General features: G+C 71.7%; 36 protein-coding genes, 1 tRNA gene and 1 rRNA gene (1 of these 38 only partly in view). 17 read left to right on the forward strand and 21 right to left on the reverse strand.

What is annotated here, in order from left to right; all coding sequences use genetic code 11:
* The 4 genes from MFF58_RS19180 to MFF58_RS19195 all read left to right on the forward strand — a co-directional run.
* Positions 1 to 25 carry the 3' end of a PepSY-associated TM helix domain-containing protein gene (locus MFF58_RS19180; protein WP_238290440.1) on the forward strand. Its footprint begins 1,352 nt before the window's first position, so 25 of the gene's 1,377 nt are visible here — the last part of the coding sequence; the start codon falls outside the window, past its left edge; it ends in the stop codon at positions 23 to 25.
* A gap of 25 nt (positions 26 to 50) precedes the next feature.
* Positions 51 to 470 carry a DUF2946 family protein gene (locus tag MFF58_RS19185; RefSeq protein WP_238290442.1) on the forward strand — a complete coding sequence of 140 codons (420 nt, stop codon included), beginning with the start codon at positions 51 to 53 and terminating at the stop codon, positions 468 to 470.
* Positions 471 to 539: 69 nt separating this feature from the next.
* Positions 540 to 2,876, forward strand: coding sequence for a TonB-dependent receptor family protein (locus MFF58_RS19190; protein ID WP_238290443.1), 2,337 nt, complete (start codon positions 540 to 542; stop codon positions 2,874 to 2,876).
* Between the two features lie 78 nt (positions 2,877 to 2,954).
* Positions 2,955 to 3,515, forward strand: coding sequence for a copper chaperone PCu(A)C (locus MFF58_RS19195; RefSeq protein ID WP_238290444.1), 561 nt, complete (start codon positions 2,955 to 2,957; stop codon positions 3,513 to 3,515).
* Between the two features lie 27 nt (positions 3,516 to 3,542).
* On the opposite strand, the gene MFF58_RS19200 is transcribed toward MFF58_RS19195, so the two are convergent.
* Positions 3,543 to 4,715, reverse strand: a complete 1,173-nt coding sequence (locus MFF58_RS19200) for a patatin-like phospholipase family protein (protein WP_238290445.1) — start codon at positions 4,713 to 4,715, stop codon at positions 3,543 to 3,545.
* Positions 4,716 to 4,937: 222 nt separating this feature from the next.
* On the opposite strand from MFF58_RS19200, the gene MFF58_RS19205 reads away from it, so the two are divergent.
* A complete protein-coding gene (locus MFF58_RS19205) occupies positions 4,938 to 5,258 on the forward strand; it encodes a hypothetical protein (protein ID WP_238290446.1) in 321 nt (106 codons plus the stop codon).
* 39 nt (positions 5,259 to 5,297) lie between these two features.
* Here the strand turns inward: MFF58_RS19205 and MFF58_RS19210 are convergent, their stop codons facing one another.
* Positions 5,298 to 5,549, reverse strand: a complete 252-nt coding sequence (locus MFF58_RS19210) for a hypothetical protein (RefSeq protein ID WP_238290447.1) — start codon at positions 5,547 to 5,549, stop codon at positions 5,298 to 5,300.
* A 160-nt stretch (positions 5,550 to 5,709) separates the two neighbouring features.
* On the opposite strand from MFF58_RS19210, the gene MFF58_RS19215 reads away from it, so the two are divergent.
* The 4 genes from MFF58_RS19215 (at position 5,710) to MFF58_RS19230 (ending at position 13,164) form a co-directional block, all read left to right on the forward strand.
* Entirely contained in the window at positions 5,710 to 6,297 is a 588-nt protein-coding gene (locus tag MFF58_RS19215) for a phospholipase A2 family protein (protein ID WP_238290448.1), read from the forward strand.
* 509 nt (positions 6,298 to 6,806) lie between these two features.
* The gene (locus MFF58_RS19220; RefSeq protein WP_238290478.1) at positions 6,807 to 7,943 is read left to right on the forward strand and encodes an MFS transporter; all 1,137 of its coding nucleotides are present in this window, start codon (positions 6,807 to 6,809) and stop codon (positions 7,941 to 7,943) included.
* Between the two features lie 75 nt (positions 7,944 to 8,018).
* Positions 8,019 to 10,640 carry an aminopeptidase N gene (gene pepN / locus MFF58_RS19225; protein WP_238290449.1) on the forward strand — a complete coding sequence of 874 codons (2,622 nt, stop codon included), beginning with the start codon at positions 8,019 to 8,021 and terminating at the stop codon, positions 10,638 to 10,640.
* 178 nt (positions 10,641 to 10,818) lie between these two features.
* Positions 10,819 to 13,164, forward strand: coding sequence for a PAS domain-containing sensor histidine kinase (locus MFF58_RS19230; protein WP_238290450.1), 2,346 nt, complete (start codon positions 10,819 to 10,821; stop codon positions 13,162 to 13,164).
* Between the two features lie 110 nt (positions 13,165 to 13,274).
* Here MFF58_RS19230 and MFF58_RS19235 read toward each other — a convergent pair whose 3' ends face one another.
* On the reverse strand, positions 13,275 to 13,529 hold the full coding sequence (locus tag MFF58_RS19235; RefSeq protein WP_238290451.1) for a hypothetical protein: 255 nt from the start codon (positions 13,527 to 13,529) through the stop codon (positions 13,275 to 13,277).
* A 160-nt stretch (positions 13,530 to 13,689) separates the two neighbouring features.
* Between MFF58_RS19235 and MFF58_RS19240 the strand changes: the two genes are divergently transcribed.
* On the forward strand, positions 13,690 to 13,974 hold the full coding sequence (locus MFF58_RS19240; RefSeq protein WP_238290452.1) for a hypothetical protein: 285 nt from the start codon (positions 13,690 to 13,692) through the stop codon (positions 13,972 to 13,974).
* Between the two features lie 98 nt (positions 13,975 to 14,072).
* Here the strand turns inward: MFF58_RS19240 and MFF58_RS19245 are convergent, their stop codons facing one another.
* From MFF58_RS19245 to MFF58_RS19260, 4 genes are read right to left on the reverse strand one after another with little or no spacing between them, the layout of a single operon-like run.
* Positions 14,073 to 15,215, reverse strand: a complete 1,143-nt coding sequence (locus tag MFF58_RS19245; protein ID WP_238290454.1) for a GNAT family N-acetyltransferase — start codon at positions 15,213 to 15,215, stop codon at positions 14,073 to 14,075.
* Positions 15,212 to 16,552 carry a lipopolysaccharide biosynthesis protein gene (locus tag MFF58_RS19250; RefSeq protein WP_238290455.1) on the reverse strand — a complete coding sequence of 447 codons (1,341 nt, stop codon included), beginning with the start codon at positions 16,550 to 16,552 and terminating at the stop codon, positions 15,212 to 15,214. Before MFF58_RS19250 ends, MFF58_RS19245 begins: the two co-directional genes overlap by 4 nt.
* Before the next feature lie 56 nt (positions 16,553 to 16,608).
* Positions 16,609 to 17,523, reverse strand: coding sequence for an SGNH/GDSL hydrolase family protein (locus MFF58_RS19255; protein WP_238290456.1), 915 nt, complete (start codon positions 17,521 to 17,523; stop codon positions 16,609 to 16,611).
* Positions 17,484 to 18,581: an OpgC family protein gene (locus tag MFF58_RS19260; RefSeq protein ID WP_238290457.1), complete on the reverse strand. Its 1,098-nt coding sequence runs from the start codon at positions 18,579 to 18,581 to the stop codon at positions 17,484 to 17,486. The genes MFF58_RS19255 and MFF58_RS19260 overlap by 40 nt, the downstream gene beginning before the upstream one ends.
* Positions 18,582 to 18,749: 168 nt before the next feature.
* On the opposite strand from MFF58_RS19260, the gene MFF58_RS19265 reads away from it, so the two are divergent.
* The gene (locus MFF58_RS19265; RefSeq protein ID WP_238290458.1) at positions 18,750 to 19,016 is read left to right on the forward strand and encodes a hypothetical protein; all 267 of its coding nucleotides are present in this window, start codon (positions 18,750 to 18,752) and stop codon (positions 19,014 to 19,016) included.
* 20 nt (positions 19,017 to 19,036) lie between these two features.
* On the opposite strand, the gene rfbA is transcribed toward MFF58_RS19265, so the two are convergent.
* The 4 genes from rfbA to rfbC form a co-directional block, all read right to left on the reverse strand.
* A complete protein-coding gene (gene rfbA / locus MFF58_RS19270; protein WP_238290459.1) occupies positions 19,037 to 19,936 on the reverse strand; it encodes a glucose-1-phosphate thymidylyltransferase RfbA in 900 nt (299 codons plus the stop codon).
* Positions 19,933 to 20,838: a dTDP-4-dehydrorhamnose reductase gene (gene rfbD / locus MFF58_RS19275; protein WP_238290460.1), complete on the reverse strand. Its 906-nt coding sequence runs from the start codon at positions 20,836 to 20,838 to the stop codon at positions 19,933 to 19,935. The genes rfbA and rfbD overlap by 4 nt, the downstream gene beginning before the upstream one ends.
* Positions 20,838 to 21,887, reverse strand: a complete 1,050-nt coding sequence (gene rfbB, locus MFF58_RS19280) for a dTDP-glucose 4,6-dehydratase (RefSeq protein WP_238290461.1) — start codon at positions 21,885 to 21,887, stop codon at positions 20,838 to 20,840. Before rfbB ends, rfbD begins: the two co-directional genes overlap by 1 nt.
* 91 nt (positions 21,888 to 21,978) lie before the next feature.
* The gene (gene rfbC / locus MFF58_RS19285) at positions 21,979 to 22,530 is read right to left on the reverse strand and encodes a dTDP-4-dehydrorhamnose 3,5-epimerase (protein ID WP_238290463.1); all 552 of its coding nucleotides are present in this window, start codon (positions 22,528 to 22,530) and stop codon (positions 21,979 to 21,981) included.
* Between the two features lie 176 nt (positions 22,531 to 22,706).
* On the opposite strand from rfbC, the gene MFF58_RS19290 reads away from it, so the two are divergent.
* Positions 22,707 to 23,618, forward strand: a complete 912-nt coding sequence (locus tag MFF58_RS19290; RefSeq protein ID WP_238290464.1) for a DUF6925 family protein — start codon at positions 22,707 to 22,709, stop codon at positions 23,616 to 23,618.
* Between the two features lie 9 nt (positions 23,619 to 23,627).
* On the opposite strand, the gene MFF58_RS19295 is transcribed toward MFF58_RS19290, so the two are convergent.
* The 5 genes from MFF58_RS19295 to queE all read right to left on the reverse strand — a co-directional run bounded on the left by MFF58_RS19295 (position 23,628) and on the right by queE (position 31,271).
* Positions 23,628 to 27,155 carry a tubulin-like doman-containing protein gene (locus MFF58_RS19295; protein WP_238290465.1) on the reverse strand — a complete coding sequence of 1,176 codons (3,528 nt, stop codon included), beginning with the start codon at positions 27,153 to 27,155 and terminating at the stop codon, positions 23,628 to 23,630.
* Positions 27,156 to 27,159: 4 nt separating this feature from the next.
* Complete coding sequence (locus MFF58_RS19300; protein ID WP_238290466.1) at positions 27,160 to 27,624, reverse strand: hypothetical protein; 465 nt, start codon at positions 27,622 to 27,624, stop codon at positions 27,160 to 27,162.
* Entirely contained in the window at positions 27,621 to 29,147 is a 1,527-nt protein-coding gene (locus tag MFF58_RS19305) for a hypothetical protein (RefSeq protein WP_238290467.1), read from the reverse strand. Before MFF58_RS19305 ends, MFF58_RS19300 begins: the two co-directional genes overlap by 4 nt.
* Positions 29,144 to 30,376, reverse strand: coding sequence for a hypothetical protein (locus MFF58_RS19310; RefSeq protein WP_238290468.1), 1,233 nt, complete (start codon positions 30,374 to 30,376; stop codon positions 29,144 to 29,146). The genes MFF58_RS19305 and MFF58_RS19310 overlap by 4 nt, the downstream gene beginning before the upstream one ends.
* A gap of 262 nt (positions 30,377 to 30,638) precedes the next feature.
* A complete protein-coding gene (gene queE, locus MFF58_RS19315; RefSeq protein ID WP_238290469.1) occupies positions 30,639 to 31,271 on the reverse strand; it encodes a 7-carboxy-7-deazaguanine synthase in 633 nt (210 codons plus the stop codon).
* A 256-nt stretch (positions 31,272 to 31,527) separates the two neighbouring features.
* Between queE and MFF58_RS19320 the strand changes: the two genes are divergently transcribed.
* The 4 genes from MFF58_RS19320 (at position 31,528) to MFF58_RS19335 (ending at position 35,996) form a co-directional block, all read left to right on the forward strand.
* Complete coding sequence (locus MFF58_RS19320; RefSeq protein ID WP_238290470.1) at positions 31,528 to 33,054, forward strand: D-alanyl-D-alanine carboxypeptidase family protein; 1,527 nt, start codon at positions 31,528 to 31,530, stop codon at positions 33,052 to 33,054.
* A gap of 61 nt (positions 33,055 to 33,115) precedes the next feature.
* A complete protein-coding gene (locus MFF58_RS19325; protein WP_238290471.1) occupies positions 33,116 to 34,210 on the forward strand; it encodes a CobW family GTP-binding protein in 1,095 nt (364 codons plus the stop codon).
* Between the two features lie 106 nt (positions 34,211 to 34,316).
* The gene (locus tag MFF58_RS19330) at positions 34,317 to 35,219 is read left to right on the forward strand and encodes a GNAT family N-acetyltransferase (RefSeq protein ID WP_238290472.1); all 903 of its coding nucleotides are present in this window, start codon (positions 34,317 to 34,319) and stop codon (positions 35,217 to 35,219) included.
* A gap of 123 nt (positions 35,220 to 35,342) precedes the next feature.
* Complete coding sequence (locus MFF58_RS19335) at positions 35,343 to 35,996, forward strand: endonuclease III domain-containing protein (protein ID WP_238290474.1); 654 nt, start codon at positions 35,343 to 35,345, stop codon at positions 35,994 to 35,996.
* 6 nt (positions 35,997 to 36,002) lie between these two features.
* Here the strand turns inward: MFF58_RS19335 and MFF58_RS19340 are convergent, their stop codons facing one another.
* The 3 genes from MFF58_RS19340 to MFF58_RS19350 form a co-directional block, all read right to left on the reverse strand.
* Positions 36,003 to 36,320 carry an HPr family phosphocarrier protein gene (locus tag MFF58_RS19340; RefSeq protein WP_238290475.1) on the reverse strand — a complete coding sequence of 106 codons (318 nt, stop codon included), beginning with the start codon at positions 36,318 to 36,320 and terminating at the stop codon, positions 36,003 to 36,005.
* A 174-nt stretch (positions 36,321 to 36,494) separates the two neighbouring features.
* Positions 36,495 to 40,844: a translocation/assembly module TamB domain-containing protein gene (locus MFF58_RS19345; RefSeq protein ID WP_435404738.1), complete on the reverse strand. Its 4,350-nt coding sequence runs from the start codon at positions 40,842 to 40,844 to the stop codon at positions 36,495 to 36,497.
* A complete protein-coding gene (locus tag MFF58_RS19350; protein WP_238290476.1) occupies positions 40,845 to 42,755 on the reverse strand; it encodes an autotransporter assembly complex protein TamA in 1,911 nt (636 codons plus the stop codon).
* A 362-nt stretch (positions 42,756 to 43,117) separates the two neighbouring features.
* Here MFF58_RS19350 and MFF58_RS19355 point away from each other — a divergent pair, with 362 nt between their 5' ends.
* Positions 43,118 to 43,291, forward strand: coding sequence for a hypothetical protein (locus MFF58_RS19355; RefSeq protein ID WP_238290477.1), 174 nt, complete (start codon positions 43,118 to 43,120; stop codon positions 43,289 to 43,291).
* 104 nt (positions 43,292 to 43,395) lie between these two features.
* Here MFF58_RS19355 and MFF58_RS19360 read toward each other — a convergent pair.
* Both MFF58_RS19360 and rrf read right to left on the reverse strand, forming a co-directional pair.
* Positions 43,396 to 43,472: transfer RNA gene (locus MFF58_RS19360), tRNA-Met, on the reverse strand.
* Between the two features lie 107 nt (positions 43,473 to 43,579).
* Positions 43,580 to 43,674 (reverse strand): 5S ribosomal RNA (rrf, locus tag MFF58_RS19365); the annotation flags it as partial.

A 43,674-nucleotide genomic window follows, 5' to 3' on the forward strand; every position in this document is an offset into this window, starting at 1 on the left:
CACCTTCCGGACGCGGACGGCCTGACCGCGGCGGTACGGGAGCGGCTCCCGTGGTCACCCGCATGCGCTCGGTCGGATCGGCACGCAGGCTCGGCGCCGGCCTGATCCTGCTCGCCCTGTGGCTGCAGCTGCTGGCGCCCGCGGCGGGCGTGCTGACGCGCGTCCGGCAGGCGGAGGCCGCGGCTGCGGACGCGCTGATCCACGCGATCCTCTGCGGCCGGGATCAAGGGCCCGACGGCGCGGCCGACCTTCACGCCGGCCTTCACGCCGACACCCCGGCGGACCATGCCGCGTGCGACCGCTGCCCCCTGTGCCGCTGCACGGCGGCTGCCCCGCTCCCCGTGATTCCGGACGCGGTGGCGGGCCGGCTCGTCTGGCGGCGCGTCACCTGGCCGATCCCGCCGCCGATCCCCGGCATCCGGCCGGCGCGAAACGCCGTCCAAGCCCGCGCACCTCCCGAGACCGTCTGAGTGCAGCCCCGCCCGGGCCGCCCGGCGCACCGCGCCCGGCCCATCCGCGTTCAGACGAGACCCGAGATCATGTCCGCCCCCCGTTTCCGCAGACCCCGGCGCGTCCTCGCCCTGGCCCTCGCCGCGAGCCCGCTGATCCCCGCCGCCGCACAGGCGCAGCAGAGCGTAACCCTGGAGGAGCTGTCCGTCGTCGGCGCGGGGGGCGGTCCCGTCGCGGACCCGCGGGGCGCGGCGACGCCCGGGGTCGCCGCGCCGGTGCCGGCCGCCCCGACCCCAGTCGCCGCGCCCGTCGGGCAGGTGAACAGCAGAATCGGCCGTGGGGACGTCATCGACGACCGCCCCGCGGTCAACATTGCGGATGTCGCCCGCAACAGTCCGGGCGTCACCGTACGCCAGGGCAACGGCCCCCGGGATGTCATCATCTCGGTCCGCGGCAACAACGCCCGCGCCACCGGCGTGTCGCGCAACTTCGTCGTGCTGGAGGACGGCTTCCCGGTCACCCAGGCGGACGGATCGTCGCGCTTCGACATCACCGACCCCCGCGCCTACGGCAGCCTCGACGTGTTCCGCGGCCCCCAATCGGCGCTGTTCGGCAATTACGCCAGCGGCGGCGCGCTCGTGTTCGACACCCGCCGGGGCGCGGCGGTGAACGGCTTCGAGTACGGCGTCGACGCCGGCAGCTTCGGCTACCTCAACAACTACGCCACGGTGGGCGGCATCAGCGGACCGTTCGAGCTCAGCCTGTTCACCAGCGACTCCCGCGGCAACGGCTTCGCGGGCCATTCCTCGTTCAACACCCAGACGATCAACCTCCTCGGCACGTATACGCCGACGCCGGACAACCGCTTCACCCTGAAGATCATCAACAACGAGTTCCAGGCGAACCTGCCGGGCCGCTCCTCGCTGCTCCAGTTCTACCAGAACCCCTACCAGCGCGGCTGCGCGTCGGCGCTGACCGCGGCCGCCGGCTGCGTGACCTACGCCCTGCCGGTCAACGGCCGGAACGGCGCCACCGCGCCGGTCACGGCCGACGAGGGCGGCTTCTTCCGCGGCGACCGGCGCACCATCGTGGGCGGCCGCTACGAGCACGACTTCGACGCATACACGACGTGGCGCACGCAGCTCGTCTTCGACGACCGCAACATCAACCAGCCCTTCTATACGACATCGGCGCGCGGCGACTTCCCGGGCTTCAACGTCCTCTCCGACGTGACCCGGCGCGGCGACCTGTTCGGGATGCCGATGACCGGCTACGTGGCCCTGGCCTACAACACCCTCGACTCGAACTCGCTCACCTATGTCCGCGCGCCCTACGGCGGTGCCAGGCTCGGGGCCCTCAACGCCAACTTGGCCGCAACGCAGGACAATCTCGGCGGGCGGGCGCGGGTCGAACTGCTGCTGTCGGACCGGTGGACCGCGACCGCCGGCATCGGCGCCGAGACCACCGCCATCACCGGCCGCAACATCACGTACGGCTACCCGACGGCCGGCGGGGTGACGGTCGCCAGCGCCACTCTCGACCGCAGCTTCCTCAACGTCGCGCCCGAGTTCTCCCTGACCTACCGGCCCGACGAGGCGTGGCGCCTCCTCGGCCGCGTCGCCGCCGGCTACGCGACCCCCTCGGCCTCGAACCTGACCGTGACCCCGGCCGGCGTGCCGGGCAACAACACCCAGATCCAGACCCAGGAGAATCTCGGCTTCGACCTCGGCGCGTCCTGGGCGCCGCTGCCCGAGCTGCAGTTCTCCGTCACCGGCTTCTACGAGTTCTTCCGCAACGAGCTGATCGCGCAATCGCCCGGCGCGGGTCTCCTGAGTTACACGTTCAACGCCCCGGCCTCGGAGCACCGGGGTGTCGAGATCGGCGCCACCTGGGCGTCGCCGGCGGGCTGGCGGGCGACGCTGGCCTACACGCACGACGACCAGATCTTCACGAACTACACCGAGCAGCTCAGCGCCGGAACGCGCACGGCCCGGTTCAACCGCGCGGGCAACCAGATCCCCGGCGTGCCGGCCGACGCGGCGCTAGCGCGCTTCGGCTACGAGCAGACCACGGGCCCGTGGGCGGGCCTGGGCGCCTTCGTCGAGGCGGTCTACCAGAGCGATTTCTACCTCGACAACGCCAACCTTCTGAAGGCGCCGGGCTTCACGGTCGTGAACCTCAACCTGCACTACGACCGGGTCCTCCCCGGCGGGGCCGCGGTGGGCTTCGCCAAGCGGCTGAGCCTGTACGTCGAGGTGCGCAACGTGTTCGACCGGGTCTACACCAACGCGGCGCAGAACCTCGCCGACTCGATCAGCGGCACGACCGGCCTGCAGAACGGCGCGGGCGTGCTGGCGGCGACCACCGGCTCGATCTTCGCCGGTGCGCCGCGCAACGTCGTTGGCGGGATGAAGCTGGCCTTCTGACCGCCCCGTCCGCCCCTGCCCGTCCACCCTCGCCCGTCCACCCTCGCCCGAACGCAGACGCATCCTCCGGAGAGAACCATGAGATCCACGACGACCCGCACCCTCGCCCGCGCGACCTTCGGCCTGGCCGCCCTGCTCGCCGCCGCAAACGCGGCGCCCGCCGCGGAGGTCGCCGCCGGCACCCTCAAGATCGTGCAGCCCTGGTCGCGCGCCACGCCCAACGGCGCCCAGGTCGCGGGCGGCTACGTCGCCGTGACCAACACGGGCACCGAGCCCGATACGCTGACCGGGGCTACGTTCGAGAATGCCGGCCGGGCCGAGCTGCATTCCATGTCGATGGAGGGCGGGGTGATGAAGATGGCCCCCGTCGAGGGCGGCCTCGTGATCAAGCCCGGCGAGACGGTCACGCTCAAGCCCGGCGGCTACCACCTGATGTTCCTGGACCTGAGGAGCCCGCTCAAGAAGGGCGAGACCGTCAAGGGCACGCTGACCTTCGCCAAGGCCGGCAGCGTGCCGGTGGCGTTCGCCGTCGAGGGCATCGCCGCGAAGGCGCCCGGCGCGGCCGAGATGGACCACGGCGATGCGGGGCATGGTGGCGGAGGGCATGGCGGCGCGGAGCATGGCGGCCACGCACACTGACCCGGCCGCACCGCTCCGATGCGCGTCTCATTCCGACATGAGGCGCGAGCGGAACGCCGTGTCGGACGGGGCGCCGGAAAAGACCGGACCGAGGCGCGCCTCGGCCAGCGCGTAGCCAGCGGCCCGGCGCCGCTCCACTGTCCGGGCCGAAAAGTCGCGCAGGCCGTTCTCGTCATCGAAGCCCGCTTCACCGGGCGGGCCGTGGTCCTGGAAGTCGATGTCGAGGATGTCGACGAGCTTCAGCCGGGCGAACCGCTCGACCTGCGCTCCGAGCGCCGGGGGGAGCGGGCGGCCCTCCGCTTCCGCGAGGGCGGCGAGGGCGTCGATCGTCCGGAGCATCCCGTTGACGCGCTCGGCCGCCGCCCGGTCCTGCCGCAGGCGGTTGCCGAAGCTCAGTTCATGCACCCGGTCCAGGACTTGGCCCATGTTGGCCGGCCGGTTCGCCCGCAGGGGATACAGGTTCATCACGACGAGCAGGCGCTCCGTCGCGGGGTCGGCCGACAGGGCATCGATGGCGTCGCCGAGCGGCGTGTTGTCGACGAGGCCACCATCCCAGTATCGGCGCCCGTCGATGATCGTCCAGGGAAATTGCGGCGCGAGGCTGCCGCTCGCCAGCACGTGCTCCGGCCCGATCGTGACGGCCCGATCCTCGGCCCTGCAGGAACCCGCGTCCCGCACCGGCGGACAGGCCCCCGCGGCGTTCCGGAAGCGCGTGAGCCGGCCGGTCTCCACGTCGACCGCCGTGACCACGAAGGCCGTCCGGCTCCCGTTCAGGGCCTCGAAATCGACGTGCCTGTTCAGTGTGCCGAGGAGCGGCCTGGTGTCGTACAGGGCGGTCCAGGCCAGGATGTCCCAGACATCCGCCCGCGGCCCGTAGAACCCGGGCAGTCCGAAGAGGGCGAGGTCCCGCGCGACGGCCGGCGGCGTGAGCGGCGGCACGTGGAGCGTCAGGTCCGCCCAGAGGCCGCTCAACCGCCTGCGCGCATCCGCGAGCGACGTCGATCCGACGAGGCAGGCCGCGGTGATGGCGCCGATGGACACGCCGGTCACGCCGCGCAGCGCGACCGCGTGCCCCTCCGACCGCGCCGCCTCGATGCGGTCGATGAGCGCCGTCACGGCACCCCACTCGTAGGCCCCGAGGGCACCGCCGCCCTGGAGAACGAGACCGATCTCGATCCTGCGATGACCCGGATCCGCCATGTGCCGACCGCCCCGCCGTCCGGTGCTGATTCGTTTCCGCGCGATGGTACATGGGCCGGGCCGGGCCGCCGGGCTGCAGGGCAGCGTCCGGAGCGACAGGAAGCGCCCGGCGCGTCGGGAGCGCCGGGTCTCACGATGGCGCGAGACCCGCCCCGTGCCGACGCCCGTCGGGCCGGCACGGGCTTGCGTCCGCGCTCATGATTAGATTTATTCCAATCTGCGATGGTGGACGACGAGCGAACGCGGGCGTGGCGCGCCCTGACACCGGCGCAGCAGGCGATGCTGCGCCGGCTGGATCGGGAGGGCACCCTCCTGTCCGTCGCGCCCTGGGAGATGCGCACGGTGCGGTCCCTGCTGGTGCGCGGCCTCGTCAGGCCCCGGCGCTCCGGGCGCGCCGATGTCGGCCTCTGGTTCCTGAGCGCGAAGGGCAGCCGGCTCCTGCCAAGCGCCGAAACGAAGGCCCGCGCCGCCCGAGGACCGCGCGAGGACCCTCGCCCCGATCCTCGCCCCGATCGCCAACTCCCCGAAGGCGCCGCTCCCTGACGGGGCGCGCCGCGCCTTCGGGGAGACCGCCGCGGCGGTTCAGCCCTTCTTGCCCTGCTTGAAGCTCTGGATGGCCCCCTGGCAGCCCGGCGAGAGCTTCGCCATGTTTTTCTCGAAGCACGCCTGCGTCTCGGGACCATCCTCGGGGGGAAGGTCGCCGCAGAACGTCGTGAAGTCCCCCATACACTGCTGCTGCAGGGCCGCCTTGTCGTCGGCGCTCATGGGGGCCGCCAGGGCGGGCCCGGCGAAGGTCGCCAGGAGGGCGACGGTGGTCAGAAGGCGTGTCGGCATGTTGTGCTCCGGGGCATTCGGCCAGCCCGAGATCAAAGACGGACGCGGCGGAAACGGTTGCATGCGCACTGCGCCTTCCGCGCGGGCCGTGTTCACCCGGAACGACTTTGCCGAGCTTCGAGTTGAGGGCGGCATTTCAGGAGCCCCGCAGGAGCCCCGTTTGAGACCCGCACGCCTCGCCCTGCTCGGCTTGATGCTCCTGGCCGGATCGCAACCCGTCGCGGCGCAGAGCCCGCAGGTGGACGAGCCGGCCACGACCATCGAGGCCGACGAGCCCCGCCCCGGTCCGCCCCCGCCCCTGCCGGACCTGTCGGAGCCGAACGGCCGCGCCGGCGAGGCCCTGAACGAGCCCGGCGAGCGTTCCGGCATCCCCAAGGCGCTGCGCGGGTCGGGATCGAAGGCCGGCGGGCCCGCCAACGATCTCAACCCCGGCGGGCGCGCCGAGGCTCCGGCGCCACCCAGGGGCGAGATCGGTCAGGTCATCGCCGGTCAGGCCCTGTTCCACGGCAATTACTGCGGCAAGGGCCAGCGCGGCGAGGGACTACCCCCGACCGATGACCTGGATGCAGCCTGCATGCGCCATGATGCGTGCTACGATGCAGCCGGCTACAGCTCCTGCGCCTGCGACGCGACGCTGCGGCGCGAAGCCGCGTCGGTGGCGGACGGCACGAACGCGTCCCTCGAGGTCCGCCGCCGGGCCCTCAGCGTGATCGAGGCGGCGGCCGCGATGGCGTGCCGCGCGCCCTGATCGGTGCCGCATCGCCGCGCGAGCCCGCCCCCTGCGTCGGGCGGAGGCTCCCCGGCGAGCAGCGGGAGTCGGCCCAACTGGCTCTTCATCATGCCGGCCAGGTTGCCGCGCCGCTCCGGAGAGATCCGAACCTGACCCGTCGGCCGCAGCGCGCGGCGCGGGGACCTTCGGGTCGGCGATCCTGGTTCCGTCGGGCAGGCGACGTCCGTCGGCGAGTTCACCTCCACGATCTCCTCTCGCCCGAAGGAACTGCAGCAGGCCGAGCTGAAACCATTGCGTACCGCGCGTGGTGATCGACCAAGACCCGGCCTGTGGTACCTCGCGCGATACGCGGGCGATGAACCGCAACTCTGACATCGAGCGCCCCGTGATCGGATCCGCGAAGACACCGCCGGCCGGGGCCCTGCGCGACCGGCTTCCCGCCCGGTCGATGGCCGCTCCGCCGAGGGAGCGCTGATCCCGTGATCGGTTCGCGGGGCCGCTGGCCCGTGATCTGTGCGCTGGGCGTGATGCAGATCCTCGCCTGGGGCTCCACCTACTATCTCCCCGCCGTCCTGGCGGAACCGATCGCCCGCGATACCGGCTGGCCCCTCGCCTGGATCGTCGGTGGCCTGTCGGTCGGGCTGTTGGTCGCGGCCCTCGCCTCGCCCCGCGTCGGGGCCGTGATCCAGGCGCGCGGCGGCCGGCCGGTCCTGGCGCTCGCGGCCCTTGTCCTGGCGGCGGGCCTGACGATCCTAGGCCTCGCGCCGAGCCTGCCGGTCTTCCTGGCCGGATGGGTGCTGCTCGGCTTCGGCATGGGCTGCGGCCTGTACGATCCCGCCTACGCCACCTTGGGACGCCTCTACGGCGCGAACGCGCGCTCCGCGATCACGCACCTGACCCTGCTGGGCGGTTTTGCCAGCACCGTCTGCTGGCCGCTCTCGGCCTTTCTCGCGGCGCAGGTCGGGTGGCGGGGAGCCTGCTTCGCCTATGCCGGCCTGCACCTCGCGGTGACGCTGCCCCTCGTCCTCGCCTTCATCCCGCCGGCTCCCGGAACGGCGGCGACTGCGCGCAGCGGGGTGCAGGCCGCGCCCAGCCTGGAGCCGGGGCAGCGCCGGGCTGTCCTCCTGATGATGGGTGTGCTGGTCCTCGGTGGAGCCATCATGGCCTTGGTATCGGTCCACCTGATCACCCTGCTCCAGGCCCGGGGCGTCGCGCTTGAGGCGGCCGTGACTTATGGCGGCCTGATCGGGCCGTCCCAGGTGGCCGCGCGCCTGATCGAGATCGCCGGCCGGGGCCGGTATCATCCCCTCTGGACGCTGACGGCCGCCTTCACCCTCGTGGGGCTCGGCCTGTCGCTACTGGCGGCGCACTGGTCGGACATCGCCCTAGCCCTGATTCTCTACGGCGCCGGGAATGGGGTCTACTCGATCGCCCGCGGGACCGTGCCCCTGGCCCTGTTCGGACCGGATCACTATGCCGGCCTCGTCGGCCGACTGGCCCGCCCCGGTCTGGTGGCCCAGGCCGCGGCGCCGCCGCTCGGGGCTGTCCTGTTCTCCCGTCTCGGGGCGGACGGCCTCTGGGCGGCGCTGGCCCTCATGGCCCTCGCCAATCTCGGCCTGATCGCGGGCCTGTGGTGGCAGAAGGGCCGCCTCCGGAGCGGGTGAGGGGCGACAACCGCGTTGCGTCCGCCCCGGCGAGGGACCAGAACGGGCGCCACCCGTACCCGGAATGAGGGCCGCATGCGCACCGAGACGCCGCCGCTGATCCGCCTCGAGGAATACCGCCCGAGCGACTACCTGATCGACCGCGTCGACCTCGACATCCGCCTCGATCCGCACGCAACCCGCATCGACGCGACGCTGGCCCTGTATCCGAATCCGGCGGGCGAAGCGGGAGCACCTCTAAACCTCGACGGCGACGACCTGCGGCTGGTCTCCATCGCGCTGGACGGCGCGCCGCTCGCGCAGGACGGCTACACGGTGACACCCGCGGGGCTGAGCCTGATCGCCCCGCCCCGGCGCCCGTTCACCCTGCGCCTCGTGACCGAGGTCGATCCCACCGCCAACACCAAGCTCATGGGCCTCTACCGCTCCAGCGGGGTCTACTGCACGCAGTGCGAGGCCGACGGCTTCCGCCGCATCACCTACTTCCTCGACCGTCCCGACGTCATGGCGGTCTACACCACCCGCCTGGAGGCGGATCGGGATCAGGCTCCGGTGCTGCTCGGCAACGGCAACCTGATCGAAGCCGGCGAGGCCGGGGCCGGCCGGCACTTCGCCGTCTGGCACGATCCGCACCCGAAGCCCGCCTACCTGTTCGCCCTGGTCGGCGGCCGGCTCGGCAAGGTGGAGACCCGCTTCACCACGATGGAGGGGCGTGCCATCACCTGCGCGGTCTACGTCGAGCCCGGGAAGGAGGATCGCGCCGGTTACGCCCTCGATGCGGTGATCCGCTCCATGGCCTGGGACGAAACTGCGTTCGGGCGGCCCTACGACCTCGACGTGTTCAACGTCGTGGCGGTGTCCGACTTCAACATGGGCGCCATGGAGAACAAGGGCCTCAATATCTTCAACGATAAATATGTGTTGGCGAGCCCAGAGACCGCCACCGACGGAGATTACGCCGCCATCGAGGCGATCATCGCGCACGAGTATTTCCACAACTGGTCGGGCAACCGCGTCACCTGCCGCGACTGGTTCCAGCTCTGCCTGAAGGAGGGTCTGACGGTCTTCCGCGACCAGGAATTCTCCTCCGACATGCGATCCAGACCGGTGCACCGGATCGCCGAGGTGCGGTCCCTGCGGGCGCGGCAGTTCCCCGAGGATGCCGGGCCGCTGCGTCATCCGGTGCGCCCGCGGGTCTACGCGGAGATCAACAACTTCTACACGGCCACCGTCTACGACAAGGGCGCCGAGATCGTCCGGATGCTGCGCACGCTGATCGGCCCACAAGCCTTCCGGGCCGGCATGGACCGCTACTTCGCCGACAATGACGGCCGGGCCGCCACGGTCGAGGATTTCCTGGCCGCTTTCGCGGCCGTGACGGGCGGCGACCTCGACGCCTTCGCGCGCTGGTACGAGCGCCCCGGCACGCCCCGCCTCACCGTCAGCGGCGCGTACGAGCCCGGTGCGGCCCGCTGCACCCTTCGTCTGGCGCAGAGCCAGCCCGGCGCGGGAGGGCAGGACGGACCGCCCCTGGTGATCCCCGTGGCGCTCGGGCTCGTCGGCGCGTCCGGACCGCTGACCGGCGTGACCTGCCCCGCCCTGCGGGACGGCGTCTTCGTCCTCGATCGCCCCGAGGCCGAAATCATCTTCGACGGCGTCGCCGAGGAGCCGGTCCCCTCGGTGCTGCGGGATTTCTCGGCGCCGGTACGGCTTGAACTCGCCCTGACCGACGCGCAGCGCATGCGCCTGCTCGCCCATGACAGCGACCCCTTCAACCGCTGGCAGGCGGCGCAGGACGTGGCCCTGCGGCTGATCCTCGATCCGGATGCCGACCGGACCGAAGCGTTCGCGCAGGCCCTGGGCCGCTTCCTCGACGCCGAGGCCCTGGCCGATCCCGCCTTCGCGGCCCTGGTCCTCGCCCTGCCGAGCGAGGGGGAGGCCGCCGACGCCGTGCCGAGCGGCGTCGACCCCGACGCGATCCACCGGGCCCGGTTCGCGCTGCGGGCGCATCTCGGGACCGCGCTCCGACCGCGCCTCGAACGGCTCGATGCCGCGCTCGCTCCCCTCGATAATGTGCCCTACAGCCCCGACGCGTCTGCGGCCGGCCGCCGGTCCCTCCGCAACGCGGCCCTCGACCTGATCGCGGCGGGCGATCCCGAGACCGGTGCGCGGCGGGCGGCGGAGCGCCTGGGCAGCGCCAGCAACATGACCGACCGCCTCGCCGCCCTCGCCACCTTGGCGCTGATCCCGGGCGACGCGCGGGAGACAGCGCTGACGGAGTTCGCCGAACGCTACGCCGGCGAGCCCCTCGTCCTCGACAAGTGGTTCGCCATCCAGGCCCAGATCCCGGAACCCGGCACGCTGGAGCGGATCGTCCGCCTGCAGGGCCACCCCGCCTTTACGATGACCAATCCGAATCGGGTGCGGGCTCTGATCGGGAGCTTCGCCTTCGGCAATCCGACGCAGTTCGCGCGCGCCGACGGGGCCGGTTTTGCCCGCGTGGCCGAGACCGTCGCTGCCCTTGATTCGACCAACCCGCAGGTTGCCGCGCGGATGCTGACGGCCTTCGGATCCTGGCGCCGCCTGGAAAATTCCCGGGCCGCCAAGGCTTTAGAAATCCTTAATTGGATCAAGGCGATCCCGGGCCTTTCACGGGATACGGCCGACATCCTGGCGCGCACTCGGGGAGACGGCTAAGCATCTGACGGCGCGAGGGAAATTGATTCTCGAGCGCCGCTGCAACACCGGTCGTTCGTCAATCCCGTATGGTAAAAAACCCGTGGACAAACGCCCCCCTGGGGTGGTTGTATTCAATGAGATTCGGGGGCCGGACGGGCCCCGATCGGATCACAGTTCCCACGGGTGAGGTTCGGCCATGCCGGAGGCGGGTTCCGCTTCCTTCTCCGCGCGTGCGGACTCGACTCTCGCCATCTCCTGGCCGATGCGTGCACGGGACCCGCGGTTCGGCCAAGCCGAGCGCTGGCTGCGCTACGCGGTGCCGGGGACGCTGGCGGTGTTCCTGGCCTGCCTCGCCGGACTCGCCGCGCTCCACATCCAGGGGCAGCGCGCCGAGATCCTGGCGGGCGCCCGGGCCGAGGTCGAAGGCTTCGCGCGCCTCGCCGCCAGGGCCGCCGCCCCGGCCGGGACCGTCGTGTCGGACCTGCGCGCCCTGCTGCCGGAGAACGAGCGGCATCCCGGCCGCCGCCTCCTGCTGGTGCGGCCCGACGCCCGCATCGCCGCCGCGCATCCGCCCATGCCCGCCGAGATCCACACCCTGGCCCAGGTCCTGGGTGAGGGTGAGCCGCTCTCCATCCTCGGTGAGCGCGCCGGCGCCATGACCCTCGAGCTGCCGGGGGGCGAGACCGTACTGGCCGCCCTGCACAGCCTGCCCGGCGGGATCGGCCGGGTAGCGGTGCTGCAGCCGGTCGAGCCGCTGCTGCGCGGCTGGAGCGCCCGCACCCGCGACCAGATCGTCCTGATCGCCGCCTCCGCCCTCGTCATCATTGGCGTCGGCTTCGCCTATGGATTGCAGACCCGCCAGGCCGCGCGGGCCGACCGGGCCCGGGAGCGGATGCGCGGCCGCCTGGAGACCGCCCTGCGCAGGGGCGCCTGTGGGCTGTGGGATTGGGACATCGCCCGGGGCCGGATCTACTGGTCCGACTCGATGTACAGCCTGCTCGGCTACCAGCGGCAGCACGAATACCTCTCGTTCGGCGACATCAACGGGCTGGTCCATCCCGACGACGGCGACCTCTACAGCCTCGCCCGGGGGCTGGCCGCCAACCAGACCTTCATCGACCACGCCTTCCGCATGCGCGGGGCTGACGGCGCCTATGTCTGGCTACGCGCCCGGGCCGAGGTCGTGGCGGACTCGGCCGATGGCGGCCGTCACCTCGTCGGCATCGCCACCGACATCAGCGAGCAGCGGGCCCTGGAAGAAACCAACGCGGCGGCCGACATGCGCCTGCGCGACGCGGTCGAGGCGATCTCCGAGGCCTTCGTGCTCTGGGATACGGGCAACCGCCTGGTCCTGTGCAATTCCAAGTTCCGCCACCTCCACGCCCTCAGCCCGGAGGACGCGCAGTCCGGCCGCGGCTACGCGGACGTGATGAGGCGCGGAGTCCTGCCCCAGGTCCGGCGCGAATCGCCCGAGGCCGGCATGGCGCTGACCGACATCGCGGCCCGGACCTTCGAGGCCGAACTCGCGGACGGCCGCTGGCTCCAGATCAGCGAGCGGCGTACCAAGGACGGCGGCTACGTGTCGGTCGGGACCGACATCACCAGCCTGAAGCGCAATCAGGAGCAGCTCCAGGCGTCCGAGCGCGAACTGATCGAGACCGTCAAGGATCTGAAGCGCTCCCGGCGCACCCTCGAACTGCAGACGCAGCAACTCGCCGATCTCGCCGAGCGCTACCTCGACCAGAAGGCCGCGGCCGAGACCGCCAACCAGGCGAAGGCCGAGTTCCTCGCCAACATGAGCCACGAGCTGCGCACGCCGCTCAACGCCATCATCGGGTTCGCCGACGTGATGGAGAACGCCGTGCTGGGGCCGATCGGCACGCCGCGCTACACCGAGTATTGCCGCGACATCCGCGAGAGCGGCTCGCACCTCCTCTCCATGATCGACGACATCCTCGACATGGCCCGGCTCGAAGCGCGCCGGGTGCGCCTCAGCCCCCGGGCGATCAACGCCGAGGCCGCCATCGCGGACGCCCTCGTGCCCGTCTCGGCCGAGGCCCGCCAGAAGGCAGTCAGCGTCAGCGTCGACGTTCCGGCCGGGCTGGACCTGCTGGCCGACCCGAGCGCGATGCACCAGATCCTCGTCAACCTCGTCGAGAACGCCGTGAAGTTCACGCCGACCGGCGGACGCGTGGTGGTCCGCGCGCGGCGGGCGGGCGCGAGCACCCACCTGTTCATCGAGGATAACGGCATCGGGATCCCGCGCTCCGACGTCGCGCGGCTCGGCCGCCCCTTCACGCAGGTCGAGACGCAGATGACCCGCAGCCACAAGGGTTCGGGCCTGGGCCTCGCCATCACCCGCTCGATGGTCGAGCTGCATGGCGGATCGCTGCGCATCCGGTCCGAGGAAACGGTCGGCACCATCGTCCTCGTCCGCCTCCCGGCCTCAAGCCCGCACCGAACCGTTCCGGAGATCGCCGCCGGGCGCGTCCCCGACGCGCCCCGGGCGAGCCGGCGCGCGGGGCGGCCGGTGGCGGCGTAGCGTCCAGGACCGAGGAAGGTCGCAGCGATGCGTCGGGCGTGGCCTGACGGTGCCGTGGCGGCGCTCCGTTCCGCGGCGTTGTTTCAAGATCGGCGAGGCTGCGGTCGCCCCTAGGAACGCGGTTCGAGCCCGCCGAGGCGGGCGGCGCGTCCCTGCTCCGCGTGCCAGCGGGCATCCGCGACGGCTCGGGCGAGGGATCGGATGCGCCAGCGCCGGTACAGCGTGACGAGCGGGTTGCCCCCGAGACCCGCCTGATGCCGGTGCAGCCGCCGCAGCAGGTCGGGCAGCTGCGAGGCGGCCGCTTCGCCGGTGGCGATCTCAATGGCCCGCAGTTCGGCCCGGAATCCCGCCTTCCAGTCGTCCATGGCGCGCCTCCGCGATGAGGGTCCGGCAACCCGCGCGACTTCCGGCCGGTCGCGCGGCGCTGCCCCGCGGCATGAATGCGCGCCCGGACAACCGCCCCGCCGAGGCCGGGTTGCTCCGGAGACGATCCGGTCCGCGGATCAGCCCCGGAGATTACGACCGATGACATCCACGGCAAGCCTCCGCTTCATTCTCGTGGTCCTGCTCGGCCTCGCCGCCGCGCCGGCCGTCGCGCAGAGCACCGGCTACGTGACCGGCTTCCCCGGCAAGGACCCGGCGGGCGACGAGGAGATCGGCTGGGGACCGGCCTACCGCCCGGAGACCAGCTTCGCCCAGCCCGGCACACCCCCCACCCCCGGCGAGATCGCCGGCCGTGCCTACCGCGCCCGGACCGGCCGCGGCGTCTACGATCAGGTCGAGGCGCCTGCCGGATCTCGGGGCCGCTGAGGGCCGGGCCGGATCGTCCGGGCCGACCCTGGCGAGCCCGGCTTCCGCGCCGCCGTCGTCCGGCGCGGGGTCGCGACGCCATCGATCCGCGATCGAGGCTAGCGGCGCCGCAGCACCTGCTTGGCGGCGGCACGCGCCCGCCGCTCGAACCGGGCGAGCCCGAGGCGCCGCTCCAGGGTCAGCGCATGGCGACCGGGGGGCACGGCGACGAGTTCGGCGATCGGCGTGCGGTCGCGATAGAGGCTTTCGAGGGCCGAGCCTTCGAGCGTCGCCGAATCCAGGCGGTCGGTGAAGGCGGTCTCGTGACAGGTCCGCACGATCTCCGCCTCCAGCAGCAGGCCGGGCGCGTGGCTGCGCAGGTCCTCGTCGTAGGCGGTCTTGAGCAGCGTCGCGGTACCGCCGCCGACGAGGGCGAGGCTGATCGCGATCGGCCGGCCGTCCAGGGTCAGCGCATCGGCGCGGGCGCGGACCGGGCCCGGAGTGTCCGCGAACAGGGTGCGGGCGAGCGCGGCGGTCTCCGGGCGGCAGGCCATCGCGGAGCCGGCCGCGCCCTTCCAGCCGGCGCGTTCGAGGTCGAGGTACGCGGCCGCGAGGCCGGCGAGATCGGCGCCCCCGGTCGCGCAGGCATGGGCGACCGCGCCGGCCTCCCCGAGCCGGCGTGCGCGGCGGCGCAGATCCTTGAACCGCGACCGATTCGGATGACCCGCCAGGAAGGCATCGTGATCGGGGCGGCGATCCATGACCGGGCGCTCGAACGCCGCCACCGTCCCGATCGCCCACCCGCGCGCGCGCATGGCGGCGAGGATCTCGGGGACGGCACCGTCCCGGGTCGGCAGGAGCGGCCAGCGCCAGGGCCGGCCGTCCGAGGCGGCCTCGAGCCCGTCGACGAGGGCCGCCGCGTCGCGGTCGAGACCCGGCCCATCAGCGACCAGGGGCGCGGACGCCGTCATGAACGGAGACAGGAAGGGCCGCGCGACGCGCCCGCCGAGGCCGGTGAGGTCGTGGGACAGGGTGTAGGGCAGGAGCGCGGTCAACCGTTCCCCGCGGCGGACCGTCACGAAGCGCACGGCCTCCGGTAGAAGCCCCGCCACGCGGTGCGCCTCCATCACGGATCGGGAGAAGTGCGGCTGCGGGGCCGCACTGGCGACGAACAGCGCGTCCCAGGCCGCCGGGTCCGGCGCGTCGCCGAGGGCGAAGGCCGCATCGGACGTGGGGTGGATCGCCGCCAGGATCGGGTTCATCGGGCTGCTCCCGCGGACCAGACGGGCGTCGGCAAACCGTGGACGCGCCCCGCGACGCGGGCCAGGAGCGCGGCCCGACCGACCGTCGCGAGCGCCACCCCCAGGGCCGCTCCGAGCGGGCCGAAGGCGGGGATCAGGGCGACGCACAGGCCCGCGGCGGCGACGAGCGACGCGGCGGTGATTCCGGCACAGAGGCGCTCGCCGCCGAGCATCGTCAGGAGATCCTCGCCCGGCCCGAACAGGCTGGCCGCGACGCTGCCGGCCACGAGGACGCACAGGATCGGCACGCTCGCCCCGAGGCCGGGGCCGAACATGCCCAGGAGCAGCGGACTCGCGGCCAGGATCGCGCCGCCCACCGCCACGGTGGCGGCCGCGGTCGTCCGGCCCTGGCGCCGAACCAGCTCGGCCAGGAGGAATCGGTTGGCCTGCGCCTGGGCCGCACTGTAGCGCTGCAGGGTCGCGGCGCTGACGGCGAAGTGGACGAACACGACGAATTGCTGGATCCGCGTCGCCGCGAAGTAGATCCCGACCTCGGCGGGGCTCACCAGGGCACCCAGCACGATCACGTCCACGAAGGTGAAGCCGGCATTGGCCAGGTCGATGGCGGCGATGGGCAGGCTGGTGCCGAGCCAGAACCGCCAGCGGTAGCGGTTCGGACCCCGCGGCATCGTCCTGCGGAGCCGTACGGCGAGCAGCGCCGCCTGCAGGGTCGTCGCGGCGGCGGCGGCGGCCAGCATACAGGCCATCGCGACCTCGGCGTGCGGCGGGGCCCCGAGCAGGACGGCCGCGACCATGCAGCCCATCATCAGCGTCTGGCGCAGGAGGTAGGGCGGCGCGATGGCGAGCCCGACCCAGTTCTGGCTCCGCGCCACGCCTTCGAGGAAATCCTGAAGCGCGAAGAGCGGCATCACGCAGATGGCGACCGCGATCGGCGCCCGGTAGGCCGGGGCGAACAGGTCCGGCTCCAGGGCGAGCAGGGCCGCGCCGAGACCCGCGACGGCGAGCGCCGCTCCGCCAGTCATCAGGGCGCCGGCGCGGATGTAGCCGCGCGCGAGGTCCAGATCGCCCTGCGCCTGATCGCCCGGTACGAACCGGCAGGCGCCCTGCGACAATCCGAGGGTGACGGTATGGCCGAGCATCGCGGTCCAGACCCAGACCGACGCGAAGATCCCGTAGGCCTCCCAGCCCATCAGCCGCGCCGCCAGGACCTGCGACCCGTACGCGAAGCCCGCCGAGCTGACGCGGATGGCGAAGACCGTGAGCGCCGCCCGCTGCGGTCCGCTGCGCAGGGTCCGCAGGCGTCTGAGCGCGGAGACCGGGAGAGCCGTAGCTGACACAACGCACTCCGCGCCGGACCCATGGGCGGCGGAAGGCCGGCCTTTGGCCGCCCGGTCTAGCCCGGGGCGCGTTGCGACCCGGTTAAGGGCTGGGTGGCGGGGTCGGCCTTCGGCTCCCGGGGCGCTTCGGTCCGCGTCAGCGAGGTCGCGATCGTCAGCGCCACGTGCTCGGCCATGCAGCGCAGGCCGAGATCGTTGAGGCGGAACTGGCGCCCGAGCATGTGCCCCTCGCCCCGGTCGCTGCGCCTCGACAGGTAATGCAGAGCCTCGTAGCGACGCACCAGCGGCACCTGCTGCTGGGTCGCCACGACGCGGACCGCGTCGACGATCCGGTTGTAGTCCACGTCTGCCGCCATGCTGGCGGTGTAGATCGGATCGACCAGCACCACGTCGATGCCGTGCGAACGGATCCACGCGACGGCCTCGCCGAGGGCATTCTCGAACGCCTCGGCGTCCACGCGGGCAATGGCGTCGTGGGTCCCGACCTGCCACACCACCAGATCGGGCTCGGCCTCGGCCACCATCGTGCGCAGGCGCTCGGCGGCGCCGGAGGCGACCTCGCCGGGTAGGCCGCGGTGGTCGATCACCACGTCGACCTTCGGCAGCGCGTGTTCCAGGGCTGCTTCGAGCTTGGCCGGGTAGGAGGCCGAGGCACCCGGCGCCGCGCTGCCGCCGATCGCCAGCAGCTTGATCGGGCGGTTCTCGGCGAGGGCCGCCTTGAGGGCGCCGAGCTGGGCCGCCGTGTAGAGCTGGGCGCCCGGGACCCGGCATTCCAGCGACAGGCTGGCCTCGCCGAGGCCGGGATCGGCGGGCTGTTCGGCCGCCGCCGGCAGTGCCAGAACCGCCGGAAGCACGGCCGCGAGGAGCCGCCACGCCCGGGTTCGGGGGACGACGGAGCCGGCGCGGGGCGGCACAGACCGGCGCACGGAACTCACGCGCGGGGTCTCGATGACCTGCTGCGGCTGCGCCATTCGACGAACCATGCCGTAAACCCCAGCCCGACGAGGCCCGAGCCGGCGACGAGCATATCGATCAGCAAGCCGCCGCCGGTCTGGAAACGCACGAGCTGCCCCAACAGGCTCAGGATCGAGCCCATCGAGAAAACAGCCAGGGAGTTTCGGCCCAGCTGACTCAGGTAGCCGACGATGCGGCCAATTCTTGGGACCAGCAATGCGTAGACGGGGGCAAATGCTAACAATACCCCCAGGAAATGCAGAAGCCGCGCCGGTGTCAGGTAGGTTTTCTCGAAGGTAAACAGCAGGCGCGGCTCCGGCACGACCATGGGATCAGGCCGGATCTCCGTCACCGCCAGCACGACACCCAGGACCACGATGGCGATGCCTGCGGGGAACAGCTTCCGCGACCAGCGGCGCAGGATGTCGGTGCGCAGGTTCCAGCCCTGGAGCACGAAGCCGAGCACCAGCAGGACCTGCCAGCAGAGCGGATCGAAGAACCAGTCGCCCTCCCCTGGCCAGGACGGCAGGTTCCACTCGAACACGAGGCTCGCGAGGTAGATGCTTCCCGACAGCGCCAGGGCCGCGACCAAGCTGAAGCGACCGACCAGCACGAAGAGCGGCGCGATGCCGATCAGCAATACGTACAGGGGCAGGATGTTGAAGTAGCCGAGCTGATAGGTCAGCAGCGCCATGCCGCAGACGGACTGAATCGGGTCCGCGAAGAAGTTGCCGGCGTTATGCCATTCGAGGATGAGCGGATTGTCGAGGAGCAGCGCCGCGCCCGCGATGAGGGCCAGCGCCAGCAGCATCACGGTGAGCTGGGCCCGGTAGACCTCAACGGTGCGGGCCAGCAGCCGGACCACGCTCTTCCCGGGCGCCTCCGGCACGCCGTCTCGGCCGCGGGTGGCGATGCCGATTGACCATCCCGCGAGGAACACGAACAGCTCGGCCGCGTCCGAGATGCCGTATTGCGAGAAGGTGTAGCGCTCGAAGGTGTTACCCGGAATGTGGTTGATGAAGATCGTGATCAGGGCGAAGCCGCGCCAGAAATCGATCGCGTTGGGGTCCCGCATCGTCGCGGCGTCTCCGAGTTTCGACGCTTCGAAGGGTCGGCGGCGGGTTCGGGGCCCCTGATACGGCGCCCCATCGTCTCTGCAAAGGCGAACAAAGGTGGAGTCCGCGCCGCGGATCGAACCGCATGGTCACACCCGCGTTATGGCCCGACACGGAGTTCCGGACCGATGAAACGCCAAGCCTCGACCCTCTGCCTCTCGCTTCTTCTGCCCGTTTTGGCGACCGGCGCCGCCCTGGCGCAGGCCCAGACCGGCACCGGTGGCGGCCCCACCTCGACGGCGACCGCCCCGAACGCCTCGTCGGTCGGGCGCGTCATGCCGCCGAGCCGCGGTGCCGGCGCCGCCACCCCGGACGACCGCCGCGACCGCACGCCGCGGGAGGCGCAGAACGACAAGGTCATGCGCGGGATCTGCGTCGGCTGCAGCCCGAAGTAGCCGGCCCGCGTCGAGCCGCGTTACTTGCCGCGACGCAGGCGCAGATCGTCCTCGCTCTCACGGGAGAGTCGCAGGAGGTTCTGACCGTAGGCCGTCTTGGCGAACATCTCGCCGCGGGCCACGAGCTGGTCGCGGTTGATGAAGCCCTGGAGGTAGGCGATCTCCTCCAGGCAGGCCACCTGCAATCCCTGACGGTGCTGGAGCGTGCGGACGAACTCGCTCGCCTCCAGCAGGCTGTCGTGGGTTCCGGTATCGAGCCACGCGTAGCCGCGCGACATCCGCTCGACGTGGAGCTGTCCGCGCTGCAGGTAGGCCTCGTTGACGCTGGTGATCTCCAGCTCGCCGCGGGCCGAGGGCGTCACGTCGGCGGCGATGTCGAGCACCTGATTGTCGTAGAAGTAGAGGCCGGTCACCGCCCAGGTGGATTCCGGATTCTGCGGCTTCTCCACGATCTTGGTCGGGCGCCCGGACTTGTCGAGGTTGACCACGCCGTAGGCCTGTGGGTTGTCGACATGGTAGGCGAAGACCGTGGCGCCCTGCCGGCGCGCGGCGGCGCGTTCCAGCAGTTCGCCCATGCCGGCGCCGAAGAATAGGTTGTCGCCGAGGATCAGCGCGACGTCGTCCTCGCCGACGAAGTCGCGCCCGATCACGAAGGCCTGCGCGAGGCCCTCCGGGCGCGGCTGCAGCGCGTAGGAGAACTTGAGCCCGAACTGCTCACCGGTGCCGAACAGGCGCTTGTAGTTGTCGAGGTGCTCCGGCGACGAGATGATCAGGATCTCGCGGATGCCGGCCAGCATCAGCACCGAGACCGGGTAGTAGATCATCGGCTTGTCGTAGACCGGCAGGAGCTGCTTGTTGATCGACAGCGTGGCCGGGTGCAGGCGCGTGCCGGATCCGCCGGCCAGAACGATGCCCTTCATGGCTTGGAAACTCCCTCTGACACCGGCCCGACGAGCCGGTCCAGGATATCGTCGAGCGCCGCCTGCCAGGGGCGCGGCGCGAGGCCGTAGGCGGCCGTGAGGCTGTCGGTGGACAGGCGCGAATTCGCCGGCCGCCGGGCCGGTGTCGGATAGGCGGAGGTGGGGATACCGTTGACCGGTACCGGGCGGCCCCCGCGCCGGGCCGAGCCCGCCACGATCGCTTCGGCGAAGCCGCACCACGTGGTGGCGCCCGCGTTCACGCAGTGGAACGTACCGGTGGGCGCGTCGGCGTCCGTGGCCAGGCGCCGCGCGATCGTCGCCAAGGCAGCGGCGAGGTCGGCGGCGGAGGTCGGGCAGCCGTACTGGTCGTCGACGACCGTGAGGGCGTCGCGTTCGGCCGAGAGTCGCAGCATCGTCTTGACGAAGTTGCCGCGGTGCGGGCTCACGACCCAGGCCGTCCGGACGATCGCGTGCCGCGGATTGCCCGTGCGCACCGCGAGCTCGCCGGCCGCCTTGCTGGCCCCGTAGACGCTCTGCGGGTCGATCGGGTCGTCGGGTGCGTAGGCGCCGTCCGGCTTCGAGCCGGCGAAAACGTAATCGGTCGACACGTGTACCAGCGGGATCGACGTCTCCGCGGTGGCGGCCGCCAGGATCGCCGGAGCCAGCGCGTTGAGGCGCCACGCCGCGACCACGTCGGCCTCGGCCTTGTCGACGGCGGTGTAGGCCGCCGTGTTGATCACGACCCGGTAGTCCCGGGCCGCAAGCTCCGCCGCGACGGCCCGCGCGTCGGTGATGTCGAGCTCCGCGCGGCCCGGCGCGTGCACGGACACGCCCGCCGGCCACGCGAGGGCCCGCAGCTCGGTTCCGACCTGCCCCGCACCGCCGAGGACGAGGACGTCCATCAGGCGTTCAGCCCCAGGCGCTCGCCCTTGTAGCGGCCCTCGCGGATCGGGCGCCACCAGCTCTCGTTTTCGAGGTACCAAGCGACGGTCTCTTCCAGCGCCTGCTCGAAGGTCTTCTGCGGCCGCCAGCCGAGTTCGGTCTCGGCCTTGGAGCAGTCGATGGCGTAGCGCCGGTCGTGGCCCGGACGGTCGGCCACGAAGCTGATCAGCTGCTCGTGCGGGGCGTTCTGCGGACGCAGCCGGTCGAAGGCCGCGCAGAGCGCCTTCACCACGGCGAGGTTGTTGCGCACTGCGCGGCCGCCGAGCAGGTAGGTCTCGCCGATCCGGCCGCGCTCCAGCACGGCAACGAGGCCCTTGGCGTGATCCTCCACGTGGATCCAGTCGCGCTCGTTCAGGCCGTCGCCGTAGACGGGCAGTTTCTTCCCCTCCAGGGCATTGAGGATCATCAGCGGGATCAGCTTCTCGGGGAAGTGACGCGGCCCGTAATTGTTCGAGCAGTTGGTCACCAGCACCGGCAGGCCGTAGGTCTCGTGCCAGGCGCGGGCGAGGTGGTCGGAGGCCGCCTTCGAGGCCGAGTAGGGCGAGCGCGGATCGTAGCGGCTCTCCTCGGTGAAGAACGCGTCCGGCGGCAGCGAGCCGTAGACCTCGTCGGTGGAGACGTGGAGGAACCGGAAGCTCTTCTTGTCCTCCTCCGACAGGGCTTCGTAATAGCCCCGCGCCCCATCCAGCATGGTCTGCGTGCCGATGACGTTGGTGCGCACGAAGGCGCCCGGATCGGTGATCGAGCGGTCGACGTGGCTCTCGGCGGCCAAGTGCATCACCGCCTGAGGCTGGAAGTCGGCATAGGCCTTCTGCACGGCGGCGCGGTCGCAGATATCGGCCTCGACGAGGCGATGGCGCGGGTTGTCGGAGAGCGACGCCAGGGAGACGGGATTGGCCGCGTAGGTCATCGCGTCGAGGGTGCAGACTTCGTGGCCGAGATCGTTGACGAGGTGCAGCACCAGCGCCGAGCCGATGAAGCCGCAGCCTCCGGTCACCAGGATGCGCATGGCGATGTACCTCTTCGGACAGGTCTGAAACGGGATGGCCGGGCAGCGTAAGACCGGCCGGCGTGACGAAATTGCGGCCGGGCCGCGCGGTTCAGAAGACTGGCCCGAGGTCGGCGAGGCGCGGCGCGCGGCGATCCTTGTCGGACAGGATCGCGGCCTCGCTCGACACCGGCCATTGGATCCCGATCTCGGGATCGTTCCAGAGCAGCGCGCGGTCGTGCTCCGGGCTGTAGTAGGAGTCGACCTTGTAGGCGACCATGACGTTGGGCGTCAGGGTGCAGAAGCCGTGGGCGAAGCCGTGCGGAACGTAGAGTTGCTCGCCCGTCTCGGCGTCGAGGGTCGCCGTCACGTGCCGGCCGTAGGTCGGGGAGCCGCTGCGGAGGTCGACCGCGACGTCCAAGATCGCGCCCTGGAGGACCCGGATCAGCTTGGCCTGGGCCTGGGGGGCGATCTGGAAGTGGAGGCCGCGGATCGTGCCCTGCGGCGCGGAGAAGGACTGATTGTCCTGAACGAAGGTGGTCCTGATCCCGGCCCGCTCCATCGCGTCGATGCGGAACGTCTCGGAGAACCATCCGCGCGCGTCGCCGAAGCGCTTCGGCACGATGCGCTTCACGTCCGGGATCTCAGTCTCGATGACGTTCATGCCAGCGCCTCTCCCGCAGATCCTGTCGCGAGGCCCTTCGAACGTGTCCGCGCCGGTCGCGCGGAGCCGTGCACCCGCCGCGCCGAATGCAACCTCGTTGATCGACCCGCGACTTCCGGTCATTCGCCGGCCGTGTCAAGGCGTGCCGGTTGCGGTGGCGCTCTCGCGGGGGGCTAATGGCGGACGGGGCGACGCGGTCCGTGGAGGCGCTCCTGCGCGCGCAACTCGCCGAGCCCGCGTGTATCTGGAGCCTGGGCGGCTACGGAACCGCCGCGACCTTCGCCCGAGACCCTGGAGAGCCGGTTCGAAATCCGGGCCCCGACGAGATGGGGCTCGTGACGGCCCGCGGCGCGATCGTGCTCGCTGCGCCGCCGGATCTCCGACCCTTCGCCTACGAGACCGGCTTCGCGGATGGCTGGAGCCAAGCCGTGGCGCTCTGCTTGCCCGCGGCTGCCTGCGCGATGGGCCGGCGGCGCGTTTTGACGGAACTGGGCCCCGACGCGACGGCCGCTCGGCCCCAGGACCGTGCGACGCCCCTGTTCGATCTCGGGCTCGGCCTCGAAGCCGCGGATGCCTGCGTGCGGACCGCGGACCCGCTCTGGATCGAACGCCTCCGAGCCGGGCTCGGCCGTTCGATCCTGCTCCCGGATCATCCGGCCGGACACGTGCTCGCCGAGACGAGGCTGCATCACGTCTTCGTCACGCGCCTGGGGCGGATCGAGGTCTACCCGTGGAGGGCGGCCGATGGCACCTCGGGCCCCGGGCCGCGCAGTCACATCCTGCCGAAACTCCTGGCGCTCCGGCGGACGCACGCGGCGACCGCACCGATCCCCGGGGAACTGGTCCCGTGCGGCGGCTTCCAGCCGGCGCACCCGCTGAGGGACGGATCGGGCCGGCCGATCCCGTTCGATGCGGCGCGCCACGGGGCCTTCGGGCACCTCCTCGATGCCTGGGGCGATCCGGCGCTGGTGGCCTTGCGGCGTACGGTGCTCGCCGGACAGGAACCCGACCCCTCCCGGGCCCGGGGACGTTTCGCGCGCTCGGCGATCCGGGCTGCGCGCGCGCAGCGCGCGGCGATGCGTGCCTGATTGCCGCCCTCACCGATCACAGGGCGGCGGAGGTGCGAGCAGCGGCGCCAGGTCGGGGTGCGCGGCGGCCGGCATCCAGGCCCCCCCCGGCGGGTGGATCTGCGTGGCCGCCGTCAGGGTCCCGGACCGCGCCATGGCGGCGAGCTCGGAGAGGGACCAGGGGCCCTCGACGGCGTCGCGATAGACGTAGAACCGCGCCATGGCCCTCGCCGGCGGCGCGGGCTCGGTCAGGCGGAGCAACCGGTCGCTTGTGAAGGCGCCCGGCTCGACGGAGCGCTTGTCCGCGGCACGGAAGGCCGGCGGATCGCCCGGATCGCGGTTGGCCTCCTCGGGCGGAAGGTCGCCGAGGCTGCCCGGGATCGGTTGGGTCCAGTCCGCGATCCGGGCGAGAAGCGCGTCGTGGAGCGCGTCCGCATCGCCCGGAAGGCGGCCCGCCTCCGGTGCCGCGCGCCGCCAGCGCTGCGCCAGCGTGTGGGCAACCGCGTGACCGACGCCGCCGACCCGCACCTCGGCATCGAAATTCACCGCCTCCCGCCGGGGCGCATAGGCGCGGTTGGCGGTCCACCTGAACAGGGCGGCGAGCGCCAGAATCTGGACGGCCGAGAGGCTCGCTTCGACCTCGGTCAGTCGCGCCGCGATGATGGCGGCCTGAGCCCGGTCGAAGTGTCGGCGCCGAAGCGTACGTTCGGAGCCGACGCTGCGCCAGTCGCCCGGCTCGAATTCGAAGCGCCAGAGTCCCGTGTCCGGCGACCGCACCAGCAGGTTGAGACAGACGGCGCGCAGGAACAGCGACAGGGTCTCGCGCAGCGCCTCCGTCTCCTCCGCGGTCGGTGCGACGGGGTCGGGGAAGCGCAGATAATCCTTGTGGTTGTGCAGCGGGATCGCGTCCAGGCGATCCAGTTCCAGCGCGTAGGCGCTGCGCCAGTCCCGCCGGAGTGGACCGAGCACGTCCAGGGGCACGCCAGACAACTCGCAGTAGCAGACGATGCGGCCGCGCTGGCTGGATTCCAGCACGCTGATCGCCCCGGCGCCGAGCATCGGCGGCAGGCTCGCCCGCAGGATCGCGCCGAACTCGGCCTCGAAGGCGTGCGCGCCCTCGATGGCGAGGATCGTCTTGAACTGGTCCCCGCTGGGGCTGAAGGCGTCGAACTGCACTTGGATCCACGGCATGCAGCGCAACAGCATCAATCCGAGGATGTCCCGCTGCCGCTCGGCCGGCAGGGCGCGCAGGGCATCGAGGGCGGAGGGAATGCGCGCGCGGTGGGGGCCGAGCCGGCGGCGGGCCATGGCGCGCACGGCATCGAGCAGCTCCCCGCGGCCCTCCTCCGACCGCAGCAATGCGAAGATGGCGCGGGAACCGCCATAGGCCTGGAACGCCTCCCGCGCCCAGGCGAGGCGGTCCATCGGCGGCGCCGCGAGGCCCTGTGGGGCGCCCGAGGGCAGAACGAGAAACGTGCCGCCGGAGGGGCGGTCGATCGCGTCGCGGATCTCGGCGATGTCGAGCCGCAGCGCGCGCATCAACGCGCCGACATCCGCGCGGCCCTGGTTCAGCACCCCCAGGAGACCGTCGTGTCGGGCGAGTCCGGTCTCCGGATCGCGCCCGATGCGGCTGCCGAGTCGCGTCGAGACCCGGCGCAGCAACTCGGCGGCCTCGCGAGCGGCCAGTGCGCGGATCCGCAGCACGCAGGAGCCGCGAAGATCGTCCCGGGCCTGCTCCAGGTAGCGCTCGGCATCGCGGCGGTGCGAGAAGATCAGGCCCGGCCGGACTTGCTCCAGGCGGCTGAGCGAGGCGGAGAAATGTTTGGCCAGCATCTCGTCCGCCAACCGCGCGTAGGTATCGGCGGCGGTGGTCAGGCGGGCGAGCGCCCCGCCGTCGGCCTCAATCAGGTCGTTCACGCCCTCGATCAGGGCGCGCGCATAGTCGAGGCCGCCGCGCTCCTGATCGTCGAGGACGCGGTACAGCGCTGCCAGCAGGGTGCCGTCCCGATCAGCGAGCCAAGCCGCCTCGAGCTTCACCCGCGCGTCCAGCACCTCCGCGCCGCGGGGACCGTACAGGGTGCCCGAGCCTGTCCGGCCGAGGATGTCGTCCCGCAGGCGCTCGGCCGCCTTGCGCAGGTTGGGCGCCCAATCGCGCGGGACCGCGAGTTCGTGGCGGATCGCATCGACCGCGTCGTCGGCGGCGAGCGCCACCGCCTCCTGGATCGAGGTTCCGTCCGGACGCCGCAGGATCTGATCGATCAGATCGAACTCCGCGATGCCCGGCGGCGCCGGACGGAGCACCTTCGGAAAGGTCTCGAAGACCGAGAAGCGGAGCGCGAGGCGATCGGCGGCGAAGCGGTCGCGCTCCTCGATGGTGGGGATCCGCCGCTCGGGCAGGCCCCGGGCGACGCCGAAGAAGGTCCCCACCATGTCGAGCCCGACCTGGGCGGCGGCCGCCTCGACTTCCAGGCTGCCCTGCGTGGCGAGCACCGCCTGGCCGAGGGCGGAATAGCTGAGGGCGTAGAGGGCCGCGTGGTTCGCCCGAAGGGGGCTGGGAGGCGCCCATTTGCGCATCTTGTGCTGGGTCTGGTTCACCGCGACGGAGCGCTTGCGCCCCGAGAATTCGGAGTTGCCGAAATCCTCGAACAGGACGTCGGCCATCATGTCGTAGAGGTCGCTCACCGCGTTGGTCCGCTGGTCGGCGAGGTTCTGGCTGTCGAACAGGTACACGTCGCTGAAGGGCCGCTCGACGCCGGGCGCGACCCGCTCGTGATCGCCCCAGCGCTCCACGTAGGGTGGCTGCGGGGTGCCGCGCATTGCGTATTCGAGCTCGGAAAGGGTCGCGACGCCGTTGGCGAAGACCCGATCCCGGTTGGCGCCGACATAGCCCGAGGGCAGGACGAGGAAGAGGTCGACGGCGTCGGGACGCTTGGGGGTCTCGAGGGACGAGATCGCGTAGCCGGCGTCGATCACCGTGCCTGAACCGGTGCCGCCGGCCACCGAGGCGACCACGACGAAGCGCAGCTCGGTGGCGGTGTCGATGCCCAGCGCGCGCAGCTGCGCCTCGTTCGACATGTTGGCGAGCACGAGGCCGGCCTTCGCGGCCAAGCGGTCGGTCAGGTTGCGAACCTCGTCGAAGAACAGCAGGCGGGCGATGGCACGGATCTGTCCGGCGCCCTTGGAAGCGTCGATCCGCGAGAGATCGCGGGCGGGCAGCCACGCGTCGATGTGCGGGTAGCTCCGCCTCTCGGCTTGGTAGCGGGCGAGGTTGACGGCCTTCTGCAGGGTCTCGCCCTCGCGGAAAGCCACCTTGGCGGAGAGCGGATCGGTGGCGGGGCGGTGCGATTCGCGCGCCTCCAGGGTGTCGGTGTCGAAATACAGGAAGGCGGCCGCCGGGAACTGGTCGAGGGCGCCGATCCGGTTCCCGTTCCAATCGGCCTGGAGGATGCGGCGGCGCAGGCGCAGCAGAACCTCCATGCCCGTGCCGCCGAGCGCCACGAAGACGGTCGGCCGAACCTTCAGTTGCCGCTCGATGCCGGCCTTGCGCGCATCGTCCATCGGTTCAGCGCCTGCGTTCGGAGGCGCGCAGGAACAGCGCCAGAGCGGTGGCGAACAGGATCACGCAGAGCGAGAAGCCCGCGGTCAGTCCCGCCCAGGCCTGCCAGAGACGTCCCACCGTAGCGCCCACCACGATCGAGGCCGTCAGCATCAGGGCGGCGAACAGCACCCAGCTCGCGCCGTCCGCGGCGTCGAGGGTCGCGCGACGGTTGATTAGGTGGACCCGGACACCGTGCCGGACGACCAGGAAGACGAGCCCGAACATCAGGAGGGCGGAAGCTCCCAGAAGGATCTCCGGTGTGGTCGGAGCGCGCTCCAGCCTCGCGAACGGGCTCGCGGCCGCGGCCGGCGGCGCCGGGGCCACCCGCGGGGTTGCGCCCTGCGGCGGCGGTATCGTGAAGTCGCGCCCGCCCGGCCCCTGGATCCGGATGGCTGGCGGATATCCGGCGTCGCCGTGGAGCCCGATCATGCTCCGGGTCCGGCATCCGCGATCCGGGTCGCGCTTGGCTCGCCCCGGAGGCTCGCCCGCACCCGCCAGCGGCTGCCATCGGGTGCGCAGAGGACCGCGGCGCGATACGGCCTGAGGATGACGCGCTTCGTCGACGAACCGAGCGTCACCGTGTAGAGCTTGGCACGTCGAAGCCTTGCGGCGCAGAGGCCCGCCGCCCCGACAAGGGCGCCGGCACCAAACGCGGTCGCGGCGAGCGGCCAGGGTGAGAATGCCGCCTCGATCCGGACAGGCAGACTGACAGCCGCCTCGGCCACGCCGCGATAGTCGCGAAACAGGCCGGGTAGGCGTTCCTCCAGGGCATCCGCGGCGGCCGGCTCCGGGGACTGATCCGCGCTGAAAAGGTCGCTCCCGAAGATTGGACGCACACGCTCGAGGAACGCTGGATCGAGGGTGAGGCGCAGGTTGGTCAGGCGGAGGGTGAGGATGCCGTCAATCGCCTGGCCAGCCGACAGCAGCCCGGCCAGACCGGGCGGGCGCGGCATCGGGGGCAGCGTCAGGGTCACCGCGAGGGGCGCACTCTCAGCCTGCGGTGCGAGGTCGACCACCGTGTCCGGCAGAACCGCCGCGCGCGCCAACTCGGTCGCGGAACGATCCGCGCTCCAATTCAAGGCGAGCGTGGCCGAGGCGATGCGCTGCGGGTAGAATCCGTTGGTCAGATGCCCGATGAAGCGCAGCACCGTTCCGCCGGCGGCGTCGGCTCCACGCACCACCAAGATGCCGTCCTCCAGCCCGGCCTCCAGGCCGCCGCTGTCGACACGATCGATGCTCAGGGCCAGGGCGCCGGCCCTGATGGGCTTGAGGGTCACCGGCGGGTGATGGAACAGGGCACGCAGGGCCGGAGTGGCCAGCACGGTCGCGAGCGCCCGCCCGCCGGATGGGCCGTAGCCGATCCCGTAGACGACGAAGCCCGCTTCCGAGAAATTCCGCCCCCTCAGGGGCATCCGGACCGGATAGGCGATGATCCGCGCGACGGCCGGCGCGGCGCGCAGGGTCGCGTAGAAGGCGGCGGTGTTGCGCTCAACTTCGGCGCTGTTGCCGGGCGCGTTCTTGTTGTTCGTGATCATCCAGATCACGCCGTCGCCGCCGTGCAGGCCGGCGCGGATCCCGCCGAGCAGCGCGCCGTTGAAGTCGGCATCGGCATAGGCCTGTCCGCCGGCCTTGCGCGGCAGGTCGATGGCCGTCACGGCGGCCCGAACGCGGTCCGCTCGGTAGGGACCCTCGTACAGCATACGCGGGGAAGGACGTCCTGGGACCTGACCGTCCTGATCGAAGGCTGCAACCGCCACCACATCGGTCTGCGTTCCGGCGGCCGCTATCAGGGCCTCGACGAGGGGCCGGAACTGTGAGCCCTTCGCGGTCAGGAAGGGCTCCATCCAGCCGGAATCCTGGATCAGGAAGAGCTGACGCACCGGAGACTCCGCTCGGGCCGGTTCGCCCGTCAGCACGAGGAGCGCCAGGAGCGTCTGCAGCCAAGTCTTCATGCCGAGCGCAGCCGCAGGGTGTGGCAACGGCCACTTGATCGGCTCCACAGGTAGAGCGCCCCATCGTGCAGGAGCGCTCCCGGGTCGCCGATGGCGCAGACGTCGAGGCTGACCGGCAGGCGACGCAGTCCCGCCCCGTGCGCGTGGTGGAGAAGATGGCCCGTCACGGGGCCGGGTTGGAGAGCGCCCCGTATGAAGCCACCCTGCTGGCCCTCCAGCCGGAGGGCCAGCAGGACGGTGTCCCGTGGCATCGCCAGCACCGGGACCAGGAGGCTCCCCGCGTGGCCGCCGAGGTTCAGGCTCTCGGCTGGCGCCTGCCAGGGCGCCGCGAACCGGGCGTCGCCCCAGTAGGTGACGGTCCCTGCGGTGAGATGGGGGCCGTCGAGACGCTGGAGCGTCGCATCGCGCGACAGCGCGGCGACGTGGTAGCGGCTGTCCGCCGAGCCGAGCTGATGGGGCACGTCGGCCCGGTCGCGCCACGGGGCCTGATTGAGGATCGGACTGAACCCATCCGGCCAAGAATCGAAACGGATGCCGTCGTCACCGGCGTCGCACGTGACGAATCCGCCCGATCCCGTCCAGATCGCGTCGCCGAGGCAGTTCACCCACGGGCCGGAGAATCGGCCGCCCGGGGCGCGTCGGCCGGTCTCGAACAGGTCGAGCCCGTCCGAGCCGGCCGTGCCGCGGCACCGGACCAGCCAGCCGTCGCGCTCGGCCCAGGCGAGCAGGTCGGCCCCGCGCCAGCAGGGCGCGGAGAGGAAGCGCAGGCCCGGCATCCGCGCCGCGCCGTGAGCCAGGCCCGGGCCGAATTGCGGCAGCGTCAGCGAAACCAGCGCGGTGGCGGTCGTGTAGGCCACGCCCTCCGGGCCGACGGCGAGGGCCGGTCCCGTCGCGGAGACCGGAAGCCGTCCGAGAGCCGAGAAGCCGCGGCCGGTCCAGGCTTCCAGCGCGCCGAGATTGTCGTGAAGCAGGTAGAGGCCGGCGGGGCGTCCGGCGCGGAACAGCAGCGGTCTCCCGCTGGGGAGCGGCACCTCGACGGCGCTGCCGCCGTCGATGTCGAGCAGGGCGGGATCGGGCCGTGGCACGGGCGGACCCAGCGCCTCGCCGGTCGATGGTGCATGCGCGAATGCGACCGGGAACGGTTCGGCACGCGAGTCCCGCCGGATGCCGAGGAGCGCGATCCGGGCATCATCCGCGCCGATGCGCTGGCCGGCGACGTCGGTTGCCACGGTTCGGCCGTCCCGGAGGTGCCAGTTCTGCCGGCCTCGGAGATTGGTGAACCGGGGATCAGGATCGATCGGCCAGACGCCGTCGGCTCCGGATGCGCTACTGTCGCAATCGAAGCGGGCGTTGTTCCAACGGGTCTCCGGAGATCCATCCAAGATCAAGGGCGCCGATCCGTAGCTGAAGTGCCGCCGCGATCGTCACCTATTTCCTGCGTGTTGGGAAGGGCTCACGCGCCTGATCGTCCCGCATCTTGCCGTGATCTTGTCAGGGGATGCCGATCATCTTGTGCGTCTGCAGGGATAGGCGCCAGCGTGCATCGCGCCGGCAATAGGCGATCGCCGCCTGCGTGCTCGCGGTCTGGCCCGGCCCGTCCATCGGCTGAAGGAAGCGGTGCCTGAAGGGCAGGTCGACGAATTCCGCGGGATCGGCGTCCGCCTGTGGATAGACCAGCTTGAGCTCGTCGCCGGTGACAAGGGAGAGGGCGTTGCGGCCCTTTGGGCTCACGCAGATCCAGTCGATGCCGGGCGGCGCCGGCAGGGTGCCGTTCGTCTCGATGGCGATCTCGAAGCCTTCCGCGTGGACGGCCTCGATCAGGGGCACGTCGAGCTGGAGCAGCGGCTCGCCGCCCGTGAACACCACGTAGCGGTTGTCCGGTCCGCCGGCCCAGGCCGCCGCGATGGCGCCCGCGAGGGCGGCCGCGTCGGCAAAGCGTCCGCCGCCCTCACCGTCCATGCCCACGAAATCCGTGTCGCAGAATCGGCAGGCCGCCGCCGCGCGGTCGGCTTCACGCCCCGACCAAAGGTTGCATCCGGCAAAGCGGCAGAACACGGCCGCGCGTCCCGCCTGCGCGCCCTCGCCCTGCAGGGTGTGGAAGATCTCCTTGACCGCGTAAGCCACTGCCGTCCCAATCATCGTCGCCGCGACGCCTGGCCAGCACATAGGCTGTGCGCAGCCGGTGGACCACCGACAGTCGCGCGGCGCAGACCCCCCCTGGGGTCTCGCCTTGCTCTTGCCACGGTAGGCCCGTTCATGCCGTGATGCTGCTCGGCGACCGAAACCGGCCGTCCGGGTTGTGCCTCGTGCCGGCCGGCCGGCCGGAAGACCGGCGCCTCGCGGTGCCGACCCTGGCGATCCTCTGACGAGTCGGGCTCGAATGTCCTCTTCTCTCTACCGGCGCCTCACCGTCGGGCTTGCGGCGCTGACGGGCCTCTTCGGAACGAGCCTCGTGGGTCTCGGCGCGGCGCAGGCGGTCACGGTGCCGATCCTCGTCGCCGACGTCGATTCGGGCAAGGTGATCTACTCGCAGGCGCCGACGGATCCCTGGTATCCGGCCTCCATCACCAAGCTGATGACCACCTATGTCGCCCTCGACCTCGTGCGGCAGGGCAAGGTGTCGCTCGACTCGATGATCACGGTCTCGGCCGCCGCCGCCGCGGAGCCGCCGTCGAAGATGGGGTTCAAGCCGGGGACGCAGCTGACCCTCGACAACGCCCTCAAGATCATCATGGTCAAGTCGGCCAACGACATCGCCTTCGCGATCGGCGAGAATCTGGGCGGCTCGGTCGATAACTTCGCCGCGATGATGAACGAGACCGCCGTGCGGATCGGCATGCGCGACAGCCACTGGTACAATCCCAACGGCCTGCCCGATCCGCGCCAATGGACCTCGGCCCGCGACATGGCGGTGCTGGCCCGGGCCCTGCTCCGCGACTTCCCGGATTCCCACGACCTGTTCTCGATCTCGGCGATCCAGTTCGGCCGCGCCGTGATGGCGAACCACAACGGCCTTCTCGGGCGCTATCCGGGTACGGACGGCATGAAGACCGGCTTCATCTGCTCGGGCGGCTTCAACGTGGTGGCGACCGCCACGCGCAACGGCCGGCGCATCGTCACCATCGTGATGGGGCAGCCGAGCCCGCGGGAGCGCGACGTGAAGGCCGCCGACCTGTTCGATTACGCCTTCACCCAGAGCGCCGGCTGGACCAGCCCGACCCTCGATGCCCTGCCGGCCTCTGCCATCCCCGCGCCTCCGGACATGCGGCCCTTCGTGTGCGGCGGCAAGAAGCCCCCGGCCATCGAGGACGGCCCCGGTGCGCTGAGCGCCCCCGGCTCCGCGGCGCAACTCGTCGGCGGTGCCGCAGCGAACTCGCCGGCCCTGGCGCTCGCGGCCTTCTCCAACCCGGCCCTGCGGGCCCGGAGCCTGCCGCCCCGGGCGCCGCTCCAGCCCGTCGCGGTCTGGGTCGGACGCAATCCCGCCGAGAGTCAGCAGATCCTCGACGCTCAGGAGGCCGAGCAGAAGGCCGCCGTCGCCAACACCCGCGCCGCGAAGCTCGAAGCCGCCAAGGTGAAGCGCGCGGCGGCGCTGGAGGCGGCCAAGCAGGCCCGCGCGGAGCGCTTGGAGCGCGCGCAGGCGGCGCAGGCGGCCAAGCCGGCCCCGAAGGTCGCGGCCAAGCCGGGTCATCCTCTCCCCCGGACGGCGAGCGCCTACACGGCGGTCGAGACCCCGACGATGCCGGAGGCCAAGCCCGGCAGGGGATTGGTCAAGCCGGCGCCGAAGGCCGCCGCCCACAAGGCCGCCGCCCACAAGGCCGCCCCCGCCGAGGCCGCCACTGCCAAGGCCGCCACCGCCAAGGCCGCGGCGAAGAAGCCGGCGGCCAAGAAGGCTGCCGCCGGGGAGTAGGATCGATGTCGGACGTCCCGGGCCGTTGCCGCAGGCGTCCGACGACCCCACGTCGACGTTCATGTCACAGATGACCGCGCCCGAGCCGGATCCACGCCGTCCTGAACCGATCCCGCTCACGGTGCTCACCGGATTCCTCGGCGCTGGGAAAACCACGCTCCTGAACCGGCTGCTGCGCGATCCGGCGCTCGCCGACACGGTGGTGATCGTCAACGAGTTCGGCGCCATCGGCCTCGACCATCTGCTGATCGAGACCGTCGACGAGGACATGATCCTGCTCGGCGCCGGCTGCCTGTGCTGCACGGTGCGGGGCGACCTGATCGCCACCCTCGAGGATCTTCTCCGCAAGCGCGACAACGGCCGGATCCGGCCGTTCCGCCGCGTGGTGATCGAGACCACCGGTCTCGCCGACCCGGCGCCGATCCTGCACGCCCTGATCTACCATCCCTATCTCGTGCTGCGCTTCCGGCTGCAGGCGGTGGTGACCGTCGTCGACGCGATCACGGGCGGTGACACCCTCGACGCCCATCCGGAGGCCCTGCGCCAGGCGGCGATCGCCGACCGCATCGTCCTGACCAAAACCGACATGGCCCTCGATGCCTCGGCGATCCGAGCCCGCCTCGCCGCCCTCAATCCGGCAGCGCCGGTCGTCCTGCCGGAAACCCCCGCCGACACCCTGCTGGGTGGGCTGTTCGGTCTCGACGGCAAGGGCGCCGACGTGCGGGCCTGGCTCGGCGACGAGGCGCTGGCGCAGGCCCAGGGCGATGACGCCGACGTGAACCGGCACGACGCGTCGATCGAGGCCCTCTGCCTGACCAGCGAGGCCCCAGTGCCCCGCGCCGCCTTCGAGATGTTCATGGACCTGCTGCGCTCCGGCCACGGGCCGAAGCTGCTCCGGCTCAAGGGTATCGTGGCGCTGGCCGATGATCCGGGCCGCCCCCTGGTGGTGCATGGGGTCCAGCACGTCTTCCACGCCCCGCTCACCCTGCCCGCGTGGCCCGACCCCGACCACACCTCGCGTCTCGTCCTGATCCTGCGGGACCTCGATCCGGCCTTCGTGCGCAGGCTCTGGGACGCCTTCCTGGGTCGCCCCCGCGTCGATGCGCCGGATGCCGCCGCGCTCACCGACAATCCCCTGGCGATCCCGGGTCCCTGAACCCGCGACCCGACGGCATCGTCCTTGAACCTGTCCGCTCGAACAGCGCTTCGGGCGCGTCGGACCGTCCCGAAATGGGACGGATCGTCGAGGGGCAGGACACGCGATGGTGCGACGCTTCACCGTGATACAGGGCGGGCTCACCGGATTGCCATCCGAAGCGCGCGGATCGCACGCCGAAACCGTCGATCCCGAGGCGGTTCTGGTGGCGGCCAACGACTCGGCCGATCCGGCATCCACTTGGCGGATCGACCTGCGGTCGCCAATGACGGTTGACGCGGCGTCCGTCTCCGCGTGGCGGGCCATGCTGGTCCGGAACGCCGTGCGGGATCCGCTCCGCGATCCCGACCACCTGCTGCCCCTCGCCCAGCATCGACCCGCCGGGCGCCGGGTCGCCGTGGCCCTCGCCTGGAGCCAGGATGCGGTGACCGGCCGGGAGGCGCTGCGCGGCGTGGTGCCCCTGGCGATGCCCCATCCGATCTGGGGTGGCCGCGCGCGTCCCTGGCAGCCCGCGGAGGCTTTGGATACCGCCCTCGTCGACAACGACGCCGCGAGTGCCGTCGATCGCGCGCTGCGCGTTCGCCTCGCGGCTCTGCGCCGCCCGATCCGGCTCGTCGGGGCCATCGAGCCCGTGCGGGCGACGGCGCCCTTCCGTCTCAGCTTGGCGGCGAACCGCCCGTCGCGGCCGCGCTCGATCCCGGCCGGGAACCTCCTGGGCACCCGTCCGCATGGATGGGAGCCGCCTGCCTCCGAGATGCTGGCGGTGACCGAGCCGGACGCCGTCCGCGATGCCGTGGAGACCTTCCTGACCCTCGACGCCCGGACGGCACGGCGGCCGATCATCGCCGACCCGGCGGAAGCGTCCCTGGTGCGCGTGGTAAGCCGCCTCTTCGGCCGACGCGGCGCGCTGCGGGTCGAGTTACTGCGCCGGGCCGGCGCCATCGTCGCCGGAACGCTCCATATCGGAACCGGCGGCGCGTCCGTGGCGTGGCGACGGGTACAATCCTGAGCGGTCAATCCGCCGCGCGGGTCCGAACCTGTCGGCCATGGAGCGTGGCCCTAGCTCCGGTGCATGGCGCGCGACACCGTCCACGGTCTCCGCCCGGCCTCGCGTCGGACGCGGGCGGCGAAGATGGCCCCGACACCGGGAACCGGCAATGCCGGCCGCGTCGCGGCCGTGCTCACGCGGCTGGCCGAGATCGATCCGGATCCGAAGGCCGGCTTCAACAGGACCGATCCGTATCGGCTGCTGGTGACGGTGTTGCTCTCGGCACAATCGACCGGACCGACCGTCTCCCGCATCGCGGACGCTCTCTTTGCTGCAGTCGAGGATCCGGCCGGGATGCTGAGTTTGGGTGAGGCGCGCATCACCGACCTCATCCGGCCGGTCGGGCTCGGCCCGTCGAAGGCCCGCAACATCGTCAAGCTGTCGGCGGCCCTGCTCTCCGAGTTCGGCGGCACCGTCCCGCGCAGCGCGGCGGAGATGCGCCGCCTGCCGGGCATCGGCCGCAAGAGCGCCGAGGTCACGGCGAACTTCGCGTTCCATGAGCCCGTGATCGCCGTCGATACCCACGTGTTCCGGGTCTCGAACCGGATCCCGCTGGCGCCCGGCGCCACGGTCGACAGCGTCGCCGACGGTCTCGCCGGACTGGTGCCGGACCGCTTCAAGGACGGCGCGCATGTCTGGCTGTTCCGCCACGGACGCGACACCTGCACGGCGCGGAAGCCGGCCTGTCCCCGCTGCCCGGTCGTCGATCTCTGCACGTGGTCCGGAAAGGACCTGTGAACGGCGCTATTCGTCTTCGCCGAACCGGTTGGCGAGCAACGCCTCGATCGCGTCCAGACATTCCGCGGCATCCTCGCCCACGGCGGTGACGGCGATGCGGGTGCCCATGGCGGCGCCGAGCGTCAGAAGCCCCATGATGGAGCGGCCGCCCACGGTCTCGCCGGCCCGCGTCACCGCGACCGCGGCGTGGTAGCGCTCCACCGTCTGGACGAACTTGGCCGAGGCCCTGGCGTGCAGGCCACGCCGGTTGATGATCGGCAACATGCGCAGCAGGCCGCCTTCGGGCACCGGCGGATCGTCGTCCGTCTCGAAAAGTTCGTCCATCGGGCGGCGTGGTTTTCGTGATTGGCGAGGAGCGGACGCGGTCCCGCTTCAGGCGGAAGACGCAGATTTAGCAGAGATGCACCGGCTTGCCAGGATTCCTTCCTGACAACCGTGTCGTCGCTGCCCGAATGCGTCGATCCGGGGCCGCGCGATCGCCACGGAACCTCCGCCCGCCTACCATTCGTATTCCGCACCGACGCCGAGGCTGGTCCTCCCGTCGCTGCCGGCCTCGCCCTTCAGCTTGATCCGCCGGGTCACGTCGAAATCGACCCCGACCGCCGTGTCGGCCGGCTTGGCCCCGGCCTTCACGCCGACGCTGACGCGATCCGAGATGTAGCGCGAGGCGCCCAGCGCCGGGCCGCCGCTGGCACCGGTCGAGACGTCCAGGCTGTCGAGGCCGAGACCCTTGCGCGCCTGCTCGAACACGTCCGGTCCTGCCGCGCCGCCCGAGAGCTGCGCCACTGCCTGGGCAAGTTGCAGGGCCTGGAACGGCGAGAGGCCGCCCGCCGCCTTCTTGAACAGCAAGCGCGACAGGATCTCGTCCTGCGGTAGAACCGGATCGGAGGTCAGCGCGAATTGCGGCATGTCCGCCGGCCCGGTCACGGCAACGCGGGCGGTCACGTCGCCGGCCTTGGTCTCCGCGGCGAAGTCGAGTTCCGGTGCGGTCAGGCTCCCCGCGAAAGTCAGCTTGCCGCGGCTGAAATCGAGGCGCTGGCCGACGAGTTCGAGCCGCCCGCGGCGCATCGCGAAGGCGCCGACGGCATTCGGTGCCGCGGAGGTCCCGGTGACGCGCAGTGCACCGCCGAGCTCGGCATCGATGCCGCGCCCGCGCACGAAGATGCGGCTCGGCGCGCTCACGGCGACGTCGAGCGTGGCGTCGAACGGGACCGCCGGCTTCCTGGGCCGCCGCCCGACTTGAGCCGCTTTCGGGCCCGCGCGCTGTACCAGTCGTACCCGCACATCGGGCGGCGTGTTGACGTGGCGCACGCCTGGAAGCGGGCGGATCGTGGCCGGCAATCGGTCTGGAACGGCGACGTCGATCGACACCACGTCGACCCGACCGGTGATCCTGGGCGTCCGCACCAGCGGGCCGGCCAGGGTGATGTCCGCACTCGAGACCGCCGTCATCAGCGGGCTGGAGACCAGTTCCGCCCGGTCGGCGGTGACGTGGAAGCTCCCGGGGAAATCCGGTGCCAGAGCCACATGTCCGGTGACCGCCAGACGGCCGCCGTTGCGAGCCGCGGCGGTCAGGCGTTCGATCACGACGGTGTCGCCCCGGCCGCTCACCCGGCCCTCGATGCCGGTCAGGCGGATGCCATTGAGCGGATCCGTGAAGCTCCCGCCGGTCAGCACGGCGAAGCCCTGTGCCCGGGGCGCTGCGAGCGTGCCGGCGACGCCGCCGTCGATGGCGACGCGACCGGCGACGCTCTGGCCGCCGACGCTCAGCAGGGAGTTGGCGAGTGATGCGTCGAGGGTGCCCCGGGCACGCAGGTCGAGCGGTCCGCCCGGCTCGACCGGCAGCGTGCCCGCGACTGTCAGAGCGACGCCCCGCCCGGCCGAGACCCGCCCGTCCAGGCTGGCCTCTCCCCCGGACAGCGTGCCCTTTGCGCTGGCGTCCACCGGCGGCAGGCCGGCCTGCCGGGTCTGCGGCGCCACGAGCTTGTTGACGGTGAGCGCGTAGCGCCCGCTCGGCCGTTCGGCCGGCCCGCGCAAGTCCGCCTCCCCATCGATGGTCCCCGACAGCGCGAGGTCCGGCGCGGCGATCCTCACCAGGGACAGGGGCAACGCGCGGATCCCGACCCGGAGGTCGAGGTCGCGCCCCGCCAGCCCGTCCACGGTGATCCGTCCGGCGCCGGCCGCGATCACGAATCCGTCGATCACCGCGCCCCCGTCGCGCAGGGTGACGGTCGCCGGGCCGCTCAAGGCGAAGCGCTCGCCGCCCCGGGCGGCCGACAGGCGCTGGACCTCGACGCGGATCTGGTCGGCCGGGACGACCCGGACCGCACCGTCGAGGCCGAAACCGCGGGCCTTGGCGGTCAGCGTCACGTCGCTGCCGGCGGGGCTGCCCGCGGCGGCGAGCCGAACCGCGTCGACCTGCTGGCCGGCGGCGATGAGCCGGTCGGCCTCCAGGCGTCCGTCCAGAACCGGGTGGGCACGGAGGTCGCGGCCCCTCAGGTTGGCGTCGAGGCGAGACAGCGCGGAGGTGCCGTAGCGCAGGTCGGACCCGGTCGCCCGGATCGCGGCATCCTGGCGCCCGCCGTCGCGGGTGAGCACCACGGTGGCGTCGAGATGTCCCGCCACGGGTTCGGGCGTCAGCGGCGCGATATCCTCCAGGTTGCTGGCGCGCACGGACAAGGAGCCGGCGGAGAGCCAGGTCTCGGCCGCCACCGCGGCGTTCCCCGCCACCGCGACGGAACCCAGATTCAGGTCGAGCCGGTCGAGCACCCAGTCGGCGGCCGTGCGCGCGATATGGGCGCCGCCTGTCAGCGCCTTGCCGGCCACGGTCCCGGAGAGGCGCAGGCTTCCGTCCGGGGCGAGGAGCGCATCCTTGAGGGCGGCCTCGACACGCAGGTCGCGGATCGGCTTGCCGTCCGCCGTGGCAGTGGGCGCCGACAGCGTCGCCGTCAGATCGGGGTGTTCCAGGGAGCCGGTGAGCCGGGCGTCGATCCCAGCGCGGCCGGTCAGGCGGCCATCGAGATCCGAGAGGCTCCTGAGATCCAGGCGACCCGCGACGTCGGCGACGGCCGAGGTTGCCTCGCCTTGGAGGGTCGCGGTGAGGCCAGCGCCCTCCAGACGAAGATGGTCGAAGCCGTAGCCGTCGTAAGATTGCGAGACGCGTCCTTGAAGAGTGGGCGCGCGGCCCAAGGCGCGGTCCGCCGCGGCCAGTCCGGTGACGAGCCCGGCGGTCGACACGGTGAGATCGGCCGCCAGCGCCTTGCGCGCGGGATCGCCGCTGAGGCGCGCCTTGACCTCCACGCGACCGGCCAGGCCGCGCCCGGCAAGTCCCGAGAATACCGCGAGGTCTGGCAGGGCTGCATCCACCGAGCCGGTCAGTGTGTTCTGGCCGACGCGGCCGGCGTAGCTCGCCCGCGCCGTCTCGGATTCCAGCCGCAGGGTGGCGACGTCGATCACGCCGTCCGGCCCGGAGGCCGCCCGGACGGTGAGCTGTGCTCGGCTCCCGAGGGACCGGCGCAGGGCGGGATCGGCCAGTCGCAGACCCTCGACCTTGCCATCCGCCACGATGGCGAAGCGCTGCGCCGCCGCTTCACCCTGCGGCTCCACGCCGAGGCGCGCCTCGATGTGATCCAACGCCGAGTCCCGGCTGCGCAGGTCGGCCGCGTCGAGGCTGCCGCGTATCGTCGGCGCCGTCAGCGGCCCCTTCAGGCTGCCGTCGAACACGAGCCGGCCGATCTCGGCCTCGCCCGCGCGCGTCACCGCGCCCTCGGTGGGCAGGGCGCGGGCCTGAAGCGTCAGATCGGCGATCCGATCCTTGGTCAGGCTGCCGCCCGCCGCGAGGCGCGCCGTGCGGGAGGTCAGTTCCAGGCGGTCAATCCGGAAGGCGCCGCTATCCGCGAAGGCCAGCCCGCCCTCGAGCTTGGTCGTGCCGGCGAAGACGGATGCCGCCGGGCCCGGTGCCAAGCCCTCGATGCGCGCCGCGAGGTCCAGGGCGAGGCGCCGCTCGGCGCCGATGCGGGAGATCTTCGCGCCACCCTTTGCCCCGATGTCCGGCCCGGCGGTGAAGTCGAGCTTGGCATTCCAGGCATCAAGGGTGCCCGCGCCGTCGAGGTCGAAGTCGATGGGCGGAGTGCCCGGGAGATTGGCCGCCTTCGAGAGCAGCCCGCCCGCAGGCTCGATCAGGTTGGCCTTCAGTTCCAGGCGGTCGCCCGTCGGCACGTAGAGGAGCGAGAGCAGGAAGCGCCCGGCGGCATCAAGGCGCTGCGCCCGCGCCTGCAGGTCGAGCCCCTCGCTGGCCGCGCCGAGCCGCGCCCGACCCTCGGCCGAGAGGCGCGCGGTCTGCCCGGCGACCGGCTCGCTGAGGACGAGTTCGGCCAGCTTGAAGCCCTTGACCTCGACCTTCACGGGCAAGTCCGGCAGCAACTTCCCGTCGGGCTTGGCCTCCGGCGGCGTGGGACCCGGGATCGGCCGGCGCAGCACCTCGATCCGCCCGACCTCCAGGCTGTCCACCTCCAGTCGTCCCGACAGAAGGGCGAGCCGGCGCCAGACGATGCGGGCCCGGTCGAGCTTCAGCCAGACGCCGTCGCGGTCGCTCACGGCGACGTCGCGGATCGTGGCATCGGAGGACAGGGCCCCGTCGACCGCGCCGATCGCCACGCGGGACGAGGGCGTGGACAGCGCGTGCGACAGGAGTCCGCCTAAGACGGACTTGTCGCCTTCGTCGGCGCGGGTCGGTACGGCGCCGGCCGGCATCAGAACCGCCAGGCCGATCAGCACCAGCGCACGCAGCCACATCTCCCGAAGGGAAGAGCGGCGCCGCGATCCGGTCCGCCCGCGAGAAACGACCATTCAGAACGCCTGTCCCAGGCTGAGATAGAGGACCGCCGGACGCACGTGGCCGCCCTTGTACGGGTCGAGCGGAAAGGCGAGATCCGCGCGGATCGGACCGATCCCGGTGTAGTAGCGCAGGCCGATGCCCACCGATTTCCGGATCTTCTCTTCGAAATCCGGCACCGCGGAGGCGAAGGCGGTCCCGGCGTCGAAGAACGGCACGACGCCGATCGTGTCGGTGACCTTGATGCGGGCCTCGAGGGAGGCCTCCAGAAGGCTGCGGCCGCCGATCGGCAGGTTGAAGGGGCCGATGGGCCCGAGCGTCCGGTACGGATAGCCGCGCACCGATCCGCCGCCGCCGGCGAAGAACCGGAAATTGTCCGGGATGTCCCCGAGGGGCGCACCCGAGACTGAGCCGAAGCCGATCCGGCCCGCGAGGATGTACCGGGATTCGTCATCCAGCGCGTAGTAGGTCGAGCCCTGCGCCTTGGCGACCACGATCCCCGGCGATGAGATGGCCCCGGGGTAGACGGCCAACGACGCGATCGCCCGTACGCCGCGGGTCGGATCCAACAGGCTGTCGGTGGAATCGTAGGTCACCGAAGCCGGCGTCCCGATCAGCCGGTACTTGACGGTGCCGAGCGCGTCCTTCGAGCGACCGACCTGGGCGTCGAGGCCGATCTGCGCCGAGAACGTATCGGAGAACCGGTGCCGGATCGCCGCCGAGGCCCCACCGCCATCCACGAGATAGCTCTGCTGCACCTCGCGGGTGACGAAGACGTTGGCCAGGAGGTCGTTCCGGCTGCCCCACAGGGCCGGCTGGACGGAGGTCGCCGACAGGCGTCCGCCGAGCCCGTTTGTTCCGATTCCGGCGATCCTGCGCTGGGTCGCGAATGGATCGTTGCCGAGGCCGAGATAGTAGAGGTCGGCGTCGATCCGGAAGGTCTCGCCGCCCCCGAACAGGTTGCGGTTGGCGTAGTAGGTCCGCACTCCGGGACCGTCGACCGTGGAGTAGCGCGCCGACACGCCCACGAGATTGCGCTCGCGTTCGCTGACTTCGACGAAGAGCGGCAGGTTGCCGTCGGCATCCAGCGCCGTGCCCTCACGAACCCGCACGCCCCCGATGCCCTCGATCCGCGCCACGGACCGGCGGATCGCGGCTACCGCCTGAGGCGCATACGGATCGCCCGGCTCCGCATAGATGAAGGATCGGATCGTCGCAGGATCGATCCCCGGGGCGCCGCTCACCGCGACGGCGCCGAGACCGGCGGCAGGCCCGGGCTCGATCGTGAAGGTCACGTCCATGACGTGCGCGGCATCGTCGACAACCGGATCCCGGGCGACGGCCTTCGCGAACGGATGACCCCGACTCCTGAACTGGTCGACGATCTGGGCTTCGCGCGCCAGCACCGTGGCCGAGCGGGCCGGCACGTCCTCGTCGACGCGGGTGATGCGCACGGGCAGAACGGCATCGGAGAAGGGTCGGCCCGCCGGGTCACGGACGACGATCCGGCGCAAGTGATAGAGCGGGCCGAGATCGACGGCGATCCGGGTCGGGACGAGGCCGCGATCGCGCCAAGCCTCGGCGGCACGGACGGCGCTCGCGGCCGGGCCCGTCGCCGGGACGCCATCGATCCGGATCGCGATCGTTCCCTGGTAGTAGCCGAAGCCCGACAAGACATCGGCGAGCTTGACGCGGTCGGCCTCGGCGCGGCGCAGCAAGCCGTCCCCGTCCGGGGGCGGTTCCTGCCGCAGGCGATAGAGGGTCGACGTGTCCTGCAATGCCCGGAGGACATCGGAATCGTCGGTGCCGGTGATCCGCACCGTGTAGGGCAGCGCCGTCGGACTCGGGGCCGGCGGCTCCGGCTCGTTGCCGAACAGGTTGAACAGATCGAAGGCGCGAGCCGGGCCCGGGACGGTGACCAGCATCGGGCATGACGCGGCGCCGGCCAGGATCACTCGCGACACAGCACGGCGCACGCCGACGATGTGGGTTCGGCTCACTGAGACGGAGACGCGCAAACCGCGGTCGTCAGTCCCGTTCGAGGGCGGAAGCACCGCCCGTCCCAATCAGCATCGCACGTTCCCCCCTACGCTACCCGACATAGCGTGCCCCGCCCCTTCTTAAGGCCTGGTCTCCGCGAGGCCAACACTGCGGTGCCCGTCGCCTCGATTTGCCGCTGGAGCACCGCCGCATTTCATGGTCCGGGTCGCGACGCGACCGTCGGCGGGGCCGGGACCGGCATTTCGGGCGCGTCTAAGGGAATCCGCGGCGCTTGGTGACGGAGCGCGTGACTGTCGAGATCACGCTCGGCGACATCGCCACGTGCGTCGATGGACCGCCGGACGTCAGCGCGTCCAAGATGCCGGGCCCCGCGCGGGTGGCCACCTTGAACAAACTCGTTCGCCAGCCGCTGTGCGAGGCGCGACGTTCCTCATCGACCCTGGATCTCCAGGGACGTTGAATGGGGGGCGGCGCAAGTACCGCCCTGCCCTGCCCTGCAGGCTGGGACGGTGCGCACGAAAAAAGCCGGCCCGCGGGAAGCGGACCGGCTTTGTCGAAGATCGTTGGTTGCGGGGACAGGATTTGAACCTGTGACCTTCAGGTTATGAGCCTGACGAGCTACCGGGCTGCTCCACCCCGCGCCAAGTTTGTGCGGCTGGTCCCGGGTGGGCGCGGGCTGGGGTGCAGCGGGCGCGGTATCCGGGGGCCGGATCGGTGTTCGTGAGGAGGGAGGGGTTGCGATGGGCGGGTCTGGCGGCGACCGACTCTCCCGTGTCTTGAGACACAGTACCATGGGCGCTGGCGTGTTTAACGGCCGAGTTCGAGATGGGATCGGGTTCTGGG

Source organism: Methylobacterium longum (assembly GCF_022179385.1).
GTDB classification, from domain to species: Bacteria; Pseudomonadota; Alphaproteobacteria; order Rhizobiales; family Beijerinckiaceae; genus Methylobacterium; species Methylobacterium longum.

Bases quoted from the DNA above. Each gene is read 5' to 3' on its own strand.
- MFF58_RS19305 (WP_238290467.1), bottom strand. From the start codon at position 29,147: ATGAAGACTTGGCTGCAGACGCTCCTGGCGCTCCTCGTGCTGACGGGC.
- MFF58_RS19210 (WP_238290447.1), bottom strand. From the start codon at position 5,549: ATGCCGACACGCCTTCTGACCACCGTCGCCCTCCTGGCGACCTTCGCC.
- MFF58_RS19255 (WP_238290456.1), bottom strand. From the start codon at position 17,523: ATGGCGCAGCCGCAGCAGGTCATCGAGACCCCGCGCGTGAGTTCCGTG.
- rfbD (WP_238290460.1), bottom strand. From the start codon at position 20,838: ATGGACGTCCTCGTCCTCGGCGGTGCGGGGCAGGTCGGAACCGAGCTG.
- MFF58_RS19300 (WP_238290466.1), bottom strand. From the start codon at position 27,624: ATGATCGGGCTCCACGGCGACGCCGGATATCCGCCAGCCATCCGGATC.
- MFF58_RS19260 (WP_238290457.1), bottom strand. From the start codon at position 18,581: ATGCGGGACCCCAACGCGATCGATTTCTGGCGCGGCTTCGCCCTGATC.
- MFF58_RS19195 (WP_238290444.1), top strand. From the start codon at position 2,955: ATGAGATCCACGACGACCCGCACCCTCGCCCGCGCGACCTTCGGCCTG.
- MFF58_RS19320 (WP_238290470.1), top strand. From the start codon at position 31,528: ATGTCCTCTTCTCTCTACCGGCGCCTCACCGTCGGGCTTGCGGCGCTG.
- MFF58_RS19340 (WP_238290475.1), bottom strand. From the start codon at position 36,320: ATGGACGAACTTTTCGAGACGGACGACGATCCGCCGGTGCCCGAAGGC.
- MFF58_RS19330 (WP_238290472.1), top strand. From the start codon at position 34,317: ATGGTGCGACGCTTCACCGTGATACAGGGCGGGCTCACCGGATTGCCA.
- MFF58_RS19245 (WP_238290454.1), bottom strand. From the start codon at position 15,215: ATGAACCCGATCCTGGCGGCGATCCACCCCACGTCCGATGCGGCCTTC.
- pepN (WP_238290449.1), top strand. From the start codon at position 8,019: ATGCGCACCGAGACGCCGCCGCTGATCCGCCTCGAGGAATACCGCCCG.
- MFF58_RS19235 (WP_238290451.1), bottom strand. From the start codon at position 13,529: ATGGACGACTGGAAGGCGGGATTCCGGGCCGAACTGCGGGCCATTGAG.
- MFF58_RS19290 (WP_238290464.1), top strand. From the start codon at position 22,707: ATGGCGGACGGGGCGACGCGGTCCGTGGAGGCGCTCCTGCGCGCGCAA.
- MFF58_RS19335 (WP_238290474.1), top strand. From the start codon at position 35,343: ATGGCCCCGACACCGGGAACCGGCAATGCCGGCCGCGTCGCGGCCGTG.
- MFF58_RS19295 (WP_238290465.1), bottom strand. From the start codon at position 27,155: ATGGACGATGCGCGCAAGGCCGGCATCGAGCGGCAACTGAAGGTTCGG.
- MFF58_RS19230 (WP_238290450.1), top strand. From the start codon at position 10,819: ATGCCGGAGGCGGGTTCCGCTTCCTTCTCCGCGCGTGCGGACTCGACT.
- MFF58_RS19345 (WP_435404738.1), bottom strand. From the start codon at position 40,844: ATGGTCGTTTCTCGCGGGCGGACCGGATCGCGGCGCCGCTCTTCCCTT.
- MFF58_RS19350 (WP_238290476.1), bottom strand. From the start codon at position 42,755: ATGCTGGTCACCGTCCCGGGCCCGGCTCGCGCCTTCGATCTGTTCAAC.
- rfbA (WP_238290459.1), bottom strand. From the start codon at position 19,936: ATGAAGGGCATCGTTCTGGCCGGCGGATCCGGCACGCGCCTGCACCCG.
- MFF58_RS19205 (WP_238290446.1), top strand. From the start codon at position 4,938: ATGGTGGACGACGAGCGAACGCGGGCGTGGCGCGCCCTGACACCGGCG.
- MFF58_RS19220 (WP_238290478.1), top strand. From the start codon at position 6,807: ATGCAGATCCTCGCCTGGGGCTCCACCTACTATCTCCCCGCCGTCCTG.
- MFF58_RS19265 (WP_238290458.1), top strand. From the start codon at position 18,750: ATGAAACGCCAAGCCTCGACCCTCTGCCTCTCGCTTCTTCTGCCCGTT.
- rfbB (WP_238290461.1), bottom strand. From the start codon at position 21,887: ATGCGCATCCTGGTGACCGGAGGCTGCGGCTTCATCGGCTCGGCGCTG.
- MFF58_RS19325 (WP_238290471.1), top strand. From the start codon at position 33,116: ATGTCACAGATGACCGCGCCCGAGCCGGATCCACGCCGTCCTGAACCG.
- MFF58_RS19240 (WP_238290452.1), top strand. From the start codon at position 13,690: ATGACATCCACGGCAAGCCTCCGCTTCATTCTCGTGGTCCTGCTCGGC.
- MFF58_RS19200 (WP_238290445.1), bottom strand. From the start codon at position 4,715: ATGGCGGATCCGGGTCATCGCAGGATCGAGATCGGTCTCGTTCTCCAG.
- rfbC (WP_238290463.1), bottom strand. From the start codon at position 22,530: ATGAACGTCATCGAGACTGAGATCCCGGACGTGAAGCGCATCGTGCCG.
- MFF58_RS19190 (WP_238290443.1), top strand. From the start codon at position 540: ATGTCCGCCCCCCGTTTCCGCAGACCCCGGCGCGTCCTCGCCCTGGCC.